This is a genomic window from Burkholderia sp. SIMBA_062 (genome assembly GCF_046534765.1).
GTDB lineage: Bacteria > Pseudomonadota > Gammaproteobacteria > Burkholderiales > Burkholderiaceae > Burkholderia > Burkholderia ambifaria.
On sequence record NZ_JAWRYD010000002.1, the window covers coordinates 57,672 to 115,342 of the forward strand.

The following is a 57,671-nucleotide window of genomic DNA, read 5'->3' on the forward strand; positions in this document are numbered from 1 at the left end:
CGCCGAGGCTCGTTGCGAAACCGTCGATGAGCAAAGGCTCGATGGCGGCTGCGTAACGAATCTCGATTTCGCCGCGCGCGAGTCGCAGGTGCAACTGCAGGTCGTCGTCTTCGCGGCTCGGCGCACGGTGCACGCGGTCGTCCACCAGCGAGACCTTCGTGAGCTGTGCGAGATCCAGGTCCTTTTCGTTGCGCACGAGCGTGTCCAGCGGGAAATGGTGCTCGGCATAGCTGTCTTCCACGATTGCCGCCACGCGCGACAGGTAGTCGTCGATGCGCTCGTCGGGACGCACCTCGACGATCAGCGGAACGGTGGCGGCACGGGCCGACGGATGCTCGGCAAGCCCCGGCGTTCCGAGCACCGTGACCGGTGTCCGGAAGTACTTCCAGAGCAGGAACGCAATGCCCGCGGCCGTGACGGCGAATTCGGCAAGCTCGCCGTCGCCGATGCGCCGCAACAGGTCGAGCGATGCGGGCGTGAGCGGCACCGTGCGGGACAGCAGACGGCCCGGCTGCTGGCTCGGGGCGTGCGGTGCGATCCGGTAGACGCCGGTCACCAGGGAAAGGCTTTCGCGCCAGAAACGCGCGGTTTGCGCATAGCGATGGTCGGTGACCAGTACGTTATTGTCTTGCACACGAAACTCCTTGAGACGTTTTGTTCATCCGAAACAACCCGAGGCGGGCCGCATGGCGCCCGCCGGTCAAACCGCGCCGGGCCCGCATCACGTTTTCTCCTCGAGCGCATCGTCGGCGGAGACTTCGTGCGTGCGCTTCAGGCGCAGGCCGACCCGGACCCTCGGGCTGGCGGCGGGCGCATTGCCGGAGAGCGAAATGCGATCGACCGGCGTGGTCGGATCACGGAGAAAGACGTCGTGGATCTCGAGCAGTCGATCGCGCATCGCGGCGATGGTCGCGGCGCGGAACAGGTGGGTGTTGTAGATGAACTGGATGAGGTGCCTGCCGTCGCTTTCGACGATCTGGAAGGACAGGTCGAACTTGGCCGTGGTGTCCGTCTGCGAGCGGTCCGTGATGCGAAGGCCCGGCTGAGGCGCCGGCATCGAAATGTGGTTCGCCTGAATGTCGAAGATCGGGAAATGGCCCGCCGGGGTGCGGATCCGGAGATCTTCCAGCAGGACATCGAACGGATAGGACGCGTGCTCCAGCGCTTGCGTGGAGGCTTTCGCCACCCCGTCGATCACTTCTGCCACGGTCGCGGATTTCGGCACCGGCACGCGGAGCACGACGGTATTGAGGAACACCCCGATCTGCGCTTCGAGCTGTTCGCTGTCGCGCCCGGCCGACACGCTGCCGATGACGATGTCCTCACGCCCCGTGTAGCGGTGCATCAGCACGCAGAACGATGCCAGGAGCACCGCGTAGAGCGACGTATGGTGAGCGCGGGCCAGCTTCCCGAGCCCTTCCGCCTGCGGGCCGGACAGTTCGACTTCGAGCGTCTGCCCGGCATGACCGGGCCGCTCGGGGCGCGGGTAGTCGGATGCCAGTTGCAGGCGGGGCAGCGGCGGCGCGAGTTGCTCGAGCCAGTACGCGCGATCCGGGGCGGCACGCGTGCCTTCGAGGCTGGCGTTGTGCCACGCGGCGTAGTCGCGGTACTGGATCGAAAGCGGCGGCAGGTCGCGTCCCGCATACAGCGCATGCAGATCGTCGGTCAGCACGCGGATCGACCACGCATCCGATATCACGTGGTGCATGTTCAGCAGCAGCAGGTGTTGCTCCGGCGCGAGCCGGACCAGCTTGACGCGAAAGAGCGGTCCCGTCGCGAGATCGAATGGCTGCTCGCTTTCCGCGCGGATCAGCGCATCGATCGCTTGCGGCCCGGCATCATCCGCGAGATCGATCTGCTCGACGCGGAAACCGGAGGCTTCGCGCGTGAGGATGCGTTGCCGCAGCTCGCCTTCGATCATCGCAAACACGGTGCGCAGGCTCTCGTGGCGATCGACCAGCGTGTCGAACGCACGGACGAGGCGCGCCGTATCGACCGCGCCGTCCAGTTGCAGCGCGCCTGCCATGTTGTACGTGGACGGATCCGCGCCGCGGCTGGCGAGCCAGATCCGCTTCTGGGCGCGAGACACCGCGTAGGACGATTGCGCGGCAAGGGCCGGGATGATCGCATCGCCACCGGCGTCGTCGGCGGGCGTGGAAGCCAGCTTCTGCGCGAGCGCACGCGGCGACGGCGCATGGAAGATATCGGCGATCGCGACGTTCAGTTTCAGTTCGCGCTTGATCCTGCTGACCATCTGGATCGCCTTGAGGCTTTGGCCGCCATGCTCGAAGAAATTGTCGTCGACACCGCCCGGCTGGCGGCCGAGCACCTCCGCGAAGAGGCGCAGCAGCGCCGCCTCGACAGGCGTCCGCGGTTCGACCGGCACGCGGTCGGGCACGGACGCGGCCTCCGGGAGCGGCAGCGCGGCGCGGTTGATCTTGCCGTTCGGCATGACGGGCAGGGCCGGCAGCAGCATCAAAGTGTCGGGGACCATATGCGCGGGCAGTTTGTCGCGCAGTGCATCGCGCAGGCGTTGGGGCGTCCAGCCGGTGCCCGACGCGTAGCCGCACAGGGTCTTTTCCGAGTCCGACGTGTCGCGGACGACCACGACGGCGTTTGAGATGCCGGCGAGACCGGTCAGCGCGGTTTCGATTTCCCCGAGCTCGATGCGATATCCGCGGATCTTGACCTGGAAGTCGCGGCGTCCGAAGAAGTGGAGATTGCCGTCCGGCCCGAAGCAGCCGACATCGCCGGTGCGATACAGGCGCGCGCCCGGTTCCGGACTGAACGGGTCGTCGCGGAACACCGCCCGGGTGCGCGCTTCGTCGAACAGATAGCCGCGCCCGACGCCGGCGCCGCCGATGCAGATCTCGCCCTTGACGCCGACCGGGCAGAGGTTCATGTCGGCATCCACGACGTAGAGGCGCAGGTTCTCGATGGGGCGGCCGATCGGAATCGCCGGCAGCTCCGGCGCGCGCGCCATGCTGTAGTGCGCCACGGAGTCCGACGCTTCGGTCGGCCCATAGGCGTTGATGAGCCGGACACCCGGATTCAGGCGGAACCACGCTTGCGCGGACGCGGGCTGCAGGGTTTCGCCGATGGTCAGCAACGTTTCGAGGTGCGGGAAAGCCGGTGCCGCATGCCTTTCCAGCTCGCCGAGAAAGGTCGCCAGATAGGACGGCACGAATTGCATCGCCGTGATGCGGTCGCGGTGAAGGCTGTCGATCAGGCGCGCGGGCTCGAGAATCACGGCATCGGGGTAGATCACCGTCGTGCCGCCCGACACCAGCGCCGCGAAGCACTGCCAGACCGAAATATCGGAGCAGTGCGAAGCGGTCTGCGCGACCGCGCTCCGCGCGCCGAGCTCGACCCGGCGCGCCATGGCGAGCACGTGATTGAGCATGCCGCGATGCTCGACCATCGCGCCCTTCGGTTGGCCGGTCGAACCCGACGTGAAGATCACGTAGGCCAGGTCCGCGGGCCGGCAACGCGGCGTCACGGCGTCTTGATGGTCGGGCAACCGGGTGGGATCGACCAGCGGGATCGACGCCACGGCCGGCGGCGGCACGCAGTCCGTGGCGACGATGACCGTCGGCCGGGCCAGCGTCAGGATGGTCTCGACCCGCTGGGCCGGATAGGCCGGATCGACCGGAACGTACGCCGCGCCGCACTTCCAGATCGCCAGGATCGTTTCCAGCATCAGCGGCGAGCGCGGCATCCAGACGGCGATCCGGTCGTCCGGCTGGATCGGCGCGGTCCGCAGCAGATGGCCGGCGATCCGGTTGGCGCCTTCGACGAGGTCCCGATAGGTGCGGACCTCCGTGCCGTGGCGGACCGCAATGCGCTCCGGATGAGCGGCGGCCACGGCCTCGATCAGTTCGGGCAGCGTCCGGTCGGACGGAACCGGCGCGGAGCTGTCGTTCCAGCCGAGCAGGATGGCGTCCCGCTCGGCCGCGGTGAGGAGCGCAATGCTGCGGTTCGGGCGATCTTCCGCACCGGCAAGGCCGGCGAGCAGCGTTTCGACATGGCGCAACAGGCGGACGATCGTGTCGCGGTCGAACCGGCCATCGTCGTACAGCACTTGAAGCGACAGGCGCTTGCCCGGCGTCACGACCAGGGTCAGCGGGTAATTGTTCGGATCGGACACCTGGAATTCGCCGATCCGCAAGCCGGGCAGCGCATCGGCCAGCGCTTCCTCGACCGGATAGTTCTGGAAGATGAGCAGGCTCTCGAAGAGCGGCACGCCGGGCGGCAGGCCCGCGAATTTCTGAATGTCGGCGAGCGGATAGTGCGCATACTCCTCCTGCTGCGCGAGATCCATCTGCAACTGGGCGAGCCACGCGGACGTCGGCCGCGTGTCGATGCGGACCCGCACCGGCAGCGTGTTGATGAACAGCCCGACCATTTCGTCCGACGCCGGCAGCGACGCCGGGCGACCGGAAACGATCGTGCCGAACACGACGTCCGCTTCGCCGCTATAGCGGCCCAGCAACTGCGCCCACGCGCCCTGGGCGAGCGTGTTCAGGGTGATGCGGCGGGTTTGCGCGAACGCGACGAGCCGCCGCGTGTCGCTTTCGGAGAGCAGCAACTGTTCTTCCACATAGGCGCCCGGCGCGGCCGTGCCGTCGAGTTCGGGGCGTCCCAGCACGAGCGGCGTCGTGGTCGGGAAGTCCTCCAGCTTCGTCTTCCAGAAGCGTTCCGCCGCGGCGGCGTCCTGGCGCGCCAGCCAGCGCACGTAATCGGCGAAGGCGGGCGGCGCGGCGCGCTGCGGGGCGCCTTCGTCCGCCAGGTCCTGATAGGTGGCGGCCACTTCGCTCAGGAGCCGGGCGGAACTCCACCCGTCGAGCAGGATGTGGTGATGGCTCCAATGGAAACGCCATGCGTGATCTTCCACGCGAAACAGCGCGAGCCGCATCAGCGGCGCCCGGGTAAAGTCGAAGCCGTGTGCGCGGTCTTGCGCCACGTAGGCCGCCCAACGCCGTTCCGCTTCCTCGGGGGACGCCGCGCGCAGATCCTCGTCGTGCCAGGGCAAGTCGATACGGCGATGCACGACCTGCACGGGGCTTTCGATTTCTTCCCAGTGAAACGAGGTTCGCAGGATGTCGTGCCGGTGCGCCACCGTATCCCACGCGCGGCGGAACCGTTCGACGTCGAGCGCCCCGTCGATACGGAAATCGAGGCTGCTGAAATAGGCATCCGATGCCGGTTCGTACAGGCCGTGGAACAGCATGCCTTGTTGGGTCGGCGTCAGCGCGTAGACGTCGACGATCTCGTCCGGTATGACCGAGGCCAGCGCCTGCGGCAGCGCATTCGCCGGCTGGCCCGACGCGGGCGGGGCCGATGCGGACTGCGCTGCATGGTCGGCAACCAGCGATTCGAGCGCCGCGAGGTAGGCTTGCGCAACGCGCCGGATGGTGTCGGCGTCGTGGCAGGCGCGGCTGAATTCCCATGCAACGTGCAGGCGGTTACCGGTCACGTACGCGTTGACGTCGAGCAGGTGCTCGCGCAGCTGGTTCACATTGCGGCCGTCTCCGCTCGGCTCCGCGGCCTGTTTCCAGTCGCGGGCGGCGTTCAGCATCTGGTCGGTCTGACCCAGGTAGTTGAACAGCAGCCGAGGCTGCGGAACCGGGCCGTCGAGCCGGTCCCGCAGCAGACCGTAGGTGATGCCCGCGCTCGGCACGGCGCGCAGTTGCGTCTTGATCGACGCAACCAGGCGAGCCGGGTCGTGCGAGCCGGCATCGACCGTCAGCACGACCGGGAACAGGGACGTGAACCAGCCCACCGTGCGCGAGATGTCGAGATCCGCGATCAGTTCCTCGCGCCCGTGCGCTTCGAGATCCAGCAGCACGTCGGCGCATCCGCTCCAGTCGCTGACGGCACGCGCGAGCGCGGCCAGCAGCACGTCGTTGATCTGCGCGTCGTAGGCGCGGGGCGCTGCGCCCAGCAAGGCCGCGGTCGCGGATTCGCCCAGCTCGACCACGATCGTTTCGGCGGACGACACGGAATTGGCGGCGGCCGTTGCCGCGCGATCGAGCGGCAGGCCGGGCAGGGTGGCACGCGCCAACGCCTGCCAGTGGGCGAGGTCGGCGTCGGCGGCGCCGGAGCCGACCCAATCCGAGATGGCTCGCGTCCATGCGGTCCAAGTCGCGCCGCCGCCCGCGAATTCGGGGGCCTGGCCGTGGCGCAGGCGGGTATAGGCGTCGTACACGGTTTCGAGCAGCGCGCCCCATGACACGCCGTCGATGACCAGATGATGGGCGACCAGCAGCAAGCGCAGCGATCGTCCTTCGTCGACGCGGAGCAGGTCCGCGCGCACGACGGGGCCGTCCGCCAGATTCAGGCTCGCATGTGCGTGCGCGACGTGCTGCGCGAGCTGGTCGCGTCCGATCTCGACTACGCCGACGGGAATCTCCGGATCGTCGACGACTTCCTGGATCCAGCCGGACTCGCCCGCACGAAAGCGCAGTCGCAGCGCGTCATGCCATTTGACCGCGTGCCGCAGCGCCTGGCGCAGCACGACCGGATCGAAATCCGCCGGCACGTCGAGCAGGACCGCCTGGTTGTACTGGTCCTGGTCGTCCTTGCGCTGCGCGAAGAAGTCCTTCTGGATGGGCGTCAGCGGCAACGGGCCGGACGACGCGACGAACTCCGCCGCGCCGAGCGTGCCGCGGGTGGCCACGGCGGCGAGTTCGGCCACCGTCGGATGCTGGAAGATAAGCCGGGTGGTGAGCTTCAGCCCTGCCTTGGCGGCCAGCGACACGATGCGCATGCTGAGAATCGAATCGCCGCCCAGCGCGAAGAAATTGTCGTGGATGCCCGGCGCCGGGATGCCCAGCGCTTCGCCCCAGAGGCGGCACAGCAGCGTCTCGGTGGGCGTGCGGGGCAAGGTCGGCGCCTGTCGCGCGGCGGACAGCCGCGCGCGGTCCAGCGGGGGCAGCGCGTTGCGGTCGATCTTGCCGTTGCCGCTCAAGGGCAGCGCGTCGAGCACCACGTAGATGCCGGGCACCATGTAGTCCGGCAGCGTGGCGGACAACGCGGCGGCAATCTCCGCGTCGCTCAGCGACGCGCCGGCGCGGAACGCGACATACGCGCACAGCGCGGCGCGGCCGACGTCGTCGCGATAATCGAGCGCGGCCGCCTGGCGGATTTCCGGAATGGCGGCCAGCGCGTTGTCGATCTCCCCGAGTTCGATGCGGTAGCCGCGGATCTTCAGCTGATGGTCCTTGCGGCCGTGGAGCACGATCGAACCGTCGGGGAGATAGCAGCCGATGTCGCGGGTGCGGTACATGCGCACACCGCGGTCCGCGCGGAACGGATCGTCGAGGAACGCTTCCCGCGTGCCGGCTTCGTTGTTCAGATAGCCGCGGCCGACGGCGACGCCGGATACGCACAGTTCGCCGGGCACCCCGATCGGGCACAGGTTCATCTGCGGGTCGACGACATAGATGCGCACGTTGCGGACCGGCTTGCCGACCGGTACGTAAGGCGTGGTCGGCGCGCACGTCATGCGGTGCTGCGCGACGTCGTCGGACGCTTCGGCCGGGCCGTACGCGTTCACCACCGCGATGTCCGGGAACACGTCGAACCACCGTTTCACCAGCGCCGGGCTGACCATCTCGCCGGTGACGAGGAGGTGCCGCAGGTGCCGCATCAGCGCGGGCCGTTCCGACGCGTGGTCGAGCACGGCGGACAGGTAGGACGGCACCAGTTCGAGGATGCTGATCCGCGCGGCTTCCAGGGTCGCGACGAACGACGCCGGGTCGCGGATGCACGCGTCGTCGACGATCACGGTCTTGCCGCCGACGAGCGGCGCCGTGAAAAATTGCCAGACCGAAATATCGAAGCAATGCGGCGCGGTTTGCGCGATCACCGACGACGCCGAGATCGACAACTCGTCGATTTCGGCGAGCATGTGATTCAGCATGCCGGCGTGCTCGACCATCGCCCCTTTGGGCTTGCCGGTCGAACCGGAGGTGTAGATCACGTAGGCGAGGCTGTCGGGCGACACGGGGCGGCCGGGATTGGCGTCGTCGCCGCCCTCGGTGGCGGCGTCGAGCGACACGACCGGCGCGAGCGCGGCCAGCTCGGGAGGCAGGAGGCCGTCGCAGGTAACGACGAGCGCGGCGCCGGAATCCTCGAGAATCGTGCGGATGCGGGCCGCCGGATAGTCGGGGTCGATCGGAATATAGGCGGCGCCGCACTTCCAGACCGCGAGGATCGCCTCCATCAGGCGCTCCGACCGGTGCATGCAGATCGCGATCAGCGCGTCCGGCCGCAGCTCGACGGCGGCCAGCAGGCGGTGCGCCAAGCGGTTGGCGCGGGCGTTCAGCTCGCCCGCGCTCAGGACGATATCCCGGTACTCGACCGCCGGCCGCTCGGGGTGGTCCGCCGCGGCCTGTTCCAGGCGATGCACCACGGTACGCGCGGCGTCGAACGGCACGTCGGTATCGTTGAAGGTGTCCAGCACCTGCCGGCGTTCGGCGTCGGGCAGCATCGGCACGCGCCCGAGCAGCCGGTTCGGATCGGCCGCGAACGCGTCGAGCGTCGCGGCCACGTGGCCGAGCATCCGCTGCATGGTGTCTTCATCGAAGCGCCGCGGATCGAACGACAGCTCCATCTTCCAGTCGTCGCGCGCCGTCACGACGAATTCGAGCGGGATGTCGGCGCGGTTGTAAAGCTGCACCTCGTCGACCACCAGGCCATGCGCGCCATGCGTCAGCGACGCATCGAGCGGGTAATTCATGAACGTGATGTTGCTCTCGAACAGCGGCGTCGTCAGCGGCACTTCGCTGCAGCGCTGGATATCGGGAAGCGGGGTGTGCTCGAACTGCGCACGGGCGGCCACGCGCGCCTGGATCATCTTCAGCCAGGCCGCGAGCGGCTGCCGCGGGTCGACCCGCACCCGCACCGGCACCGTATTGATGAACAGGCCGAGCATGGTTTCGATCCCCGGCAGGTTGGCGCCGCGTCCGGACACGACGGCGCCGAACACCACGTCGGTTTCCCCGCTGTAACGCGACAGCACGAGCGCCCAGGCCGCTTGCGCGAGGGTGTTGAGGGTCACGTGATGCCGGGCCGCGAATTGCCGCAGGCGCGCGCTCAGGTCGGCCGATAGGTCGGCCTGGACTTGCGCGAGGCCCTGGCCGAAGCGCTCGCCCGCTGCCGCGCGCGCCGCCGTGGGCAGCGGGGTCGGCGAGCGGAACCCTTCGAGATAGCGCGTCCAGTATTGCTGCGCGGCTTGCGGTTCGCGCTGCTGCAGCCACTGGATATAGTCGCGATAGGGGCGCACCGCGGGGAGCGCCGGCGGCACGCCGCGCGTGAGCGCGCCATAGACGTCGAAGATTTCCTCGATGACGAGCGACAGGCACCAGCCGTCGGCCAGGATGTGATGGTGGCTCCAGCTGAACAGGTACGCGTCGTCAGCGACGCGCGCGAGGCGGCAGCGCACCAGCGGCGCGCGATCGAGCGCGAAGCCCTCGGCCAGATCGTTGTCGAGATGCGCGCGCCAGCGCGTGCGCTGTTCGTCTTCCGGCAGGTCGCGCCAGTCGTCCTGCACCCACGGCAGCGCGGCGTGCGCATGCACGACCTGCATCGGCTTGTCGAATTCCTCCCAATGGAACGACGTGCGCATCACCGGATGCCGATCGACGAGCTGCTGCCATGCGGCATGAAACAGCGCGGGGTCGAGGCTGCCGGTGATCCGGCAGCCGAGCTGGTTGAAGCTGCTTCTCGTGCCGGGCGAGTGCACGGCATGAAAGAGCATCGCCTCCTGCATCGGGGAGAGCTCGTAGATATCGGCAATGGTGGGGGATGTCACGATTTGATCCTTGAAACAAGCGCATCCAACGCTTCCTGGCTGATGCGCGCGGCCGGAAAGTCCGTCGGGCTCAGCCCGCGCGGGTCGCCGCCGCTGGCCGCGACGATCGACAGCAGACGGCTGCGGTAGCACTGCGTCAACTGCTCGATGACGTCCGGCGCGCAGGCTTCCCGGTTGTAGTGCCAGGTCAGGCGCAAACGCCCGTCGAACACCATCCCGTCGATCTCGAAAAGATGGCCGCGCCGCGCGCGCGGACTGTGCTCGGGGCTCTGGAAGTCGAGCACCGGCTTCCAGCCCGTGTCGTCGGTCAGCACGCGATCGATCTGGCCGAGATAGTTGAAGCGCACCGGCGCCGGCGGCTGCCGTTCCAGTGCCGCCGCGATGCCGGCGTCCTTGCCGAGGTAGCGCGCGATGCCGTAGCCGAGCCCGCGCATCGGCACCGCGCGCAACTGTTCCTTGACGTTGCGCAACGCCTCGGCCGCCACGGTGGCGTCGCCGGCATTCAGGAACACCGGATAGTGCGCGGTGAACCAGCCGATGGTGCGCGACGTATCGACACCGTCGAAGAGGTCCTCGCGGCCGTGGGCTTCGAGATCGACGACCAGCGAAGCGTTGCCGGTCCAGTCGCCGAACGCGAGCAGCAGGGCCGTCAGCAGGACTTCGTTGATCTGGGTGTTGAACGCGCGCGGCACGTCCTGCAACAGCGCGAGCGTCTGCTGCGCGTCGAACTCGATGACCGCCGTGCCGGCTTCGGCGACGGTGCCGACCGGCAGGTCGTCGAAGCAGGCCTGTTCATCGGCGTTTGCCTGGAGCCAATAGTCCAGTCCGTCGAGCGCGGTCGCGCCGAGTTCGGACAGACGCGTCGACCAGTCGCGCCAGGCCGTCGTCCTGGCCGGGAGCTGCACCGCTTCGCCCGCCTCGAGCTGGCGGCACGCCGTGTACAGGTCTTCGAACAGGATGCGCCACGAGACGCCGTCGATCACGAGGTGATGCGCGACCACGAGCAGGCGCTGCGGCTCGCCGGGACCGAACTGGAACAGGTGGGCGCGCAGCAGCGGCGGCGCGGACAACGTGAAGCTTTCCTGCATGCGGGTGGCGGTCGCGAGCATCTCGGCCTGCCGCACGGCGGGCGCCGCGCCGGCCAGCGACGTGACGCCGAGCGGGATCGCCAGCGGCGGCACCGCATGCGATTGCTGCCACGCGCCGGCGACGCGCTCGAAACTGAGCCGCAGCGCGTCGTGATGCGTCGCGACGGCCGCGAGCGCGTGCTCGATCACGTCCGGCCGCAGCGACGCGGGCACCTCGATCATGGTCGACTGGTTGTAGTGGTGCGGATCCGCCACGTCTTGCGCGAAGAACCAATGCTGGATCGGCGTCAGCGGGGCGGGACCGACCACCGGCTCTTGAGGAATCCGGATGGGCGGCGCATCGACGACAACGCGGGCGAGGTCGGCGATGGTCGGATGGGCGAAAAACTGATCGGCGGTGAATCGCAGGCCGACTTGCTGGGCCAGCGACATCACCTGAATGAGCAGGATCGAGTCGCCGCCCAGTTCAAAGAAATTGTCGTGCACGCCGATCGGCTCGCGGCCCAGCACCTCGGCCCAGATCCTGCCCAGGCGCGCCTCGACGTCATTGGTCGGCGCGGCATACTCGGTTTCGCTCGCCACGGGCGCCAGTTCCAGCGCGGCGAGCGCCTTGCGGTCGGGCTTGCCGTTCGGCGTCAGCGGCAGCCGTTCGAGCGTCACGATCGACGCCGGCACCATGAACTCGGGCAGGCGTTCCTTCAGGTATTCCCGCAGGCCGGCGACGCTGGCCGTCGCCGTCTCGACACAGGCCACCAGCTGCCTGTGCTGCGGCGTGTCCTCGCGCACGAACACGATCGCGTCCGCGACGTCCGCGTGCTGCCTGAGCGCCGCTTCGATTTCCCCCATTTCGATGCGATAGCCGCGAATCTTCACTTGCATGTCGCGGCGCCCGGTGACTTCCAGGTTGCCGTCAGGCAGCCAGACGCCGAGGTCGCCGGTGCGATAGAGGCGCTCGCCCGGCTCGAACGGGTGGTCGACGAAAGCGGCGGCAGTCAGGTCGTCCCGGCCGACGTAGCCGCGCGCCAGCGCGATGCCGGACACGCAGATCTCCCCCGTGCAGCCCTCGGGAGCCAGTGCCCCGTGCTCGTCGAGCAGGTACAGGTGCGTATTGTGGATCGGCCGGCCGACCGGCAGACGGGCGCCGTAGGCGGTGGCCGGATCGACCACGTAGTCCGCGATGCAGACGGTGGCCTCGGTCGGGCCGTACGAGTTGTGGCACGTGCGGGTGCGGGCCAGCTCGCGCAGATCCGCCACGCGGGCGTTGTCGCCCGCGCTGATCACCCGTTTCACGGCGCCGAGCGCGTTCCAGTCGAGCGCGGCGAGATAGGCAGGCGTCGCGTTGACGGTGGTGACGCCCTGCTGCGCGATATATTCCACGAAACGCGGCACGTCCCGGATCACGGCAGGCTTCGCCAGCACCAGGCGCGCGCCCGCGAGCAGCGTGACGAAAATCTCCATGATCGAGCCGTCGAAGCCCGGGGAGTAGAACTGGACGAACCGGTCGGCGGCGTCGAAACCGAAGGCGTCCACATGGTATTGCGCCATGTTCAGGAGCCCTGCGTGTTCGAGCACGACGCCCTTGGGCACGCCCGTGGAGCCGGACGTGTAGATGATGTACGCGGCGTCGTCCGGCCGGACCTCGGCCTGCGCCGATGCCGCTGCGGGTGCCAGCGTGTCGAGCTGAAAGTCGAGGGCGAACATCGGAATCGCCCAGAAATCGGCGAGCAGCGGCAGGTGTTCCGACTGCGTCAGCAGCGCCTTGACCTTCGCGTCCTCGATCATGAAGCGCAGGCGCTCCTGCGGAAACTCCGGGTCGAGCGGCAGATACACCGCGCCCGCCTTGAGGGCGCCGAGCAGGCCGACGATCCAGCGCTCGGAACGGTCGGCCACCACGCCCACCACGTCGCCGCGTTCGATCGCGTATTCCGTGAGCAGGAAGCTCGCCAGCCGCGACGCCTGATCGTCGAGTTCGGCATAGGTCAGCGATGCGTCGGCGGTCGCCACGGCGATGCTGTCCGGCGCGGCCGCGACCCGTTGCGCGAACTGCGCGAGGAAGGTGCCCTGCACCGCGACGGGCGCCGCATGCGAACGAAGTCGCGCACGTTCGTCGTCGTCGAGCAGCGACACGGTGTCGAGCGGAGCATCCAGCGTGCCGAAGCCGGCCAGCACGTTGCGCAGGTGTCGCGCGACATGCTGGAGATAATGCAGCGTGAACGCCGTCGGCCGGCCCGTCAGCACGATCTCGTAGCGCTCGCGATGCCGGATCTCGATCGACAGGTCGTGGTCCGCCGCCGCCCAGTCTTCGTGAAGACCGTCGAAGCGCACGCCTACGTTGGTCGTGCGGCGTTCGCCATGCAGCTTGTGCGCAAGGGCGGCGATCGGAAAGTCCTGATACGAATAGCTACGCTGCACCCTGTCGCGAACCTGGTTCAGATACGCGCGTACCGTGGGGCCGGGCTCGATGGCGTCGAACAGCGGGACGGGGTCGGCGGAACCGCTCGCGGGTTCGACGATCAGGTGCGGCGACTCCACGAACAGGCCGGCCGTGCCGTCGTAGCGCGCGAGGACACGGAACAGGGCCGCCAGCAGCACGACGAAGGCGCCCAGCGCCTGGCCGGAAGCGAGCTTCTCCAGCACCTGCGACGCGTCGTCGTCGAGCTCGAACGTCAGTTCCGGTGCTGGGCCGAGCGGTAGCGCATACGCTTGCCACGCCTGCTGAAGCCGGAAGTCTTCGTCGATGCGATCGAGCGCGTCGCGCCAGAACGCCACGTGTTCCTGGTATTGCCCGCTGGTCGAGAGCGTGTTGAGATTCAGTTCTGACAAAGCACGATCTCCCTCTTCGCGTACAGGATTTCCGAAGCGATGCCCTTGGCCTTGCAGTGCGCGACGAACTGGGTGGACTGGATATGGCTGGGCGAGTTTTCGTCGAAGGTGTTGTCGAGGAGGTAATTCAGCCACGGCTCCTGACCCATCGCGTACACATATGCCGCGTTGAACGCGAAGTCGTCCACCAGCGCGGCGGCCTCGTCGAACTTGCAGCCCCGCGCACGGCGCGACTGATCGATGTCGCGCGGCAGCGCCTTGGGAAACAGCGGGCCACAGACCCACGACGGCGGCGCGCCCTCGGTTTCCATCCCGACGAATAGCGTGTCCGGCTTGCCGGTGAGGCGGAACACATGCTCGTAAAGGGTGGGGTCCAGGTTGCACGAATCGGCGATGCACAGCACCGAGCGCGTGCCGAAGCGGATCATGTAGCTCTGCTTGCTCTGGATCGCCAGGTCGTTGTGTTCGCCCAGGAACGGAAGGGCGGTGATGGCGCCGTTGGTCACCTTGATTTCCTGAGCATCCCGAACTTCCAGCACGTCGTCGAAGCCGAGCTTGCGCAACGCCAGTTGCAGTGACGGATCTTGCGGAAAACCGTCCAGGTTCCTGCCGACCACCACGGTCTTGACCTTGTGGCGAAGCTGCAGCAGCGTGTCCAACACAATGTGATCGTGATGGCTGTGCGTGATCAGCACGTAGTCGATCTGGTCCGGCAGGTCGGCGAAGGTGTAGCGCGGCAGCGCGGTGTCGTAGCCGTAGCTGATCACCGGATCGATCAGGATGCTCACGCCGCGGCTCTGAATCAGCAGGCACGCGTGTCCGTAGTAACGGATGCGGATGTCGTCGCCATCGAACGAACGATCCGGTTTCGGTGCCGGCGCCTCCTCGACGAAGAACGAGCGGAACAGCGGCTCGTCCTTCTCCTCCACGCGCATCAGATCGACGATTTTCGCGTAGCTGCCGGGCGTGTCGCGCATGCGGAACAGCGTGTCGAGCGCGCGATCGTCGAAGGCCGTGTTGCTGAACACGGTGCGCGCGTCGCTGAGCCGGGGCGTGCTGAGAATGAATGGCCGGGGCGTGTGCTCGTCGATCGCCGACAGGGCGATGCTCTGCGCGTCGCGCACATACAGCGGGCTCGCGTACAGCAAGCTCTCGTAGACCCGAAAGGACGGGTTGTGATTCAGGTCGTAGTAGATCTCGACATAGCCTTTCAACACCTCGGGAATCTGCGGGTAGAGCGGGTCCGAAGCCATCCCCTTGGCCTGTTCCAGCAGCAGCGTGGAGAATGCCTTGTAGGCCTTCGCCAGTTCCAGTTGCCGGGTCGCGCGCCGGGTGGTCTGCTCGATCAGCGCACGGATTTCGTCGACGCGCTTGCCGTCCAGGTCGAGGAACGGGCCGCCGCGCATCGCCGGATCCTTGCACGCCGCCGCATGCATCATCGGCGATGCGACATAGGACTTCATCAGCGGCAGGAACCGCTCGGCCACGTTGAGGGCGGCGGTCAACGGCGGAAGCGTGTGAAACCACGCGTACCAGCCGTTGATCAGCGGTTCGAACTGGATGTTTGGCCGCAGGTAGACCTGCGTGTTGGACGAAATGGTCAACGAAGGCTCCTTAGAATGCACTGAGTTCGACGGTGGGCTGGCGGGCTTCGGCCTGCAGCACGTGTTGTCCCAAGGTCAGGTTCCGGATGCGTACGCCCGGATCGGCCAGCACTTCGCCGATGACGGACGTCAGCTCGTTGGCGAGGCCTTGCACCAGCGCCTCGCTGAACCGCCCGGCGTGGTAGACGACGCTGATCGCGAGGCCCTCGGCGTGCGGCTCGGCCAGGAACCAGAAGTCCGTCGCGGCTTCCGTGTCCGCGCGCTGCGGGTCGTGCTGATCGTGATCCGGCAACTCCGCGATGCGCACTTGTCCCGCGTAGCGATCGACGGCGCCTTGTCGCTGGTTCTGCAGCGTCAGGCCGATGTCGAAGAGCGGATTGCGTCCCGCGACGCGTTTGATGCGCAGTTCGTCGAGCAAGCGATCCAGCGGATACAGCGGGTGCGAGAACGCTTCGAGGGTGGTGTCCCGCACGCGGGTCAGCAGCGTATCGAAACGATCGTCGCCGGCGACGCGATCGCGCAGCGCCAGCACGTTCAGATAGGGGCCGACCTGCGACTCGAGTTCGGGAAGCTCACGGCCCGCGACCGGCGTGCCGACGACGATGTCCTCCTGGCCGGAGCGGCGGTAGAACAGCGCCTTGATCGCGGACAGCAGCGCGATGAACAAGGTCGCGCCGTGGCGTTTGCCGAGCGATTCCAGCGCCGTCGTCTCGGCGGCGGGCAGCGCGAACCGCCAGGTTTTCCAGCTCGGCGCGGCCGGCTGCTCGACGTCGCCCGGCAGTTCCAGCGCGCGCAGGCCGCCGCCCAGTTTGGTCAGCCAGTATTCCTTCATCCGTTCGCCGTCCGGCCCGGCGAGCAGGCGGTTCAGCCAGGCGGCGTAATCCTTGTACTGGATCGAAAGCGCGGGCAACGGATTGTCGCGACGCTGGACCAACGCGTCATAGATCTTCGACAGGTCGTCGAGCAGCACCTCCGTCGACCAGCCGTCGGTCACGATGTGATGCATCGTGCAGATGCAGACGTGGCGAACTTCCGAGAGCCTGAGCAGCTTGACGCGGAACAGCGGGCCGGTGCCGAGATCCATCGGCGCGAGCCGTTCGCGCTCGGTGATCGACATGACCTGCGCATCCCGGTCCTCGGCTTCCTGCAAATCGATGACCTCGACCGGGAACGCGGCTTCGCCCGGCGGCAGCACTTGCTGGACCGGCTGATTGCCGGACAGCACGAAACGCGTGCGCAAGATCTCATGACGTACGCTCAATGCATGGAACGCCCGCACGAGCGCGTCCACGTCCAGCACCCCTTCGAACAGCAGGGACGTGGGCAGCGGCCCGCCGGCTTGCGCCGCATTCAGGCGATCCTGGACCCACAGCCGCGTCTGGGCGGGCGAGAGTGCGTAATGCGCGTGCGCCGGCAGCGGCGTCACCGGCGCGTAATCGATCGGCTGCGTATCGGCGATGCGTTTCGCGAGGCTCGAAATGGTGGGGTGCGAGAACAGGCTGCGGATTTCCAGCTTCACCTGCAGATCGCGGCGGATGCGCGCGATGACCTTCGTCGCGGAAAGCGAATTGCCGCCCAGCTCGAAGAAATTGGCGGTCGTGCTGATCCGGGCCTGACCGAGCACTTCCTGCCAGATCGCCGTCAACTGCGCTTCGAGCGCGTTGGCGGGCGCAACGTGGTCCAGGCCGTCGCCGGGTTCGGGCAGTCTGGCGCGATCGAGCTTGCCGTTGGGCAGTTGCGCGAACGCGGGCACGACGACGAATGCGGACGGCACCATGTAATCCGGCAGCCGTTGCCGCAGGTGCGCGCGCACCGCTGCGATCAGTTCGGCTTCGGGGTGCGACGAGAGCAGCCATGCGACGAGCCGCGCGCCATCGTCCGCCCCGCGCAGCGCCACGACCGCGGCCTCGACCAGCGGGTGCGATGCCAGCGCCGCCTCGATTTCACCGGGTTCGATGCGCAGGCCGCGCAGCTTGATCTGATGGTCGATGCGACCGAGAAACTCGATGTTGCCGTCGGGCCGGTAGCGCGCGAGATCGCCGGTGCGGTAGAGGCGCGCATGCGGGTCAGCGGAGAACGGATCGGCGATGAACTTCCCGGCGCTCAGTTCGGGTTCGCCATGGTAGCCGCGCCCGACCGGCGTGCCGCCGATCAGCAGCTCGCCGGCCACGCCGATCGGCACCGGCTGCAGCTGGGCGTCCACGATATAGACGCGCGTATTGGCGATGGGCCGGCCGATCGGCACGATGCGGTGCGGGTCGTCGCGCCGGCATTCCCATGCGGTCACGTCGACGGCAGCCTCGGTGGGGCCGTAGAGGTTGAACAGCCTGACGTCCAGGCGCGCGAGGCAACGCTGCTGCAGGTCGTATGGCAGGGCTTCGCCGCTGCACACGACGCGGCGCAGCGACGTGCAATGCGCGTCGAGGTCCGGATGATCGAGAAAGGCGCGCAGCATCGAGGGCACGAAATGGATCGTGGTGATCCGTTCGCGTTCGATGAGTTCGACCAGGTAGTCGGTCTCGCGCTGGCCGCCGGGCCGGGCGAACACGAGGCGCGCGCCGGTGATGAGCGGCCAGAAGAATTCCCACACCGACACGTCGAAGCTGAACGGGGTTTTTTGCAGCACGGCGTCGTCGGCGCCGAGCGTGTACGCGTGTTGCATCCACAGGATGCGATTGGTGATGGCGCGATGGGTGTTGAGCGCGCCCTTGGGCCTGCCGGTCGAACCGGAGGTGTAGATCATGTAGGCGAGGTTCTCGCCGCTCAGCGCGGGCGCGGGGTTGGACGCGGGCGCGGCATCGAGGTCGAGCGTGTCGCGATCGACGACGATCACGCGGGCGTCGGTGTCGGGCAGCGCGTCAAGCAGATGCTGTTGGGTGAGGAGCCAGCGCAACTGCGCGTTGTCGATCATGAAGCGCACGCGCTCGGCGGGGTATTCGGGGTCGACGGGGACGTAAGCGCCGCCGGCCTTGAGGATCGCGAGCAGCGCGACGATCATGTCGAGCGAGCGCTCCATCGCGACGCCGACGAGGGCATCGGGGGCGACGCCGAGCTCGATGAGGCGATGGGCGACGCGATTGGCGCGCAGGTTGAGCTCGGCGTAAGTGAGCGCGACGTCGTCGTAGACGGCGGCGACGGCATCGGGCGTGCGCTCGACCTGTTGCTCGAACAGCCGGTGCAGCGGTTGCGTGGCGGCGTCGCCGAAATCCGTGTCGGTCCGGTTCCATTCGACGGTCAGCAGGTTCCGCTCCGCATCGCTCGTCAGCGGCAGCCGTGCAACGGCGGCCGACGCATCGTCCGCGAGACGCGTCAGCAAGGTCCGGTAGATCCCGAGGAAACGTTGCACCGTGCTCTCGTCGAACAGATCGCTGTTGTAGTCGCAGTCGATCAGGAGTGCCTCCCCCGCGTCGAGGACGTTGACGTTCAGATCGAACGCGGTATAGCGGATCAGCGGCGTGACCAGGCCGACCGTCAGGCCGGGCAGTTCGGGCAGCGCCGACACGGGTTCCAGATTGAAGACGACCGACACCAGCGGGGCGGCGTTGAGATCGCGCTGCGCGCCGATTTCGCGGACCAGTTCGGCGAACGGGAAATCCTGGTGCTCGAGCGCGTCGAGCAGGTTCTGGCGGGTGCCCGCCAGGAAGCCGGCCACGGTGGCCTGCTCCGGCAGCGTGGAGCGCAACGGCAGCAGATGCGTGCAGTAGCCGGCGAGGCGATCGCTGCCGGCCACGGAGCGCCCGGTCACCGGGATGCCGGTGACGATCTCCTGCTGGCCGGCGATGCGGTGCAGGAACAGATTGAAGCCCGCGAGCAGCATCATGTAGAGCGTGCAGCCGTTCTGACGGGCGGCGGTGCGCAGCGACGCGGCCTCCGCCGCGTCCAGATGCAGGGACGCGCGCGCGCCGTGAAACGTCTTCACCGCGGGCCGCTGGTAATCCAGCGGCAGATTCAGCGGTTCGGCCTGGCGCGCGCATTGCGCCAGCCAGTACGCGCGATTCGCCTTCGTTTCCGGGCTGTGGCGCTGGCCGTCGAGCTGCTTCAGGTACTCGCGGAACTGCAGCGGCGCCGCGGGCGGCGCAATACCGGCATAAGCGCGGGCCAGATCCTCGAGCAGGATGCCGAACGTCGAGCCGTCGCAGATGATGTGATGGGCCGTCATCACCAGCAGGTGACGCGTGCTGTCCAGGCGCACGAGTGCGGCGCGAAAGAGCGGACCGTTCACGAGGTCGAACGGCTGGCGGCTTTCGTGGTCCCGCCACGCGTCCTGGTTCGTGTCGATCAGCGGAATCTCGAGCTTCAGCGACGTATGCACGATCTGGCCCGACCCGTCCGGCGTCAGCGTGGTGCGCAGCGCTTCGTGCCGGTCGACGAGACCCTGCACGGCCGCGCGCATGGCGGCCTCGTCGAGCCGGCCGTTCAGCTCGAGGGTGGTGTTGACGTTGTAGGCCAGCGATCCTTCGGGATCGACTTCCGACAGGATCCACAGCTGGCGTTGCGCTTCGCTGAGCGCAGCCACCGTGCCGTGCTTCGAGTGAGGCCGGATGAAACCGCCCCGGCGCAGGTCGGCGACGCTGTCCTTCACCGCACGGATGAACCGGTCGATGTCGGCTTCCGTATGCGCGGTGGAGAGGAAGCAGGTGCGCCACTCCCAGATGTAGATGCCCTTTTCGAGCATGTGATAGAAGAACAGGTCGAGGTTCTCGGTGAATTCGAAGCGGAACATCGAGCCGAACCACGTCACCTTGATCGGCGCCTCGGCCTCCGCGAAAAAGGCATTCAACGTTTCGGCGATTTGCGCGGTCCGTTCGTTGAGCGCGGCCTGCAGCGCCGGCCCCTCCTGTTCGATCTTCTCCAGCACGGCCAGCGCGGCCGCCATCGCGAGCGGATACTGGCAGAAGGTGCCGCCGAACGCGGTGCGGTCGGCCGCGGGGAACGAGTGGTCGCCGTAGGTCCACATGCCGCCGTCGATGGCGTCCATGAAGCGGCTGGAACCGGCGATGACGCCCAGCGGCAGGCCGCCGCCGATGATCTTGCCGTAGGTCGCGAGATCGGCCCGGACCCCGAACATGGCCTGCGAGCCGCCCGGATGGACGCGAAAGCCGGTGATCATTTCGTCGAAGATCAGCGCGATGCCGGCCTCCTCGGTGATGCGGCGCAGTTCCTTGAGGAACGCGACGGGCTGCAGGGACGGGTTGCGGCTCTGCACCGGCTCCACCATCACGGCGGCGAGGGTCGACGTCATCCCGCGAATGGCCTCGAGCGCGGCGTCGCTGCCGTAGTCGAGCAGGACCATGTTCTCGACCGAACCGAACGGCACACCGGGGGCGATGGTTTCCGTCACGCCTTCCGCGTTCGCCGCGGCGAGCGTGCCGTCGGCATGGCCGTGATACGAATGCGTGAACATCACGATCTTGTCGCGCCCGGTCACGGCGCGCGCGAGCCGCATGGCGGTCATGACCGCCTCGGTGCCCGTGTTCGAGAAAGCCACGCGATCGAGACCGGTGACGCGCGCAAAGCGCGCGGCCACTTCGCCGACGAGGCTCGAGCGCGCGCCCAGTTCGAGCGGACGTTGCCACTCGCGGGTGACCTGGTGCTGGATGAAGTCCGGCGTGTGGCCGAACAGATGCACGCCGAAGCCCATCGTGAAATCGATGTACTCGTTGCCGTCGATATCCCACAGCCGCGAACCGGCCGCGCGATCGCCGACGATCGGATACAGCATCTCCTTGGTCGAAAACCGGAAGCCGACCGTGGCACGGCTGTCGGCCAGCACCGGGCGGGACGCCTGCACCGATTCCTTCGATTTCCGGGTGCGCGTCGTGTAACGCACGATCAGCGCTTCGAGATGCTCCTGCTGCACGGCGGACAAGCCGCGCGCCCGCTGTTCGACCGGGCTGCCCCACGGCATCATCGGCTTGGACGGGCGATTGTCCGCCGCGGCCGCGGTTGCGGTCGCAGCGGCGGGCTTCGTGGCGGGCACGGCGGCCGGGGCCTTTGGCGTGACGCTGGCGACGTTGGCGACACTCGCAGCGCTCGGGACGGCTTGCGCGGCGATCGTCGTCGGCCGGCCGCCGGCCTGGCCGGTCAGCGACGTGCGCAGCAAGTCCATCTGCTGGCCCATGACGCGGGACAGCAACTGATTCTGCTCCCGCAATACCCGCTCGACCGTGGAGCCGCCTTCGGCCGCCACCCATTCCGCCGGAGCGGCGGCGAGCGGCGCGAGCGCCTCCTCGGACGGCGCGACGGCCACCGCCACCGCGGACACCCCGGCTTCGGCCGTGGCCTCGTGCTCGGGTTCGGCCAGGGCGGCAGCCGCCGGCAGATTCTCGGCGACGTACTCGGCGAGCGCCTGCACCGTCGCCAGATCTTCGAAGAAGCGGCGCATGGCCAGCTTCACGCCGTACTGTTTCTCGATGTGCCGGATGGCCTCGATCAGCACGATCGAGTCGGCGCCCATCTCCAGGAACGGCAGGTCGATGTTGATGGTGGCGGGATCGGCCTGGATCAATTCGCCGATCTTGCCGCGAAGCCATTCGAGAACCTCGCCGCTACGGTTGAGCGTCGGCGTTGCAGCGATGGGTGATGCGCTTGTCTGAGTCATGGACATGTCCGCTTTCTGGAACCAGGTACGGCTGCGTTGGAAGGGATAGGACGGCAATGCGACGCGCGTGGGCGCGGGTGTTTCGGTGGCGGCCCAGTCGACATCGACGCCGCGCGCATAAAGGCTCGACAGCGTTTCGATCAGCGCTTGCTGCTCGACTTGCGGCCTCTGCAGGGCAAGGAACTGGATCCCGGCGTCCGGCGCGCAGCACGCGCGGGCCAGGTTGACGAGCACGGGCTTGGGGCCGATTTCGACCAGCAGGTTGAACCCGGCTTCGGCGAGGCGCTCGACGCTGTTCGCGAACTGCACCGGCTCCCGGCAGTGACGGCGCCAGTACGCGTCGGTGGGCGCCTCATCCATCACGGCGCCCGTGAGATTGGAATAGAACGGGATCGCCGGGCGCGTGGCGCGTACTGCTTTTGCCGCGGCCTGGAAGCTGTCCAGCATCGGCTCGACCAGCGGCGAGTGGAACGCGTGCGAGGTATTGAGCGGCACGGACCGGATGTCCAGCACCGCGAACGCGTCGACCAGCGTCGCGATGCGCTCGCGCTTGCCGGAGATCACGATGCTGGCCGGACCGTTGACGGCCGCCACCGCGACTTCGTCCAGCCAGGGTTCGATGGCACGCTCGACCGTGGCGAGGTCGGTGAAGATGGCCGCCATCTCGCCGTCGCGGGGCAACGCCTGCATCAGCCGGCCGCGTTCGGCGATCAGCCGCAGGCCGTCTTCCGGCGAGAAGATGCCGGCCGCGCAAGCCGCTGCGTACTCGCCGACGCTGTGTCCCATCACGGCGTCGGGCACCACGCCGAACGACGCCAGCAACGTGGTGAGCGCGAACTGCAGCGAGAACAGGGCCGGCTGGCTGTAGCCGGTCTGGTGGATATCGTCGTTCGGGGCCGACAGCACCTCGAGCAACGGTTTGTCGAGCAGCGGATCGGCCACCGCACGGCAGCGGTCGATGGCGTCGCGGAAAGCCGGATAGGCGTCGTACAGACGGCGGCCCATGCCGGCGTATTGCGAGCCCTGACCGGTGAACAGGAACGCGATCTTCACCCGCGGAGGCTGCGTCGCGTCGGCCGCATCCTTCGCCTGGAACGCGCGCAGCTTTTCGATGGCGTCCTCGAGCGACGTCACCGGCAGCGCCAGCCGATGCGCGAAATGCGAGCGGCCGGTCGATGCCGAAAAGGCCACGGCCGCGATATCGAGACCGGGTTCGGCTTCGAGCCGCCGCTGATAGCGCCCGGCCAATTCGCGCAACGCCGCCGGCGTCTTGGCCGACAGGACCAGCGGATGCACCTTGTGTTTCGACGGCGTTGCCTGCCGCGCCGGCGCGGGCGCTTCTTCCAGCACCAGGTGCGCATTGGTGCCGCTCGCGCCGAACGCGCTGACGCCGGCGCGCCGCGGCCGCTCGCCGCGCGGCCACGCGCTCGCCTCGGCGCAGACCTCGATCGGCAGCGCGTCCCACCGCACCAGCGGGCTCGGCTGGCGGAAATGCAGGTGGGCGGGAATGCGATCGTGGTTCAGCGACAGCACGACCTTGATGACCCCCGCGATGCCGGCGGCGGATTCCGTGTGGCCGATGTTGGTTTTCACCGAGCCGATGCGCAGCCGCCGTCCGTCGCCGCGGTCGGCGCCGAACACCGTCGCCAGCGCCTGCACCTCGACGGGGTCTCCCAGCGGGGTGCCGGTGCCGTGCGCTTCCACGTAATCGATGGAGGCGGCGGGCAGCCCGCCCAGCGCCTGGCGAATGACGGCTTCCTGCGCGCGCCCGTTCGGCGCGGTAAAGCCGCTCGACGCACCGTCGTGGTTGACGGCCGAACCGCGGAGCACGGCCAGCACGCGGTCGCCCGCGGCGAGCGCATCGGACAGGCGCTTGAGTACCAGCGCGCCGCAGCCTTCGCTGCGCACGAAGCCGTCCGCCGCCGCGTCGAAGGTCTTGCAGCGGCCGTCCGGCGCCAGCGCCCGCGTGCGCGAGACGGCGATGGAGTTGTCCGGCGACAGGATCAGGTTGACGCCGCCCGCGATCGCGAGATCGCACTCGCCGCTGCGCAGATTCTGGCTGGCGGTATGGATCGCGGTGAGCGACGACGAGCACGCGGTGTCGATCGCCATGCTCGGCCCCTGCACACCGAGCCCGTAGGAGATGCGGCCGGCCGCCGTGTTGAGCGGATTGCCGGTGAAGAAATAGCCGTCGATGCCGCGGCCGCCGCCGTTGCGAAGCTGCAGATTCGCGTAATCGTTGGTGGTGATGCCGACGAAGACGCCGGTCCGGCTGCCCTTGAGACTGTCGACCGGAATGCCGGCGTGCTCCAGCGCTTCGTGACTGACTTCGAGCAACAGGCGCTGCTGCGGGTCCATCGCGGCCGCTTCGCGCGGCGTGATCCGGAAAAATGCCGGATCGAACTGATCGACGTCTTCGAGAAAACCGCCGAATCGGGAATACATTCGGCCCGGCGTTTCCGGATCGGGATCGTAGTACGCGTCGACATCCCAGCGCTCGCGCGGCACTTCGGAAATCGCATCCACGCCGTCGTTCAGCAGCCGCCAGTAGGCGTCGAGATCGTGCGCGGCGCCCGGAAACCGGCAGCTCATGCCGACGATCGCGATCGGTTCCGGCGTGCCGGCCTCGCGCGACGCAACGGCTGGCGCGGCCGGCCGCGACGGCTCGGCCTGCGTCGGCGCCGCGCTCGCGTCCGGCGCCGTGGGGGACGACTGCTCCGCCAGGAAATCCGCGAGGGCATTGACCGTCGGATGATCGAACAACAGCGCGACCGACAACGGGATGCCAAGCACTGTCTCGAGCTGCGTGCGCACATCCAGCGCCATCAGCGAATCCATGCCCATCTCGAAGAAGCCGAGGTCGCGGTCCAGCGTCGCCGCGCCGAAGCCGAGCACCTGGGCGACCGCGCGATCGATGCTGTCCGCCAGCAGGCGCTTTCGCTCGCGGGGCGATGCGTCGCTCAACGCCGGCATCGCCAGCGCGCCTGACGGGGCGCCGGCCACCCGCACGCGATCGAGGAACGGCTTGGGTCCGCGCGCCTCGTAGGAGCCCTGGAACAGCGCGAGGTCGATATCGACGACCGCGATCTGCGGCACGGCGGGGAGACGATCCAGCACGTCGAGCGCGCGATCCGCCGCCAGCGAGCGGATCCCGACACGCCGCAGCAGCGCTTCCGCCTCGGGGAACGTCATGCCGCCTTGCGCCCACGGCCCCCAGTTCACGCTCAGGGCCGGCAGGCCCAGGCCGCGGCGATGATGCGCGAGCGCGTCGAGGAACCGGTTCGCGGCACTGTAGTGCGCCTGGTCGCGCGAACCCCACGCGGACGCGATCGACGAAAACAGGATGAAGAAATCGAGCGGGAACGATTCGCTGTGCTGATGAAGCAGCCAGGCGCCCGCGACCTTCGGTTGCAGGACAGCGTCCAGTTCCTCGCGCTCGACCTGCAGCAGCGGCTTGTAGCCGACGATGCCGGCCGCGTGCACGATGCCCCGCAGCGGCACGCCGTCGCGCCGGAGCGCGGCGAAGAACTCGGCGACCGCCACCGGGTCGGCGATATCGAGGCGCTCGCAACGCACGGATAGGTTGCGCTCGCGCAGCTCGGCGATCGCCTGCCGGCTCTCGTCGCTCCGGGCCCCTTGTCGGCCGACGAGGATCAGCGTGCGTGCGCCGCGTGCCGCCAGCCACCGGGCGGTGTGCAGCCCGAGCGCGCCGAACCCGCCGGTGATCAGATAGGCCGCTTCCGGGTCGACCCGCAGCGCGGCCGTTTCGGCTGGCGCGAGCGGGCTCAGGCGCGCGACATGGCGCACGTCGTGCCGCAACGCCACCAGCTCTTCACGGCTTTCGCCGAGGATTTCCCGAAGCAGCGCCTGCGTCTCGTCCTCCGGCGCGGCCGGATCGAGATCGATCGCGGTGCCGAACCATTCCGGATGCTCGATCATCGCCCCGCGCGCCAGGCCCGACAACGCAGCCTGTGCAAGCCCCGATACGCGGGGCGATTCGCCGGCTTCCACCGCGTCGCGCGTGACCACCCAGATCCTGGGTCGGGTCGAAGGCGCCCAATCGCGCTCGCTGCCGACCAACGCGTGCACGAGATGCAGCAGGGCGGTAGCCATGCGCGACGCGCCGACGGCTTCGTCCAGCGCCCATAGAAACACGATGCGCTGGCCCGGGGCGGCGGTCTCGTTCAGCAAGCGGACGAAATGCTCCGGCCGCTCTGGCGCGACTTGCCAGCCCGCTTGCGCGCCGCCGCCATAGTCGGGGCCGGGGCGCACCAGCGAGCAGGATGCGCCGCGCGCGCGCAGCAGGTCGGCGAACCGCGCGCCGACACCGGTTTCGTCCGCGAAAATCAGCCACGGGGACGCGTCGGCGGCGAACTTGGCTTCCGGCAACGCGGCTTGCGGTTCCCATGCGACGTGATAGAGCGGTTGGGCGGTCGGGGCAGCGGTTCCGGCGGGCGCGAACGCAGTCTGAAGCAGGTCCGGAAACGCGTTCAGCACGTCCTCGGCGTACTTGCCCGACGTCTTGAGGTGCCGCAACGCTTGCTCGATGCTGCCGGCATCCATGCCGACGATGGGCGACGGCGTTTTCTCCAGGCCGAAGCGCTGCCGCTCGAACGGGTAGTTCGGCAGGGTCGTGGCGGGCTGGGCCGGCACCGGGAACAATGCGTTCCAGTCGAACTGCGCGCCCTGCACATACAGCGCCGCGAGTGCGCGCTCCAGTGCGTCGCCAGCGCATGGCGGCGGCAGCCAGCCGTCGGCAAGCCCCTCCGGCGCGGGCGGCGCTTCGGCCTGCGCGTTGGCCCGCGCTTGGGCCTGATTCGACAACTCGGCCAGCTGCAACCAGTACTGCGGATGCGTGACCTCGTCGGTCACCTCGGCGCCGAGACAGCCGGAAATCAGGCGGACCGAGGGCCGTGCGAGGGGCAGGTCCTGAAGCGCGACGCGCAACGCGTCGGAATCCGACCGGGCTGCCACGAGGCGCAGCGCGTCGGCAACGCTCATGACCCCCGCCACGCAGGCCGCGACATGTTCTCCGACGCCGTGGCCCGACACGACGGACGGTCGGATGCCCCATGCCTTCCACAGTTCCGCCCACGCGAACTGGATCGCGAAGCGGCCCTCATCGGTGTCGAGTGCCGCCAGCGGCACCGAGCAACGCGCGAAGGCGTCGCGGAAAAGCGGTTCGGACGTGTGGAGTTCGCGTGCGACGCCGGTGTCCGGCGCACCGAACATGAAGCCGATGCGCAACGCCTTGCCCGTGCGTGCCGATGCCGCCGACGGTTCTCTCACACCCGATACATAGGCCGCGCGAAACGGATAATGGGTCCGCCCGATGGCGGCGGCCCGGCAGATGGCGGCCAGTTCCCGCGGCGTCGCCCCGGCGATCGCGCGCTCGTAGCGTTGTGCGAGCGCCGCGAGCGCCGCTTCGGAGCGGGCCGACAGCAGCAGCAGCGCGCGCTGCGCGGCGTGGGCCGGCGCGGCGGGCGGTTCCTCGACGATCGCGTGGGCATTGGTGCCGCTGAATCCGAACGCGCTCACCCCGGCGATTCGCCTGCGTTCCCCGCGCCGCCACGCGACCGGGTCGGCCGCCACGCGAATGGGGATGTCCTGCCACGGCGTATGCGGATTGGGCTGCGTGAAATGCAGATGCGCCGGGATCCTGTCGTGCTCGAACGACAGCAGCACCTTGATCAGGCCGGCGATGCCGGAGGCCGACTCCAGATGCCCGATATTGGTCTTGACCGAACCGATCACGAGCGGCTCGGCCGCGTCGCGCCCGGGGCCGTACACGCCGGCCAGCGCCTCGACCTCGATCGGGTCGCCGAGGGACGTCCCCGTGCCGTGAGCCTCGACATAGGAGATGTCGCCGGGCACGAGGCCGGCCTGACTCAGTGCGCGACGGATCACCCGTTCCTGCGAATCGCGGCTCGGAACAGTCAGCCCGCCGCCCGCACCGCCCTGATCGACCGCGGTGCCACGCACGATACCGAGCACGCGGTCGCCGTCGGCGAGCGCGTCGGAGAGGCGCTTGAGCACCACCATGCCGCAACCTTCGCCGCGCACATAGCCGTCTGCCGCCGCGTCGAAGGTCTTGCACCGGCCGTCCGGCGACAGCATGCGCGCTTGCGAGAAACTGACCATCACCTCGGGCGAGAGCATCAGGTTGACGCCGCCCGCAAGCGCCATGTTGCTTTCGCGCGAGCGCAGGCTTTCGCAGGCCAGGTGCAGACAGACCAGCGACGACGAGCACGCGGTATCGATCGCCATGCTCGGGCCGGTGAGGCCCAGCACGAACGACAAGCGGCCCGCGGCCATGTTCAGCGCGCTGCCCGTGCCGGCGTAGCTGCTCGACGGCGTCGCCGCATTGGACACCTGGATCGCATGGTCGAAGCAGGTAATGCCCACATACACGCCCGTGGCGGACTGCCTGAAGCGTTCGGGCGGGAGATGGGCGTTTTCGAGCGCTTCCCAGGCCACTTCGAGCAGGAGCCGTTGCTGCGGGTCGAGGTAAGTGGCTTCGCGCGGCGCGATCCCGAAGAACGCCGCGTCGAATTCATCCACGCGTTCGAGAAACGCGCCGTGGCGGGTCGCCATCTTGCCGGGCGTGGACGGATCGGGGTCGTAATAGCGATCGATGTCCCAGCGTTCACCCGGCACTTCGGCGACGGCATCGCGCGCGTGATCGAGCAATTGCCAGAACGCGGACGGCGTATCGCTGCCGCCGGGGAAGCGGCAAGCCATGCCGATGACGGCGATCGGCTCGTTGCGGTCCGAACGCAGTGCCGCGATCTCCGCGCGCCGCAGGCGCAGTTCGTCGAGTGCGGCTTTCAGTGCATGCGTGGCCTTGGCGTTCATTGGGCGCCGATCTCCTGGGCGATCAGTTCGGAAAGGTCGTCCTCGTCGAGGTCGTCGGATGCTTCATCGACGACCGGCGCGGGGAGCGACGGCGACAGTTCGTTGAGCACGTACTGGGCGAGCGTTTGCAGGTTCGGATAGGAAAAGAACAGCGTCGCGCGAAACGGCCGTCCGAACACCTTGTTGAGGCGGTCGGTCAGTTCGAGCGCGACCAGCGAATCCAGGCCGAGATCGAGCAGCGACTGCTCGGGCGCAATGGCGTCGGGGCCGGAGAGCCGCAGCGTCTCGGCCAGCAGTTTCGCGAGCGTGTCGGTGATGAGCTCGACCCGCTCGCGCGGCGCGCACGCATGCAGTTGGCGCAGCAATGCCGTCTCTTGCTGCGCAGACTGCGCGGCCGGTTGCGCCAGCTCGGAAAACAGCGCCGACCCGGCGGCCGGCGCGTCGACCCGGAACAGGGTCGGCCAGTCGATCCGGGCCACGCCGGACTGGGCGACGCCGGACGCCATCAGCCGTTCCAGTGCCGCGATCGCCAGTTCGGGCGACAGCGTGCCGACCCCCAGCGCGGCCAGCTGTTCGTGCGCGCGCCGTCCATAGTCGGTGGCGGCGTGGCCGATTTCCGCCCACGGCCCCCAATTCACGCTGAGCGCCGGTTTGCCCTGCACGCGCCGATGCTGCGCGAGGGCGTCGAGGAAGCTGTTCGCCGCCGCGTAGTTGCCCTGGCCCGGCATGGTGATCAGCGCGGCCATCGACGAGAACAGCACGAAATGATCGAGCGGCAAGTCGGCCGTCAGCTCGTGCAGATACCACGCGCCATCGGCCTTGCCGCTTCCCGCGCGATGGAAGGAATCGTCGTCCTGGCGCGTGAGCAGCGCATCGTCCAGCGCGCCGGCGAGGTGAAAGACCCCCTTGAGCGGCGGCATCGAATGCGCGATTTCATCGAGCGCTTGCGCGACGTCCTCGCGACGCGACAGGTCGGCGCGAATGAACCGCGCGTCGAGCGTGCGCAGGATGTTCTCGGCCGCGGGGGAGGGCGCGCCGCGCCCGAGCAGCACGATCTTGCCGGCGCCGTTGGCGGCAAGCCAGGACGCGAGCCGCAGGCCCAGCCCGCCGAGCCCGCCTGTTACCAGATAGGTCGCGTCATGCTGGAACCTGATCGGACGGTGGCTGACGAATTCGCGATTGTCGCGGGCGATACGCGCGACGTAGCGCTGGCCGCTGCGAAACGCGATCATGTCTTCACGGCCGCCGGCCTGTACCGCCTGCACGATGTGCGCCGCCGACGGCTGCGCGGGATCGAGATCGATGAGCCCGCCCCACAGCGCCGCATGCTCCACGGCGATCGCGCGGCCCAATCCCCATAGGGGAGCCTGCGCGACGGCGGTCGATTCGCCGTCCAGCACGTTCATCGCGCCCGACGTCACCAGCCACAGACGCGCCTGCCGGGCCGCCGGTGCGCGTGACGCAAGCGCCCTGACCAGTTGCAGCACGCTCGCGCTGGCGCGCCGTCTCGCCGCGATGTCGGCCGGCGCGAGATCGAGACTCCACAGGTGAACGATGCCCTTCAGCGGCCGGTCGAGCGCGGGCAGCTCCGGCGTCGCGTCGGCGAAGCGCAGCGTGCACGTATCGCCCGCGCTTGCCAGCAGGTCGGCCAGTTGCGCGCCGACGCCGCCACGGTCCGCGAGAATCAGCCACTCGCCCTGCGCCGAAGCGCCGGTTGCCGCGTCGACGCTCGACGGTCTCCACACGCGCTGATAGAGCAGCGCGGACAAATCGTGCCGCTCGACGGCCGGCCCGGAATGCACATGCTGCAAGCGCAGCGCATCGATCTCGATCAGCAGCCGCCCGGCGAGGTCATGGACGCGGATATCGCCCTCCAGCGCACCTTGCCCGATCGGCTTGCGCAGCGTGGCGTGACTCCATGCATCCGTTGACGACGGCGGCTGATGAACCCGTACCGCACCGATCGAACTGGGCAGGTACAGGTCGCCCGCCTCCAGCGCGTCCGGATCGATCGCGGCGGCGAGCACACGGCTGCACGCGTCGAGAAAGGCGGGGTGCACCTGGTATTGCGACGATGCCAGCGCGTCGGCCGGCACGCTGATTTTCCCCAGCGCCTCGCCGGCCGTGCGCCAGATCTGCTGGATCGCGTCGAACACGCCGTCGATCTGCACGCCGTGCTGCCGGACTTCGCCATTGAAGTCCGCGCCTGAAGTCGTTTCGATGCAGCGGGCCTGCACCGCGGCGGCATCGAATCGCGTCGGCGCGGCGGATTGCCTCGGGGCGCACAGCTCCCGCAGCCGACGCAACTGCGGAAGATTGCCGAGGATCAGCTCGACCGGCGGACCGAAATCGAGCAGGCAGGCCACTTCATCCACGCCGATCGACTCGAGATCGCGCACCAGTTCGACGCAGGTTTCCGGCGTGCCGATGAGGCCGCGCGATTGCGCGAAGCGTTCGTAGAGAAACTCGACGAACTCGTCCAGTTCGCGCGCACCCATCGCGCGCACGTCCACCGACTGGCCGCGGCTTTGCGCCAGCCCGTTCAACAGCCCGATATTGCTGCGGATGTAGTTGCAGAACGGCGCACGCGCCTGCTCGCGCACCCGCGCCGCATCGTCGCCGACGAACGTGTGCAGCATCACGGACACCGTGCCGGCCGCCGGATCGAAGCCATGCGTTGCGCGCGCCGCGCGGTAGAGGGCGATCTTCTGCGCGAGCTGGTCCCGATCCTGGTCGAGCACGTGGGTCAGCAGGTTGGCGCCGACTTCACCGGCGCGCACGAAGGTCTGCGGATTGCTCGCGGCCGTCACCCAGACGGGCAGCTCCGGCTGCACCGGCGTCGGATAGATGCGCAGCTGCACCGGCTTGCCGACGCCGTTGCGCGCATCCACCGACCCGCCGCGCCACAGATGCTGGACGGCGCGCATCGTGGTCAGCATTTCATCCTGCCGGGTCGCATATTTGTCCGGCGCGAACACGAAGTCGTCAGGATTCCATCCGGACGCGAACGACACGCCCACGCGGCCGTTCGACAGGTTGTCCACCATAGACCACTCTTCCGCGATCCGGATCGGGTTGTGCAGCGCCGCGACCACGCTGCCGGCGACCAGCTGCACGCGCTGGGTGGCAGCGGCGAGCGCGGCGTGCAGGACAGCGGGATTCGGGTACAGCGAGCCGAATTCGGTGAAATGGCGCTCCGGCACCCAGACGCTGGAAAACCCGTTCGAATCGGCGAAACGGGCGCTTTCCATCACGAGCTGGTACTTGTTGCCGGACAACGCCTCTTCACTGCTGGCGAAGAACATCAGGCCGAATTTCATGCTTGGCTCCGATCCGATTCGTGAATTTCGGCACTCGCGCACATCTGCCATGACGCGGCGGCGCTGGTGTCGTCGATCCTGTGATAGACGGCAAACGAAAACGGTCCCCAGGACCGGCGGCTCAGCACGGTCTGCACGGTGCGCGATGCATGCGGATGCAGCGGCAACGGCGCATGCAGTGCGAGATCCTGCAACGTGGTATGACCGGCGGCGCCGATTTCCGAAGTCGCCGCCAGCGCCATTTCCACATAGGCGGAATAGGGCAGCACGGGCGATCCCTTGACGCGATGACCGCTGAGAAAGGTGGTGGCCGGCGCGTCGAGACGCGACTGCCAGATCCACGTAGCCGGCGCATGCGCGTGCTGCTCCATCAGACGCCCGAGCAACGGATGCCGGGGCGCACGTGGACTGATCCAGAAGGCGCGACGCTCGAACGGGTAGGTCGGCAGCGCGAGCCGGCGGCGCGGGGCGTCCTGCTCCACGGCATCCCAGTCGACGGACGCGCCGCGTACGTAGAGCTCGGCGAGCGTGCGCAGGATCGTGTCCCACGCGGCCGTGTGCGCGCCGATTTCGATCACGATGGCGTGGCTTCCCGCCGCCGCGCCATCCCGCGCCTGCGGCACGTCCGCAAACGCGGCCGCGGCGCGATGCCCGTCGCCCGTGCTGCCGACGGCGCCCGGCGTGATGCCGAAGGACATCCACAGTTGTGCGAGCGCGCGCTGGAATGCCGTGAACCCGGCTTCGGCGGAGCCGAGCCCGGCCGCCTCGGACACTTCCGATTGCCGCTGCATCAGCGCGCCGAAAGCGGGGCTGGCCGAACGCAATTGCCGCACCGCTGCGTCGCTGCCGCCGTCGTCGGCGCAAAAGTGGAACGTCACCGCAGGCGGCGTGTCGGCGGGCTCGCCGGCCGAAACGTCGTCCAGTTGCGAACGCAACGTATCGAGACTCGCTGCGACGATGGCCGCCCGCCGCGTGAAGTGGGTGCGCCCGGTATTTGCCGTGAACGCGACATCCCGCACACGGATCTCGGGATGGGCGTCGAGATACGCCGCATAGGACCCCGCCAGTGCTTGCAACGCTTCGGGCGTGCGCGCGGAGAGCGTCACGACGCGCGCCGCGGGCGCCGCCGGGTCGGCTTCGATCTCGCCGGGCCGTGGCGCTTCGGACAGGATCAGGTGCGCGTTGGTGCCGCCGAAGCCGAACGAACTCACGCCGGCCATGCGCGGCCCGTGTTCCGAATGCCAGGGCGTGACCTGCTGCGGAATACGGAAGGGCGTGCCGTCGAGTGCGATTTCAGGATTGATCGACCGGAAATGGAGGTTCGGCGGAATGGCGCGATGGTGTAGCGCAAGGGCGGTCTTGATCAGGCTGGCGATGCCCGCCGCCGATTCCAGATGGCCGATGTTGGTCTTGACCGAACCGATCCAGCAGGGGCCGTCCGGCCCACGGGATTCGCTCAGGACGGCCGCCAGCGAGTTCAACTCGATCGGGTCTCCGAGCGGCGTTCCCGTACCGTGCGCTTCGACGAAGCCGATGTCCTGCGCGCGTACGCCGGCATCGTGCAGCGCACCGCGAATCACGGCCTGCTGGGCCGGGCCGTTCGGCGCGGTCATGCCATTGCTGCGTCCATCCTGGTTCACCGCCGAGCCGCGGATCACGGCGAACACGGTGTCGCCGTTCTCGAGCGCATCGTCCAGACGCTTGAGCAGCACCATGCCCACACCTTCGCCGCGCACATAGCCGTTGGCTGCCGCATCGAACGCCTTGCACCGGCCATCCGGCGAAAGCATGCCTGCTTGCGTGAAGGAGTCGCTCAATTGCGGTGCCAGAATCAGGTTGACCCCGCCGGCCAGCGCCGCATCGGCCTCGCCGCGCTGCAGCGCGCGGCACGCGTGGTGAACCGCGACGAGCGAGGACGAACACGCGGTATCGACCGCCCAGCTCGGGCCGCGCAAATCGAGCGTGTAGGAAATGCGGTTGGCGGCGACGCTGAGCGCATTGCCGGTCGCGACATAAGGGCCGACATCCGCGACTTCTTCCTGCGCCAGACGGATGTAGTCCGAATTGCTGATGCCCACGATGACCGCGGTGCGTCCGCCGGCGAGGCGCCGCGGCGCGATCCCCGCATGCTCGAGCGTCTCCCACGCCACCTCGAGAAGCAGGCGCTGTTGCGGATCCATCGCTTCGGCTTCGCGGGCGCTGATGCCGAAGAACGCCGCATCGAACCGATCGACCTGGTCCAGCAGCCCGGTGGGCGGAAGGTCGCCGGCACGCTTCTTCGACGCGCCGACCGCGTCCCGGCCCTCCAGCAGAAGCTGCCAGAATGCGTCGGGATGATCGGCGCCGGGGAAACGGCATCCCATGCCGACGATCGCGATATCGGCGCGTGCTTCGGCGTAACGGGGCGCGTGGTCCGGCACGGCATTCCCGATACCGCTCAAATGGCGCGCCAGCAGCGAAATACTCGGAAAATCGTAGACGACGGTAGGCGAGACCGGCAGCCCGAGCCAGTCCTGCAACTCGCCCGACAGCATGATGGCGTCCTTCGAATCGAGCCCGTAGATGCTGAACGGCGCGTCGGGGTCGATCTTGCCGGAATCGATTCCCGACAGACGCGAGACACGCTCGACGCACCATTGCACCAGCGCTTGCGTGTCGCGTACCGCGGCCGGGGAGGGTGCGTACTCCGCGGAGTACGAACGCCGCCACTCGCCCGCGATCGCGAGCCCTTGTTCATCGAGGAATGCTTGCCTGATTCGGCTGCGCTGGATTTTTCCGCTGGACGTGCGCAGGATCGTGGCGGGCTTCAACAGGATCGCCGCATACAGATCGACGTCATGCTCTTCGGCGAGCTTGCGCCGGATCTCCGCGGCGAGGGCTTGCGCGTCCAGCGTGTTGAGCGCTTCCCGGCGCACTTCACAGGCGATAACGACCCGCTCCACGTCATCGACGTTGATCGAGAAAGCCGCCGACGCGTTGGGCGCCAGCGCGGGGTGGCTTCCCTCGGCGGATTGCTCGAGATCCTGCGGATAGTGATTGCGCCCGGCAACGATGATGAGGTCTTTGAGACGGCCGGTGACGAAGAGGTTCTCGCCATCGACGAAGCCGAGATCGCCCGTGCGCAGGTAATGCGCATCATCGCCATCCAGCTTCGCGCGAAAGGTGTGCTCCGTTTCCTCGACGCGGTTCCAGTAGCCGACGCCGACGCTCGGGCCCGTCAACCAGATTTCGCCGATCCGCTCGGGCGGGCAGCGCTCACCGGTATCCGGATTCACGATCTGCAGGCGGTGCTCCGCCCAGGCCCGGCCGCATGAGACCAGCGCGTGGCGCTTGCCGCGGTCGCTTCTCGTCGCCACGCCTTGTGCCAGGCCGTCGGCGTCGTAGTCCGCCACGAGCGGCAGCGAGCGTGCCGGCTGACCGGAGATGAACAAGGTCGCCTCGGCCATGCCGTACACCGGGCGCATGGTGTGCGCGTGGAAGCCACATGCGGCGAAGGCGCGCGAAAAACGTGCGACCGACTCCGCGCGCACCGGTTCCGCGCCGTTGAATGCAACGCGCCAACTGCTCAGATCCAGTTGCGCGCGGGCTTCATCGGATATCTTGCGCGCGCACAGGTCGTACGCGAAATCCGGCGCGGCGCAATGCGTGCCGCGATACTTCGTGATTGCCTGCAGCCAGCGGATCGGTTTCTGCACGAATGCCGCGGGCGCCATCAGCACCGCCAGCACACCGAGATAGATCGGCAGCAGCACCTTCCCGAAGAAACCCATGTCGTGAAACACCGGGAGCCAACTGACGAACACCGTCGACGCATCGGCGTCGCTCGCCTCGGCGATCACCGCCATATTGCTCAGGATGTTCGCATGGCTGATCATCACGCCTTTTGGCGTACCGGTGGAGCCTGACGTGTATTGCAGAAGCGCCAGCGTCTGCGGCGTGATGTCCGGTGCGCGCCATTGTTCGGCCGGTGCGTCGAAGCCTTGGTCGGTCGCCAGAATCGTCAGTTCCAGCGTGTCGGAATAGCCGTCCGCGCGATGCACCATGCCGTCGAGCGTGGCTGCGTCGGTCAGCGCGACGACCGGCCGGGCGTCGGCGACGATGGCCTTCAGACGATCGGCGGGACGATGCCTGCGTGGAGGATACGCCGGCACGCCGATCAGGCCGGCGTACAGGCATCCCACCCATGCGCAGATGAATTCAAGGCCGGGCGGATAGACCAGCAGCACGCGATCGCCCGGTTGCGCGATGCCCTGCAGCCTGGCGGCGATGCCGCGAGCCCGTTTGTCCAGGTCGCCGAACGTGAGTCGAGCCAGCTCCGATTCGCCGTTCTCGAGAAAAATGAATGCTGTCTTCTCCGGTTCGACCTCGCCGCGAAATATGAAAATTTCTGTAACAGTCCTGAATTTTGTATCGGGAAGCATACTCGACCTTCGTTGTCTGCTGAACGTTGAATTCCTCAGGACCAGTTGCGGCGATCCCGCCAAGCTTGCTTCTTGAATTGGATGGCATTGAAATTAGAGCACCGCTCTAACCCGACGTCTGCCCCGTAATCCATGGACACGGCGTTTCGCGCACTTCATCAATATGGGTTTTTATTAATTGGCGCGCTCGGCCCTGCTGACGACCGGCCATTCATTCGATGTCGGGGGAGTACGGGTCCAGCAGAGACACGACGACCTTGCGCTCGCCTTCGAACGGATTGCGGCCGTGCGCGAAGCGCATGTTGTCGACCAGCAGGACGTCGCCGCGTTGCCATGGAAACGCGATCGCGCATTCGCGGAACGCGTTGCGGATCTGCTCGATGTCGGCGAGATCGAGCGGACTGCCGTCGCCATGGCACGCATTGCGCGGAAGTCGGTCATTGCCGAACAGGCTGACGATCGAACTGGCGAGCGCTGCTTCCAGGTTCGAGATATGGAACAGATGCGCCTGATTGAAGAACACCCTGTCGCGGGTGACCGGATGGTAAGCGACGCCCTGATTGATCTGTACGGTGCGTAACGTGTCGTCGTCGAGCCATTCGAGCTCGATGTCGTTGTCTGCGCAGAAGGCCGCAACCTGGCTGCGGTCGCCGGTCTGAAAGACGGTTTCCCACGGAATGTCGACATGCCGCCGGTAGTGCCTGACGTAGCGGACCTGTTTCGCCTCGAAGCGCTCCATGATGCGCGGTCCAATCCTGCGGCTCACCTCGCGCATGTCGGCAATGGGCGTTTCGCCGCCGGTCGTGGCTGGCGTCAGGCAACAGAATGCCACTCGCAGCGGCCAGCTTCGTTGATACGCGTTTTCGCAATGAAGGGCGATTGTCTCGCTCGGCGGATACTCGGTTGCGGTGAAGATGCCATTGCCGATCGAGGTGCGCGGAGTGGACCGATAGACGTAGTCGGACTTGTGGACCGAAATCGCGTTGGCAAACGCTTCGAAGCCGCTCACGGATGAAACGTCGAAGCCACGAAACAGCAGCGCACCATGTTCCAGCAGCCGGGATTCGAGTTCCACCCGGTTGTCGCTCACCGCCAGCACGAGATCGTGTCCGTTCGCGCGTGCGTTCGACTCGGGCTCCAGCAGCCACGGAGAGCTCCCCTCGGCAAGCAGCTTGCGTTCCGTCATGCCCAGCATCGTCAATAGTCCTTTTCTGAACGTGGATCGCGGCGAAACCCGAACCGGTCGGCCTGCATGGTCGCGCCGCGCCGCGCTGCGGCTAGGCGCGGCAGGCCGTTTCCACGGCATGCTCGAAGCGATTGAGAATGTCGTGGATATCCGCTTCCGAAACGATCAGCGGCGGCAGGAACCTGAGCACCGCGCCGTTGCGGCCGCCGGTTTCGATCACGAGGCCGTTTCGCAGGCAGTTCAGCTTGATGGCTTTTGCCCGTGCCGCATCGGTCGGGCCGGTTCGGCCATTCGTGCCGGGTATGACGACTTCGGCGCCGATCATCAGGCCGCGGCCGCGTATCTGGCCCAGACAGGGGAAGCGTTCGGCCAACCGTTCGAGGCCGGCAACCAGCAGTTTGCCGACTCTGTCCGCGTGCGCCGACAGACCGTCCCGTTCGACGATGTGCATGGTCGACAAGCCGGCCACCATCGCAATCTGGTTGCCTCTGAAGGTGCCGGCGTGCGCGCCGGGCGGCCAGGTGTCCAGGCGCTCGTCATAGACCACCACCGATAACGGATAGCCGCCGCCGAATGCCTTCGACAACACCAGTACGTCCGGCCGGATGCCGGAATGTTCGATGGCGAACAGCGCGCCGGTTCGACCGAGCCCGGTCTGCACTTCGTCGACGATCAACGGGATTTCATGCCGCAGCGTCAGCTCCCGCAATTCGATCAACCAGGCGTCGGAAGCGGGGATGCAGCCGCCTTCGCCTTGCACGACTTCGACAATGATTGCCGCCGGTTTGGTTATCCCGCTCTCGGGGTCGGACAGGACGGTCCGAATATAGTTGATGCTGAGTTCATCGGTCGCCGAGCCGTCGGTGCCGAACGGGCAGCGAAACGCATAGGGATACGGCAGGAAATGAACGTCGCGTCCGTTGCCGCCGGCCGATTTGGGCGTGAGATTTCCCGATACGGCGAGTGCGCCGGCCGTCATGCCGTGGTAGGCGCCGTGGAACGCCATGATCGTCGAGCGGCCCGTATAGTGCTTCGTCAGCTTGACAGCCGCTTCGACGCCATCCGCGCCGCTGGGACTGCAAAACTGGATCTTGCCGGTTTCGGCGATCTTCCTCGGCAGGAGCGAGAAAAGCTTCTCGACGAACGCGTGCTTTGCCGGCGTTGCCAGGTCGAGTGCCTGTTGCATTTGATCGGACGACAGAAACCGCGTGACGGCTTCATTGACTTCCGGGTGATTATGTCCGAGCGCGAGCGTCCCTGCGTTTGACAGACAGTCGATGTATTCCTGCCCGTCGGAGTCGCGTACGCGTATGCCTTTGGCATGGGTAAACAGCCGTGGGAACGATGTCGCGTAGGTTCGCGCGTTCGATTCGACATGCTTCAGATACTCGAGTTTTTCCATGCGCGGAGATCCGGCTTGCAGGCGGATTGATGGACACTGGCGCAAGAGAATCGCTTCATCCTGGCCAATGGCGTAACGGTACGGCGTGATTGGAGCATGTCCCCCATCTCGCGTCTGTCACGTAAAAATGGGACACAGGCAATGCAACGTCACTACGTCATGCCATCGCCTGCCGATCATCGACGCGTGGTTCTTGGACGCGGCGTCAAGCCGGCACGGTCGAGCGGAAATAGTCGATGGTCCGCCGCAGCCCGGCTTCGAGCCCGACCGTCGGCGCCCAGTCGAGGTGGGCGCGTGCGAGGCCGATATCGGGGCAACGTTGTGTCGGATCGTCCTTCGGCAGCGGACGGAATACGAGCCGCGACGTCGAGCCGGTCAGGCGCAAAATGATCTGCGCGAGTTCGCTGATCGCGATCTCGTGCGGATTGCCGAGATTGATCGGGCCGGTGAGGTCCGCGGGCGACGCCATCATCCGGATCAAACCGTCGACCATATCGTCGACATAGCAGAACGCCCGGGTCTGGTTGCCGTCGCCATACAGCGTGATGTCCTCGCCGCGCAGCGCCTGCACGATGAAGTTGGACACCACGCGGCCGTCATTGGGATGCATGCGCGGCCCGTACGTGTTGAAGATGCGTACCACCTTGATTCGCACGTTTTGCTGGCGGTGATAGTCGAAGAACAGCGTCTCCGCGCAACGTTTTCCTTCGTCGTAGCACGCGCGCGGCCCGAGCGGATTGACGTTGCCCCGGTAACTCTCCGGTTGCGGATGCACATCGGGGTCGCCGTACACTTCGCTCGTCGACGTTTGCAGCACGCGTGCATGCGTGCGCTTGGCGAGCCCCAGCATGTTGATCGCGCCCATCACACTGGTCTTGGTGGTCTGCACGGGATCGAATTGATAGTGGATCGGCGAAGCCGGACAGGCGAGGTTGTAGATCTCGTCCACCTCCACGTACAACGGAAAGGTCACGTCGTGGCGCAGCGCCTCGAAGCGCGGGTTGCCGAGCAATGCGGCCACGTTCTGCTTCGTGCCGGTGAAATAGTTGTCGACGCACAATACGTCGTGACCGAGTTCGACCAGACGCTCGCAAAGATGCGAACCGAGGAAACCCGCGCCACCGGTTACGAGGATTCGTTTTCGATTACGTTGCACAATTGCACTCCAGGTATCGTGCGCAAGGAAGCGACGCGCGGCCTCCACGCCTGCTTGACCGGCCCGCGGCGCCGGCATGGAAGCCGACAAGGCGCGAGCCTCTTCATTCGACGATCACGGCACCGGCCGGCACGCCGATCGCGAGGATCGGCCCGTCATGCTTGCAGTGCGCTCCACGCAACGTGTTCCGTGCGCCGCAGGCGCGCCGCGATGATGCCGGCCATCGTCCGCATTTCGCTTCTCATGAAGAAATGATCGCCTTCGATGACGTGAAAATCGAAGTGCCCGGTCGTTTCGGTGCCCCAGCCTGCAACGGCATCGACGGGCGCGTGTTCATCCGCCCGGCCCGCGAACGCGGTGATGTCCACCGCGAGCCTGCGCCCGGGCACCGGCCGGTAGTTTTCGATCAGCGTGAAATCCGCACGCAGCGCCGGCATCAGCAGCGCCATCAGTTCGCTGTTGTCCAGCACCGGCTTCGGTGTGCCGCCCATCTCGTGCAGTGCATCGACGAAGGCGCGGTCGTCCAGCGCGTGCATGGGTCGAATCGGTCGCTCCCTGCCCGGTGCGGCGCGCCCGCTCACGAACAGATGCCGCAGATTCGGTTGCGCGCGGGCGGGAAGCCGCAGCGCCAGTTCGACGGCAATAGCCGCGCCCATGCTGTGTCCGAGCAGTGCGAACGGACGATCGAAGCAGTTGTCCAAGTCGCACAGCAACGCGTCGATCAGCGTCGACATGTGTCGTGCGGCAGGCTCGGACAGGCGGCTGCCCCGGCCTGCAAGCTCATGACGGCACACGTCGATGCCGGGCAGCAACGCTTGCAGCGCACGGTAAACGGCGGCCGAGCCGCCCGCATAGGGAAAGCAGATCAGGCGCATGCGAGCGGGGATTCGAGCGGCTCGCTTGCTAGCGGCGCACGGGACATCGCGCTGCGGGAATTCACGTGTTCGGCGTTTTTCACCATTCAAGTTCCAGTCATTGTTGCCCTGGCGATGCGTCGGCAATCTTCACGTGGAGAAACGGGCGCGACAGCCAGGCGCGCCGCGGTTCACGCTCCGATGGCCGGTTCGTCAACGCTGCAAGGGCGGTGCGTCGAGCACGCCGGAAGTCATGGACGCATCGATTTGCGTCATGAACATTCACGTTGCGCGCCGCTCGGACCGGAATACGCCCGATCCGGTCTGGCATGAGTTAAACATGAGGCCGCGTGAATGTATGTCGTAGGAAAAGGGGACGCGCGTAGTCGAGAATGTCTGCCCGTGATGTCATACGCAAATCACATGCTCGGCTGGACGATCCATCCGTATCACCAAGGGCGTGTTCACGCCCTAGGCTTGCTTGCCAGTTCAATCATTGGAATGGTCGCCTCCCGCTACAACGACCGTTCCAGCGCCTCGCCCCCGCGGGACGGGGGCGAGGCGGCGCACCGCGTGACGCGTCGAATGCGTCATTCGTGCGTCGAGCGCGTCGGAGAAGGCAGCGGCGCGAAGTCCTGATGCAGGCTCGCCACCGCGGCCGCGGCGATTGCCGGATCCGGATCTTGCCGGGCCGTCTCGAAATCGCGCGCGGGCCCGACGGTCATCGAAGCCACGGCGTTGATCGCCGAACCGGCCGCGGTGACCGCGGCGTCGCGATACTCTCCGCGCTGAAAATGCTCGACCGCGTCTTTGCCGAACGACTTGCTTTCGTTCATGTGCGCGCCCGTATGTGTCTGCGTGCCTTGCGAGATGCCGTCGAGATTGCCCACCACGCTCTTGTGCGAGCCTTCCGTGATGCCGAGCTCGCCGTGCTGCAGCACCGAGCTGACGCCATACACGGCCGCCGAATAGTACGTCGCGCCCGGTTTCTCCATATGGCTGGCCGCATGGTTCGTTACGTCGTTGCGGCGTGTATGCGGGGTCGACAGATTGTTCAGTCCGCTCAGCGTCGCGCCGCCCGTCGGTCGATCGCTCGAACGCCGGGTCGACTGCGAATCGTCGCTTGACGAAGTGGTGGTGGTGTGATTGTCGAGAGGCGCGGTGTTGCCGCCGGTGACTTTTGTCATGGTCGGTACCTTGGATCAAGAGGAGGAAAGTGCGTCGGGCGCCGTGACGCTCGACGGCGAAATCGACGGGCCGCTCCGCCGTTGGAACCGCATGACGGTAACTGCCGATCGATGGAGGAATGATGCGCGTCGCAGCGCGCGTGATGGCCGGATACGCGAAGCGAGCGGCGCGAAAGCGAAACGTCGAGTGCGTGGATCGGAATCCGGTGGGCGCGGGTCGATCGCGTCGCGCGGCGCGCGCTTCTTTCACGACGTCGACGCATCCTTCGCATGAACGCCCGCATGAATGCCCGCGTGGAGCCGCCCCGAACGTGCGCTGTCTCGATGGCGCTCGCCGTGCGAACGCAGTTGCCCCGCCTATCGGCCGGCCAGTGCCTTCACCTGCTGCGCGAGCCCCGCCAGCGAAATCTGCCCGCGCATCTCGCTCACGAAACTCCCCGCCAGTACCGCGACGATCAGCACCGCGATCGCGCCCTTGAGCGGCTGGCTGACCGTCATCAGATCGAGCTTCTGCGCCGAGCGCGCGACGAACGCGAGGCCCAGGTCCACGAGCAGCAGCATCGCCATCATCGGTGTCGCGATCCGCGCGACCATGTTCATCAGCATGTCGAGCCGCGCCTGCGCGAACATTTCGAGCAGTGGCGCGGGAACCGGGTTGAATGACCCGAGCGGCCACCACGCATACGATTCGTACAGCGCGCCGAGCAGGAACGTCATGCCGCCCAGCATCCAGAACGACGCGATCGTCAGTTGCCCGAGCAGCGTCGCCATCAGCGACGTCTGCGTGCCCGAGCTCGGATTCTGCATCTGCACGTTGTTGAAGCCGGCGACATCGTCGACGTAGGTGCCGATCGCCTCGGCGGCCCAGAACACGGTGGACGCCGCGATGCCGAGCACGAGCCCGATCACGGCTTCCTTCGCGCAAGCGATCATGAGGAATGCGCCGCGGAGCTGCGGGATCAGCGCCTGCTGTCCACATGCGACGAACAGGCACCAGATCGCGGCCGCGCCGCTGCGCAGCGGGCCTTTCAGCACGTTGTCGGCGGTCGCGGGCAGGATCGTCATGATCACGAGAAGCCGCTCGCTCGACAGCGCGAGCAGCACGATGAAGCCGATGAATTCGTCGCCCAGGTGCTGCAGCGGAAAGATGTCGTAGGTCGTCATGCGCATGTCCATGGCACGTTCCCGCGAGGTCGAGAATGCATTCGCGGGGCCGGCCGTCATTGGCGGGAACAGGATTCAGGTCGAGGCCCGCACGGCCGCGAGCCGGCGTGCGAGCACGCCTTCCTCGATCTCCTCGTCCTGTACGTCTTCGGCGGCTGCCTCGGCCGCGCACGCGAGCCGCCGGATCCGCTCGCGCACGACGTCGATCTGCGCGTCGTTGCGCGCGATCCGGCGTGCGGTCGCGGCCAGCTGCTCGATCCTGGCCTGCAGCGCCGCATGCAGGCGAGCGCACTGCGCGCTCGCGAGCGTGTGTTCGTCGAGCAGCACGTCGCGATAGCGGCGACACGCCGCGTAATCGCCGATCGCAAACGCCGCATGGCCGGCCGCCATCGCGTCGACGCGCGCCGCATAGCGATTCGCCGCATCGAGCTTCGCGTGCGCGTGCGCTTCGGCCTGCGCGAACTCGGCCGCCGCCGCGTCGCGTTCGGCGCGCTGCGCGGCCTGCTCGGTACGCAGCTTCGCGCCGCGCTGTTCGCGCCGCGCAAGCAGCGTCTCGAAGGCGCGCTGTTTCGGGTTCCTCATTGGACGAGCGCGTGCAGCGCGGCGAGTGTCGCGTCGGGCGGCGCGTACTCGTCGGTGCGCTGGTTGAGGAACGTGCGGATCCGGTCGATCTTCGCGACCGCTTCGTCGGCTGCCGCGTCGCTGCCCGCCTGGTATTCGCCGAGCTGAAGCAGCGTTTCGATCTCGCGGTGCTTCGCGAGCAACTGGCGCAGCCGGCCGGCCGCGCCGACGTGCTCGCGTGTCGCGATCTGCGGCATGATCCGCGACAGGCTGCCGAGCACGTCGATCGCCGGATACTGGTTGCGCGCGGCGATCTCGCGCGACAGGATGATGTGGCCATCGAGAATCCCGCGCACTTCCTCGGCAATCGGGTCGCTGCCGGAATCGTCTTCGGCGAGCACCGTGTAGAGCGCGGTGATCGAGCCTTGCTCGCCCATCCCGGTGCGCTCGAGCAGGCGCGGCAGCTCGGCGAACACGGAAGGCGGGAAGCCGCGCCGCGCGGGCGGCTCGCCGGCCGCGAGGCCGATCTCGCGCCCGGCGCGCGCGAAGCGCGTCAGCGAATCCATCATCAGCAGCACGCGCTTGCCCTGGTCGCGGAAATACTCGGCGATCGCGGTCGCCGCGTACGCGGCCTTCGCGCGCTCGATCGACGAGCGGTCGGACGTCGCGCACACGACCACCGAGCGCGCCATGCCGTCCTCGCCCATGATCAGCTCGACGAACTCGCGCACTTCGCGGCCGCGCTCGCCGATCAGCGCGATCACGTTGATGTCGCACGACGCGCCGCGCGCGAACATCCCGAGCAGCGTGCTCTTGCCGACGCCGGCCGGCGCGAAGATCCCCATCCGCTGGCCTTCGCCGAGCGTGATCAGGCCGTCGACGATCCGCACGCCGGTTGCGAGCGACGCGTCCACCATCCGCCGCGACATCGGGTTCGGCGGCGGCGCGAGCACGGGGCGCAGCGCGTCGTAGTCGAGCGGGCCGCGCCCGTCGATCGGCTCGCCGAAGCTGTCGATCACGCGGCCGAGGATGCCGTTGCCGACCTTCACCGACAGCGGCCGCCGCAAGCCGATCACGCGCGTGCCGCGATTGATCTCGCCGAGCGTGCCGAACGGCGACAGCAGCGCGACGTTGCGCGTGAAGCCGACGACTTCCGCATGCTGGAGCAGCGCGCCCGACGCGCTGCGCAGCTCGCACAGCTCGCCGAGCGTCGCTTCGAGGCCGACGACGCGCACGAGCGTGCCGATCACCTCGAGCACCTTGCCCGTCATGCCGACGGCAGGCTCGATCGCAAGCCGCGCGGCCATCGCGTCGGCGACGCGGGACAAATCGGTCAGTGCGTTCATGGGCGGCTCGCGTCGTCGAGTGCGCGGCCGAGCGCCGCGCGGATCGCGTTCAGTTGCGTGTCGAGGCTCGCGTCGACGGTGCCGAAGTCGGATTCGCACACGCAGGTGCCGCGCGCGACCCGCGGCTCGACGACGACCTCGACCGGCACGTTGCGTCCTTGCCGGCGCCACGCGTCGGCGAGCAGCCCGAACTCCTCGCGCGCGGCGTCGTAATCGGCGTCGCACACGCGCACCGTCAGATAGCTTGCGCCGGCGACCACGCGCTCGACCGTTTCCGCCGCGCGCGCGAACAGACCGCGCGCGTCCTCCGCGCGCACCATCTGCTGGACGGCCGCGGCGACGAGCTCCGCGAGCCGTTCGCGCATTTTGTCGCGCACGTGCCGCTCCTGCTCGAACGAGTCGGCGGCCTGCGCGTGCCAGTCGGCGATCGCCTGCGCGCGGCCCGCGTCGTAGCCGCGCGCATAGGCGCCGTCGTGCTCGCGCCGCGCGGCTTCGACGAGCGCGCCGGCCTGCGCGCGCGCGTCGGCGACGATCCGTTCGGCTTCGTCGCGGGCCGCGCGCAGCACCGCGTCGCGTTCGGCCGCGAGCGCGTCGAGCGCGGCGTCGAGCGCCTGAACCGTCTCGAACGCGTCGCGCCGCAGCACGCCGTGCGGCGCGTCGAAGCAGAGATCGTCGGTGAGCGGAACCCGCCGGTTTTTCAGCCAAAAAGCCATGACCACTCCGGAAACAGCGATGGCAGGCGCGCGAGCAGCGTCGCGCCGTCCGCGTCCGCCGCCGCGCGTTCGATCCACGGCGGGCGCGCGGTGTCGCGCGGCAACGCGTGGCGCACGATGCGCATCGGCCCCGCCGGCGCCCAGGCCCGTTCGCGTTCGAACAGGCACCAGCCTTCCCACGCGATGTCGTCGCCGGACAGTTGCGCGAGCGGCGTGACCGGCTCGCGGCGATCGAGATCGCGCGCGCGCGGCGCGTCGGGCAACGCCGCGAGCGCGTTGCAGCCGTCGGCGCCGACCCAGCCGGCGAGCCGCTCGCGGCTCGCACGGTCGATCCAGTGGCGCAGCTCGGTGCGCCGGCACAGCAGCGCACGCACGCGCAGCAGCCGCAGCGTGTCGGCGACCGGCAGCGCGGCGAGCCGGTCAGCACGCGCATCGAAACCGTCGAGCGACGGCGACGTCGCCCCGAGCGTGCGCAACAGCAGCAGCGAACACGCGGCGCGCAGCGCGGGCGCATGCGCGCGCGTCGTCGCGACGAGCGGCGCGAGCGCGCCATGCCAGCTCGCGTGAACCCAGTCGGCCGCGCGTCGCGCGTTCGCGTCGTAGCCGGCGAGCCACGCGGCCCGCGCCGCGACGCTCGCGATCGGCGCACCGCCGCTCATCGCGCACCGGCCTGTTGGGGCGCGGCCGCGGCCTGCGCGTCGTTGCCGCCGCGCAGCCGCGCGGCCAGCCCGCCCGCGCCCGCGCCGCCGTGCTTGCGCGCGCGCCACCACAGCACACCGCCCGCGGCCGCGAACACGACGCACGCGAGGAGGGCGATCAGCAGGCCGACGAGCGTCGCGCCGCCGGACTTCCGCGCGCTCGGCTGCGCGGCCGACACGAGATCGACCGGATCGGCGGCGACCGACGTGACGCTCACTTCGTCGTACGTCAGCCCTTCGACGCTATGGACGACGAGGTTCTTGATCTGCGGCGTCAGCGTCGCGAGATTCGCGTTCGGCCGGTACTTGATGAACACCGACGCCGACGACGGCTTCGCGACCTGTGCGAGCGGATCGTTGTTCGGCAGCACGATGTGCACGCGCGCGACGACGACCCCGTCGATTTTCGACAGCGTGTCCGACAGCTCCTGCGACACGCCGTAGATGAACCGCACGCGCTCCTCGGTCGGCGTCGACACGAGGCCGTCCTTCTTGAACAGCGCGCCGAGATCGTCGTAGCGCGTCGCGGGCAGCCCGCGCGCGCGCAGCACTTCCATCGCCTTGACGATCTGCTTGTCGTCGACGGCGAGCGTCCACGTCTTGCCGCCGTCGGGCGTCTTCTTCTGCGCGTCGACACCGTTCTGCAGCAGCGCGGCCATCATCTCGTTGCAGTCGCGCTCGGCGAGGCTGCCGTACAGCTCCTGCTGGCACCCGGCGACGAGCGCCGCGCACGCGAGCAGCGCGGCAAGCCGGGCCGCGCGGCGGCGGCCGCCGGCGGCGATCGGGGAAGGGAGTCGTTCCATGGTCACTGGTTCTTCATCAGGGAGCCGATCGCGTCCTTCGTCGACGTGACGACGCCCATCTTTGCCTGCAGGTCGATCTGCATCGCGGTCGCCTCGGCCGACGCCTGGATCGACGCCGCGAACATCTGGTTCATCGACAGTTCGTCCGCGTGCTGGCTCAGGTAGGCGGAGTTGTCGAGCACCTGCCTGATCGCGGCGTCCGACGTCTCGACGAGCTTCGACACGGCGCTTGCTTCGCGCGAATGCGCGACGGGCGGCGTCGGCGTCGCATTCGACATCAGCGCCTGGAAACGGCTGGCGACGTCGGCCGGGACGTCGGGCAACGGCGTGGCGCTCGCGCCGGCTGGCGTCGCTGTGTCGGAGAACGCGACGTCGAGCGCGCGGGTCAGGTCGACCGGGGAAAGCGGGGCATTCATGCGGGCCTCCTCGTCAAAGACGCAGATATTGCTGATGCGCGAACGTGGCCTGCGCATCGAAGCCGCCCGCCGGGTTCGCGGGCGGCGCATCGGGCGCATCGGGCGTGTCGCCGTTTGCCGCCGCGGCCGATTCGGGAAGCGCCCAGACACCCGTGCGGTCCGCGTGTTCCTTCGCGAGCATCACGTCGTGCTGCCGCTCGAGCGCGCGCACGAGCGCGACCGCCTGCGCGGGGCTGCCGGCCGCGAGCACCTCGTCCGCGGCGATCCGCCATTCCGGATCGCGCTTCAGTTGCAGCGCGAACGCGAGCAGCGCCTTGCCGTAGATCGTGTTCGTCGTGCCGTTCGCGATCTCCGCGAACACGCGCACCGCGTCGTCGAAGTTGCCGAGCGCGACGTGCAGCATGCCGTCGAACATGTCGGCGGCGGGCAGTTGCGGCGCGAGCACGCGCAGCGCGTCGATCAGCAGGCCGATGTCGTAGGGGTCGGCGGCCGGGCCGTCGAGCGCGCCGCCGAGCGCGAGGCTCGCGGCGTCGATCAGTTCGTTCAGCGCCGCTTGGCTGCATCGCAGATAGGTCGGCCGGGATTCGTCCATGGTGTGCGCTCCGTGTCGCCGCGCGAGCGGCGCATGTCGTTGAGGAAAGGGCGTATGGAGCGCAAGGTAGCAGCGCGCCGCGCCTGCCCGGCTGCCGATGCGAAGTGCGCGCGCGCGACGCGAAGCGCCGCACGCGCTTCGCGCCGGACGGCGCCGCTTCGGGTCGGTGCGCGCGGCCGCCGCCGCGTGCCGCTAACGTACGCGCCATGTCCGACTCTCGACAGGAACGGCGGCGATGGCCGAAGAGAAAACCGAAGAACCCTCCGAACGGAAGCTGAAGAAGGTCCGCGAGAAGGGCCAGGTCGCAAAGAGCAAGGACGTCGCGGACGCGGTGACGCTGGCCGCCGCGATCGGCGTGCTGACGGCGGGTGAATCGATGCTCACCGGCGGCCTGTCGCGCACGATCCGCACCGCGCTCGATTTCGTGAATGGCGAACGCACGCCGCAGGCGACGCTGTCCGCGCTGCACGACCTGGCCGCGAGCGCCGCGCTGACGATGCTGCCGTTCGTCGCCGCCGCGATCGTCGCGGGCATCGTGTCGCAGGCGCCGCAGGCGGGTTTCATGATCACGCTCGAGCCCGTGATGCCGAAGTTCGACGCGATCAATCCGATGGCGGGCATCAAGAAGATCTTCTCGATGAAGTCGCTGCTCGAGCTCGTGAAGATGATCGTCAAGGCGGTCGTGCTCGCGTGCGTGATCTGGAAGATGATGATGTCGCTGTTTCCGCTGGTCGTCGCGAGCGTGTACGAGGCGACGCCGCAGTTGTCGCGCGTGCTGTGGACCGTGCTGATGAAGCTGCTCGGCGTCGTCGCGCTCGTCGTCACGGTGTTCGCGGCGGCCGACTACAAGATCGCGCGCGTGATGTTCATGCGCGACAACCGGATGACGAAGGAAGAGGCGAAGCGCGAGAACAAGGAGAGCGAAGGCGATCCGCACACGAAGGGCGAGCGCCGCCGGCTCGCGCGCGAGATCGCGACGAGCGCGCCGGCGCGGCAGAAGGTCGGCCAGGCGAACGTGCTCGTCGTCAACCCGACGCATTACGCGGTCGCGATCCGCTATGCGCCCGACGAGCATCCGCTGCCGCGGGTGATCGAGAAAGCCGTCGACGACGGCGCGCTCGCGCTGCGCCGCCACGCGCACGCGCTCGGCGTGCCGATCGTCGGCAATCCGCCCGTCGCGCGCGCACTGTACCGCGTCGAGCGCGACGCGGCGATTCCCGAAGAACTGTTTGAAACGGTGGCCGCGATCCTGCGCTGGGTCGAGTCGGTCGCGGGCGCGCGCACCGACGCCGCCGTTCCCTCCGAGAGGTCGTCATGACGCTGAAAACCCTCAAACTCCCCGCCGGCGGCGAGGTCGGCATCACGGTGCTGGTCGTCGCGATCGTCTCGCTGATGATCCTGCCGCTGCCGCCCGAGGTGATCGACGTGCTGCTCGGCATCAACATCGCGATCAGCGTCACGCTGCTGATGGTGACGATGTACGTCGGCAGCATCGTGTCGCTGTCGGTATTTCCGTCGGTGCTGCTGTTCACGACGCTGTACCGGCTGTCGCTGAACATCGCGTCGACGAAGTCGATCCTGCTGCACGCGAACGCGGGCGACATCATCGAGAGCTTCGGCGAGCTCGTCGTCGGCGGCAACCTCGTCGTCGGCCTCGTCGTGTTCCTGATCATCACGACCGTGCAGTTCATCGTGATCGCGAAGGGCTCGGAGCGCGTTGCCGAAGTCGGCGCGCGCTTCACGCTCGACGCGATGCCCGGCAAGCAGATGAGCATCGACGCGGACCTGCGCGCGAACATCCTGACGCCCGACGAGGCGCGCCGCAAGCGCGCGACGCTCGCGAAGGAGAGCCAGCTGCACGGCGGGATGGACGGGGCGATGAAGTTCGTCAAGGGCGACGCGATCGCGGGGCTCATCATCACGCTTGTCAACATCGTCGCGGGCATCGCGATCGGCGTGATGTATCACGGGATGACGGCCGGCGAAGCGGCGAACCGCTTCTCGATCCTGTCGGTCGGCGACGCGATGGTGTCGCAGATTCCGTCGCTGCTGATCTCGGTCGCGGCCGGCGTGATGATCACGCGCGTCGCGGACGATCACGACGAAGGCGAAGGCACGTCGCTCGGCTCCGAGATCGCGAAGCAGCTCGGCGGCAGCTATCGCGCGCTGTACTTCGCGGCGGTGCTGCTGATCGGCTTCGCGGCGGTGCCGGGCTTCCCGGCGGCGCTGTTCGTGCTGCTGTCGGCGATTCTCGCGTTTTCCGGCTACCGGCTGCAAAAGGGCGCGCGCCGCACGACCGCGCGCGGCGAGCCGGTGATCGCGCTGCAGCGCGCGGGCGCGAAAAGCGGCACGCCGTCGATCCTGCCGCGCGCGCCGCTCTTCACGTGCGCGATCGGCGTGCGGGTGTCGCCGGATCTCGTCGCGCGGCTCGCGCCCGCCGCGCTCGATCGCGCGTTCGACGAGGAGCGCGCGAAGCTGCAGGAAGAGCAGGGGCTGCCGTTTCCGGGCATCACGCTGTGGACGAGCGACGCGCTGCCCGAAGCGACGTGCGAGATCCTGATGCGCGACGTACCGCAGACGCGGCTCGAATTGCCGGCCGACCAGGCGATGCTGCCCGACGCGGCGTCGGACCCGGCGCTCGCCGGCCGCTGCACGAAGCGCGGCCCGGCGGGCGGGCTCGCCGAGAGCTACTGGATCGACGACAAGGCGGTGCCGGCCGGCGCGCGCGCGTGGCGTGCCGAGCAGGTGATCGCGCACGAGACGATCGCGCTGCTGCGACGCAACGCGCATCTGTTCCTCGGCATCCAGGAAACCCAATGGATACTCGACCAGCTCGGAACCGACTATCCGGGGCTCGTCGCCGAAGTGCAGAAGGCGCTGCCGACGCAGCGGATCGCCGACGTGCTGCGTCGCCTGCTCGAAGAGCACATCCCGATCCGCAACGCGCGCGACATCATGGAGAGCCTCGTCGCGTGGGGGCCGAAGGAGAAGGACATGCTGATGCTCGCCGAATACGTGCGCGGCGACCTGTCGCGCTATCTCGCGTATCGCGCCGCGCGCGGCGCGCGGCAACTGCCGGCCGTGCTGCTTGATCTGCCGGTCGAGCAGCATATCCGGCAATCGATCAAGCAGACACCCGCGGGCAACTTCCTCGCGCTGCCGCCCGAGCAGGTCCGCTATCTCGTCGACAGCGTCGCGTCGTTCGTCGGCGAGACGCCGCGCGACGACGTCGCGCTCGTCACGTCGATGGACGTGCGCCGCTACACGCGACGGATGATCGAGGCGCGGCTCGGCTGGCTGCCCGTCTACTCGTATCAGGAGCTCGGCGACCAGGTCGAATTGAAGCCGGTTGGCCGCGTGACGATGCCGGCGGCGGCCCACGCATGAGCGCCGCCGATCTGAGGCCCGTGCGAATCATCGCGGGCGAGCCTGCCGCCGGGCCGGACGGCGTGTGCGTGTCGCGCACGGCGCGGCGCGGCTTCGACTATGCGCAACTGATGCGGCGCTCGCGCGTCGCGCCGGCCGGCGAGCGCGCCGCGGCCGACGACGCGCGGCGACACGACGCGCCGATGCCCTGGCACGACGGCGCGATGCCGTCGTTCGAACGCGATCCGGCCGCGCTGCCGGACGCGGCCGGGCGCGAAGCGATGGCGCGCGCGTGCGCGGGCTCCGATGCGTTCGTCAATCAGGTGTTCGCGCAGCGCGAGCGGATGGTGCGCGTCGCCGAGGCGCTCGTGGCCGAGATCGAGGCGCTGTGCGGCGACGACGCGTCGGGCCACTGGGAGATCAGCCTGCCGCTCGACGCCGCGCTGCTGCCGGACACGGTGCTGCACGTCGTTCTTTCGCGTTTCGACTTGCGGCTTCGGTTCGAGACGCAGGACGCGGCGACGCGGCACTTACTCTGCACGCATGGCGCAACGCTGCACGCGCGACTCGACACGCTGCTTGCCCATCGCGGCGCGGCGCGCACGATCGAGATCGACGTCGACTGAGCGCCCGTACACCCGAACCCGACCGACCGCGACGATGGAACCCGAGACAATCGAACTGGAACTCGCCGCCGCCGCGCCGCGCGGCATCGACGCCGCGCTGCCGCTGCGCGCGTGCAACGCGTTCGACGCGGCGCTCGCTCGCATCGTCGCCGATGCGCGGTTCGCCGCGTGGCTCGCGCGCTTCCCGGCGTTGTCCGGCTGGCGCGCGGCGCCGGGCGAGCGGCCGCGTTTCGAGCGCCCCGGCGTGCTCGACCTGCGACTGAACGGCGCGAGCGCGCGCGTCGCGATCGACCTCGCGGCGTTTCCGGCGCTCGACGTCGTCGCCGCGCCGACGCCCGACGCGCCCGGCGACGCGAGCGTGTCGTTGCGCACGGCGCTCGCGGCGACGCTGCTGGCGCCGCTCGTCGCCGCGTTCGCGGCGGCGGGGCTCGACGACGTGACAATCGGCGGGCTGCGCGCCGTGCATCCGGCGGCGCTCGACGCGACGCGCTGCGTGCTGTCGTTCGCGCTCGACGGCGCGCCGATGCGCTGCGCGCTGCTCGACGCTCAGACGCCATGGCTCGACGCGCTCGCGGCCCGGCTGCGACGCGAGCGGACGGGCGATACGGCGAGCCTCATCGCATGCATTCGCCTGCCCGGCCGCGTGCGGCTCGGCTCGCGCGCGCTGCCGCTGTCGGTGCTGCGCAGCCTGCGGCCGGGCGACGTGCTGCTGGATATGGCGCCGGCCGCGCTCGGCGCCGCGCGGGCGGGCCCGCTGCACGCGTGGTGGGGCGCGCGTCGCGCGACGCAATGGCATGCAACCGTTCTGATCGAGGGAACCACGATGACGATGACCGAAACACCCGACACCGCCGACGATCTCGACGAGCCGATCGTCGCGGGCGACCTGCCGGCCGCCGCGCCGGACGACGACGCGCCGCTCGCGACGCCCGAGCCGGCCGCGCTCGGCGACGTCGACCTGCCCGTACACGTCGAGATCGACACGCTGTCGCTGTCGATCGCCGAGCTGGCCGCGCTGCGGCCGGGCTACGTGCTCGAGCTGCCGCTCGCCGCGCGCGACGTGCCGGTGCGGCTCGTCGCATACGGCCAGGCGATCGGCGGCGGCAGGCTCGTCGCGGTGGGCGCGCATCTCGGCGTGCGGATCGACCGGATGGCGGGCGACGATGGTTCAGTTTAACGACATCACCGGCCTGCTGATCGCCGTGCTCGTGATGAGCATGGTGCCGTTCATCGCGATGGTCGTTACGTCGTACGCGAAGATCGTCGTCGTGCTCGGCCTGCTGCGCAACGCGCTCGGCGTGCAGCAGGTGCCGCCGAACATGGTGCTGAACGGCATCGCGATCCTCGTGTCGCTGTACATCATGGCGCCGATCGGTTTCGCCGCGCAGCAGCAGCTACAGGGGGAGACGCTGTCGCCGCAGCCGACGCAGGCGATGCTGCAGGCGTTCGGCGCGGCGAAGGAGCCGTTCCGCCAGTTCCTCGCCGCGCACTCGCGCGAGCGCGAGAAGCGCTTCTTCCTGCGCTCCGCGTCGGTGATCTGGCCGAAGGCCGCGGCCGCGCAACTGCGCGAGGACGACCTGATCGTGCTCGCGCCCGCGTTCACGCTCGCGCAGATGACCGACGCATTCCGCATCGGCTTCATCCTCTACATCGCGTTCATCATCGTCGATCTCGTGATCGCGAACGTGCTGATGTCGATGGGGATGAACCAGGTGCAGCCGACCAACGTCGCGATCCCGTTCAAGCTGATGCTGTTCGTCGTGATGGACGGCTGGTCGACGCTCGTGCACGGCCTCGTGCTGACCTATTCGTGATGTCTCGATTCCGATTTCAATCCCGATTCCGAGGAGGCTTGTCCGATGGAAATCGATGACCTGATCCGGCTCACCTCGCAAGGCATGATGCTGTGTCTTTACATCTCGCTGCCCGTCGTGCTCGTCGCGGCCGCATCCGGGCTCGCGATCTCGTTCCTGCAGGCGATCACGTCGCTGCAGGAGCAGAGCATCTCGTACGGCGTGAAACTGGTTGCGGTGACGGTGACCGTCGCGATCGCCGGGCCGTGGGCGGCCGCCGAGATCCTGCATTTCGCGCAGCAGTTGCTGTCGGCGGCGGTGCCGTCATGAGCCGCATCACGCGCGCGATCGCGCAGACCATCCACACGGCGAAGCCCGATCCGCGACGACGCCGGCCGGTGCGCGCGCGCACCGCGACGACCTACGGCAAATACGGCACGCGCTTCACGTATTCGAACGGCACTCAGGCGGCCGCGCTCGCCGCGCGCAACCAGATGCTCGCGAAGCTAAAGCCGCGTCCGAAGGCGGGCGCCGCGGGATCGCGGCGGCGCCGGCGCGCCGACAGCCAGGGCGAAGCGTCCGATGCGGGAGAGGAATCGACGGTGCCGCACGCGCACGTCGCGCCGCACGACGAGCACGACCGGCATTCGGGCGGGGAGGGCGGCGGCCGGGAGCAGCGCGAACAGGACGAACGCGACGGCGATTCGGCGAACGTCGCCGCGCTGCCGCGCGTGCGCGCGTCGCGCGCGCGTCCGGCGCCCGTGCCCGCGCAGCGCGCACTGCGCGACGTCGCGCATGCGCTCGCGGACCCGATGGAGCGCGAGCATGCGTTGCGGCATCTGTGGGCCGACATACTGCTCCAGCTCGGCCGGCGCGTCGATACCGATCCCGGCGCGCGCATCACGGCCGCGCTGCTGAATCACAACGCGGACCTGCTCGCCGCCCGCTTGCGCACCGGGCCGTGGACGCCGATCGGCTGGAGCGGCGTGAAGCAGTTGCTGCTCGACGCGATGCGAAGCGCGGGCGGTGCGCCGCGCGACGCGTCGGCCGCGCGTAGCGAGCGTGCGAGCACGCATTATTTTCTGCTGCCGCTCATCGTGTTCAACGCGGAGCGTCCGTCGACGAACGCGCAGCTCGCACGCGCGTATGCAAGCGTCGAGACGTTGCACCAGGGCGTGTTGGCCGCTCGGCGAGCATGAACGTCGCGGTGCACGCGACGCTTCGCAAATGCGGCGGCGAATTCGCGCGACGGACGAACACCGATGCCGCGTCGAACTATTCTGGCTGCATGGACGAACGATGCGGCGCGATCGAACGGATGCACCGATCGCGACCGCTTCGATCGACGCAAATGAAACACACGACGCACGGATAAGGAGCAACCGATGAAGCTGCTGCGGATCCTGACCGGCCTGCATGCCGGTGCGGAAATCGCGCTCGAAGCCGGCGAGCACCGGATCGGCGCGGGCGACGACGCGGAGATTCGCATCACCGACTGGCGCGACGGCGATCTGCTGCTGTCGATCGATGCGCAGGGCGCAACCCGTGCACGACGTGCGGCGCCCGTGCCGGCCGAGGCGGCCGCCGATGCGTTCGACGCGGATGGTTCGCCGCTCCTGATGCTCGACTTCGTGCCGGTGCCGTTCGGCGAGACCGCGCTGTGCGTCGGGCCCGCGAATGGCGAGTGGCCGAGCGATCTCGAGCTGCTCGCCACCTTGTGGGCGCCGCCGCCTGGCGCCGATGCGGCGCGGCGGGGCGCGCAACGCAAGCTCGCCGCGTGCGCGGCGGCAGGCGGCGCGCTGGTCGCCGGCCTGCTTGCGATGGGGGCGATGCTGGCGAGCGCCCATCCGGGCGTGCCGCCCCCGGTCGAGCGTGCCGACGCGCTCGCTGCGCGCATCGGCGTAGAACTGCGGCGCGCGGGCTATGCGGAGCTGCACACGGCGCCGCGCGGCGCGATGGTCGCGGTCACCGGGATGGTCGCGACGTCGGCCGACGACCTCGCCGCGCGCAAGCTGCTGGACCGGCTCGCCGCGCACCGCGTCGAGCGCCAGTACGACGTTGCGCAGGACGATGCGCAGAGCATCGGCGAATCGCTCGGCGTGTCGGGGGCGACGGTCGCGTATGCGGGGCAGGGGCGCTTTCGGGTGTCGGGCGTCGTGCAGGACATCGCGCGGCTACGCGCGGCGATCGAGCGCGTGCGCGCCGACGTCGGGCCGAACGTGCGCGCGATCGACGTCGATGCACGCCAGTCCGGCGACGCACCGGTGCCCGTCGCGTACTCGGGGATGCTCGAGATCGGCGACGTGCGCTACATCGAGACGCCGGACGGCGTGAAGCACGTGTTTGCGGGCGCGTCGGCGGACGGCGCGCCGGACCTCAACTGACGGGAGAAACGGCATGTACGAAGCATTGGAACGGGCAGCGGATGAATGCGGACCGCTCGAGCAGGCGCTCGGGGCGCCTGACGCGGCGGTACGGATCGGCGTGCTCCGCGAGGCGCTCGGCGAGACGGCCGAGCGGGTGAGCGCGGCCACCGCGCGGGCGGCGAGCGACTACGACCGCGACGCGATGCAGAAGGTCTATCGCGGCTTGCTGGCGGCGCAGCGGATTGTCGCGACGTTGCACGAGGCGAACGCGACGGCCGCATAGCGGCCATGGTTTCGCCGCGCAGCGTGCGGCGGCGGACGGAGCGGCGCGAGCCGTTCCCGACGATGCCGCACGCCGCGCGGCAAAAAAGCGGCGGGCCGCGACATGAAGCGGCGGCGCCGGAACTTTGTCAACGCGTGATCGAATCACGCACATTCTGGAGAGTAATCATGTCGGCATTGGTTGGTGGTGCACTGGGCGAAATGACGAAGGACACGATGGAAGGCATCGCGTTTTCGAAGGCGGCAACGAAACTGCAGCAGATGCAGGAGATGACGAAGGCGGAGAACGACGTGAAGAAGCAGGCCACGAAGATGGTCAGCGACGCGTCGAAGCCGGCGCAGTAAGCCGGCTGCCATTCGGCATTGTGTTGGGCGGCCGGCGCGCGAGCGCCGGCTGTATTTTTTGGGGACGCCGGATACCGGGGTGAAACCGTCATGAGTTGGGAACGTTATGCACAGGTCGTCGCGGAGGTCTGCGCGGTCGTCGGCTTGCCGGACGTCGATTACGTGCTCGAGACGCGCACGATCGACGTCGAGGGCTTCGACGTGCGCATCGATTACTTCGACGAGGATCCGGAGTCGATGTACGTGAATTTCCATTACGGCATCGTCAGCGCGGGCCGCACGCTCG

31 protein-coding genes and 1 pseudogene (2 of these 32 cut by a window edge) are annotated in these 57,671 nt (G+C 68.3%); 12 read left to right on the forward strand and 20 right to left on the reverse strand.

All coding sequences use genetic code 11. The annotated features are described in order from the left end of the window. The 12 genes from SB786_RS02115 to SB786_RS02170 form a co-directional block, all read right to left on the reverse strand. Positions 1 to 634 carry the start of an amino acid adenylation domain-containing protein gene (locus tag SB786_RS02115; RefSeq protein WP_410725962.1) on the reverse strand. It extends 8,894 nt beyond the left edge of the window, so only the first 634 of its 9,528 coding nucleotides appear in the window; the start codon lies at positions 632 to 634; the stop codon falls past the left edge of the window. 87 nt (positions 635 to 721) lie between these two features. Continuing rightward, positions 722 to 9,817, reverse strand: coding sequence for an amino acid adenylation domain-containing protein (locus SB786_RS02120; RefSeq protein WP_410725963.1), 9,096 nt, complete (start codon positions 9,815 to 9,817; stop codon positions 722 to 724). Then, positions 9,814 to 13,728 carry an amino acid adenylation domain-containing protein gene (locus SB786_RS02125; RefSeq protein WP_410725964.1) on the reverse strand — a complete coding sequence of 1,305 codons (3,915 nt, stop codon included), beginning with the start codon at positions 13,726 to 13,728 and terminating at the stop codon, positions 9,814 to 9,816. Before SB786_RS02125 ends, SB786_RS02120 begins: the two co-directional genes overlap by 4 nt. Next, on the reverse strand, positions 13,716 to 15,332 hold the full coding sequence (locus tag SB786_RS02130) for an MBL fold metallo-hydrolase (RefSeq protein ID WP_410725965.1): 1,617 nt from the start codon (positions 15,330 to 15,332) through the stop codon (positions 13,716 to 13,718). Before SB786_RS02130 ends, SB786_RS02125 begins: the two co-directional genes overlap by 13 nt. A 10-nt stretch (positions 15,333 to 15,342) precedes the next feature. Then, complete coding sequence (locus SB786_RS02135) at positions 15,343 to 28,788, reverse strand: amino acid adenylation domain-containing protein (RefSeq protein WP_410725966.1); 13,446 nt, start codon at positions 28,786 to 28,788, stop codon at positions 15,343 to 15,345. Next, on the reverse strand, positions 28,785 to 32,108 hold the full coding sequence (locus SB786_RS02140) for a type I polyketide synthase (RefSeq protein WP_410725967.1): 3,324 nt from the start codon (positions 32,106 to 32,108) through the stop codon (positions 28,785 to 28,787). The genes SB786_RS02135 and SB786_RS02140 overlap by 4 nt, the downstream gene beginning before the upstream one ends. Beyond that, entirely contained in the window at positions 32,105 to 36,529 is a 4,425-nt protein-coding gene (locus SB786_RS02145) for a beta-ketoacyl synthase N-terminal-like domain-containing protein (RefSeq protein WP_410725968.1), read from the reverse strand. The genes SB786_RS02140 and SB786_RS02145 overlap by 4 nt, the downstream gene beginning before the upstream one ends. 211 nt (positions 36,530 to 36,740) lie before the next feature. Continuing rightward, positions 36,741 to 37,724, reverse strand: coding sequence for a TauD/TfdA family dioxygenase (locus SB786_RS02150; RefSeq protein WP_410725969.1), 984 nt, complete (start codon positions 37,722 to 37,724; stop codon positions 36,741 to 36,743). 82 nt (positions 37,725 to 37,806) lie between these two features. Then, complete coding sequence (locus SB786_RS02155; RefSeq protein ID WP_410725970.1) at positions 37,807 to 39,117, reverse strand: diaminobutyrate--2-oxoglutarate transaminase family protein; 1,311 nt, start codon at positions 39,115 to 39,117, stop codon at positions 37,807 to 37,809. Positions 39,118 to 39,322: 205 nt separating this feature from the next. Beyond that, positions 39,323 to 40,273: a UDP-glucuronic acid decarboxylase family protein gene (locus tag SB786_RS02160; protein ID WP_410725971.1), complete on the reverse strand. Its 951-nt coding sequence runs from the start codon at positions 40,271 to 40,273 to the stop codon at positions 39,323 to 39,325. Positions 40,274 to 40,428: 155 nt separating this feature from the next. After that, complete coding sequence (locus SB786_RS02165; protein WP_410725972.1) at positions 40,429 to 41,274, reverse strand: thioesterase II family protein; 846 nt, start codon at positions 41,272 to 41,274, stop codon at positions 40,429 to 40,431. Positions 41,275 to 41,717: 443 nt separating this feature from the next. Further along, positions 41,718 to 42,314 carry a hypothetical protein gene (locus SB786_RS02170; RefSeq protein ID WP_410725973.1) on the reverse strand — a complete coding sequence of 199 codons (597 nt, stop codon included), beginning with the start codon at positions 42,312 to 42,314 and terminating at the stop codon, positions 41,718 to 41,720. On the opposite strand from SB786_RS02170, the gene SB786_RS02175 reads away from it, so the two are divergent. Continuing rightward, positions 42,301 to 42,588, forward strand: a complete 288-nt coding sequence (locus SB786_RS02175) for a hypothetical protein (RefSeq protein ID WP_410725974.1) — start codon at positions 42,301 to 42,303, stop codon at positions 42,586 to 42,588. The genes SB786_RS02170 and SB786_RS02175 overlap by 14 nt on opposite strands. Before the next feature lie 92 nt (positions 42,589 to 42,680). On the opposite strand, the pseudogene sctT reads toward SB786_RS02175, so the two are convergent. The 8 genes and pseudogenes from sctT to SB786_RS02215 all read right to left on the reverse strand — a co-directional run. Next, positions 42,681 to 43,478, reverse strand: a pseudogene (gene sctT / locus SB786_RS02180) (type III secretion system export apparatus subunit SctT); the annotation flags it as partial. Positions 43,479 to 43,553: 75 nt separating this feature from the next. Next, the gene (locus tag SB786_RS02185; protein ID WP_410725975.1) at positions 43,554 to 44,060 is read right to left on the reverse strand and encodes a type III secretion protein HrpB7; all 507 of its coding nucleotides are present in this window, start codon (positions 44,058 to 44,060) and stop codon (positions 43,554 to 43,556) included. Then, positions 44,057 to 45,385 carry a type III secretion system ATPase SctN gene (gene sctN, locus SB786_RS02190; RefSeq protein WP_006761515.1) on the reverse strand — a complete coding sequence of 443 codons (1,329 nt, stop codon included), beginning with the start codon at positions 45,383 to 45,385 and terminating at the stop codon, positions 44,057 to 44,059. The genes SB786_RS02185 and sctN overlap by 4 nt, the downstream gene beginning before the upstream one ends. Next, positions 45,382 to 46,098 (reverse strand): type III secretion system stator protein SctL, encoded by a 717-nt coding sequence (sctL, locus tag SB786_RS02195; RefSeq protein WP_410725976.1) that lies wholly within the window; start codon positions 46,096 to 46,098, stop codon positions 45,382 to 45,384. Before sctL ends, sctN begins: the two co-directional genes overlap by 4 nt. After that, positions 46,083 to 46,757, reverse strand: coding sequence for a type III secretion protein HrpB4 (locus SB786_RS02200; RefSeq protein WP_410725977.1), 675 nt, complete (start codon positions 46,755 to 46,757; stop codon positions 46,083 to 46,085). Before SB786_RS02200 ends, sctL begins: the two co-directional genes overlap by 16 nt. Beyond that, positions 46,754 to 47,599 (reverse strand): type III secretion system inner membrane ring lipoprotein SctJ, encoded by an 846-nt coding sequence (gene sctJ / locus SB786_RS02205; protein WP_410725978.1) that lies wholly within the window; start codon positions 47,597 to 47,599, stop codon positions 46,754 to 46,756. Before sctJ ends, SB786_RS02200 begins: the two co-directional genes overlap by 4 nt. A gap of 2 nt (positions 47,600 to 47,601) precedes the next feature. Beyond that, positions 47,602 to 48,015, reverse strand: coding sequence for a type III secretion protein HrpB2 (locus tag SB786_RS02210; RefSeq protein WP_410725979.1), 414 nt, complete (start codon positions 48,013 to 48,015; stop codon positions 47,602 to 47,604). 13 nt (positions 48,016 to 48,028) lie between these two features. After that, a complete protein-coding gene (locus SB786_RS02215; RefSeq protein WP_410725980.1) occupies positions 48,029 to 48,607 on the reverse strand; it encodes an HrpB1 family type III secretion system apparatus protein in 579 nt (192 codons plus the stop codon). A 235-nt stretch (positions 48,608 to 48,842) separates the two neighbouring features. Between SB786_RS02215 and sctU the strand changes: the two genes are divergently transcribed. From sctU to SB786_RS02270, 11 genes are all read left to right on the forward strand, one after another. Beyond that, a complete protein-coding gene (sctU, locus tag SB786_RS02220; protein WP_410725981.1) occupies positions 48,843 to 49,925 on the forward strand; it encodes a type III secretion system export apparatus subunit SctU in 1,083 nt (360 codons plus the stop codon). Continuing rightward, complete coding sequence (gene sctV, locus SB786_RS02225; RefSeq protein WP_410725982.1) at positions 49,922 to 51,994, forward strand: type III secretion system export apparatus subunit SctV; 2,073 nt, start codon at positions 49,922 to 49,924, stop codon at positions 51,992 to 51,994. Before sctU ends, sctV begins: the two co-directional genes overlap by 4 nt. Next, entirely contained in the window at positions 51,991 to 52,599 is a 609-nt protein-coding gene (gene sctP / locus SB786_RS02230) for a type III secretion system protein SctP (protein ID WP_410725983.1), read from the forward strand. The genes sctV and sctP overlap by 4 nt, the downstream gene beginning before the upstream one ends. Positions 52,600 to 52,633: 34 nt before the next feature. Beyond that, a complete protein-coding gene (gene sctQ / locus SB786_RS02235) occupies positions 52,634 to 53,776 on the forward strand; it encodes a type III secretion system cytoplasmic ring protein SctQ (protein ID WP_410725984.1) in 1,143 nt (380 codons plus the stop codon). After that, complete coding sequence (gene sctR, locus SB786_RS02240) at positions 53,763 to 54,413, forward strand: type III secretion system export apparatus subunit SctR (protein WP_410725985.1); 651 nt, start codon at positions 53,763 to 53,765, stop codon at positions 54,411 to 54,413. Before sctQ ends, sctR begins: the two co-directional genes overlap by 14 nt. Positions 54,414 to 54,458: 45 nt before the next feature. Next, positions 54,459 to 54,722, forward strand: coding sequence for a type III secretion system export apparatus subunit SctS (gene sctS, locus SB786_RS02245; RefSeq protein WP_038743708.1), 264 nt, complete (start codon positions 54,459 to 54,461; stop codon positions 54,720 to 54,722). After that, a complete protein-coding gene (locus SB786_RS02250) occupies positions 54,719 to 55,591 on the forward strand; it encodes a type III secretion system protein (protein ID WP_410725986.1) in 873 nt (290 codons plus the stop codon). Before sctS ends, SB786_RS02250 begins: the two co-directional genes overlap by 4 nt. A 186-nt stretch (positions 55,592 to 55,777) precedes the next feature. Then, positions 55,778 to 56,776, forward strand: a complete 999-nt coding sequence (gene hrpD5, locus SB786_RS02255; RefSeq protein ID WP_410725987.1) for an HrpD5 family protein — start codon at positions 55,778 to 55,780, stop codon at positions 56,774 to 56,776. 13 nt (positions 56,777 to 56,789) lie between these two features. After that, positions 56,790 to 57,041 (forward strand): hypothetical protein, encoded by a 252-nt coding sequence (locus tag SB786_RS02260; protein WP_006762821.1) that lies wholly within the window; start codon positions 56,790 to 56,792, stop codon positions 57,039 to 57,041. 167 nt (positions 57,042 to 57,208) lie between these two features. Then, positions 57,209 to 57,385 carry a hypothetical protein gene (locus SB786_RS02265; RefSeq protein ID WP_010089258.1) on the forward strand — a complete coding sequence of 59 codons (177 nt, stop codon included), beginning with the start codon at positions 57,209 to 57,211 and terminating at the stop codon, positions 57,383 to 57,385. A gap of 90 nt (positions 57,386 to 57,475) precedes the next feature. After that, positions 57,476 to 57,671, forward strand: the start of a protein-coding gene (locus SB786_RS02270; protein ID WP_410725988.1) for a CesT family type III secretion system chaperone. Its footprint extends 260 nt past the window's final position; 196 of the gene's 456 nt are visible here — the first part of the coding sequence; the start codon lies at positions 57,476 to 57,478; its stop codon lies beyond the right edge, outside the window.

Excerpts from the sequence above, each read along its gene's own strand:
- sctV (WP_410725982.1), top strand. The coding sequence starts at position 49,922 with ATGACGCTGAAAACCCTCAAACTCCCCGCCGGCGGCGAGGTCGGCATC.
- sctS (WP_038743708.1), top strand. The coding sequence starts at position 54,459 with ATGGAAATCGATGACCTGATCCGGCTCACCTCGCAAGGCATGATGCTG.
- SB786_RS02200 (WP_410725977.1), bottom strand. The coding sequence starts at position 46,757 with ATGAGCGGCGGTGCGCCGATCGCGAGCGTCGCGGCGCGGGCCGCGTGG.
- SB786_RS02155 (WP_410725970.1), bottom strand. The coding sequence starts at position 39,117 with ATGGAAAAACTCGAGTATCTGAAGCATGTCGAATCGAACGCGCGAACC.
- SB786_RS02185 (WP_410725975.1), bottom strand. The coding sequence starts at position 44,060 with ATGAGGAACCCGAAACAGCGCGCCTTCGAGACGCTGCTTGCGCGGCGC.
- SB786_RS02215 (WP_410725980.1), bottom strand. The coding sequence starts at position 48,607 with ATGGACGAATCCCGGCCGACCTATCTGCGATGCAGCCAAGCGGCGCTG.
- sctU (WP_410725981.1), top strand. The coding sequence starts at position 48,843 with ATGGCCGAAGAGAAAACCGAAGAACCCTCCGAACGGAAGCTGAAGAAG.
- SB786_RS02265 (WP_010089258.1), top strand. The coding sequence starts at position 57,209 with ATGTCGGCATTGGTTGGTGGTGCACTGGGCGAAATGACGAAGGACACG.
- sctQ (WP_410725984.1), top strand. The coding sequence starts at position 52,634 with ATGGAACCCGAGACAATCGAACTGGAACTCGCCGCCGCCGCGCCGCGC.
- SB786_RS02250 (WP_410725986.1), top strand. The coding sequence starts at position 54,719 with ATGAGCCGCATCACGCGCGCGATCGCGCAGACCATCCACACGGCGAAG.
- SB786_RS02145 (WP_410725968.1), bottom strand. The coding sequence starts at position 36,529 with ATGCTTCCCGATACAAAATTCAGGACTGTTACAGAAATTTTCATATTT.
- sctP (WP_410725983.1), top strand. The coding sequence starts at position 51,991 with ATGAGCGCCGCCGATCTGAGGCCCGTGCGAATCATCGCGGGCGAGCCT.
- sctN (WP_006761515.1), bottom strand. The coding sequence starts at position 45,385 with ATGAACGCACTGACCGATTTGTCCCGCGTCGCCGACGCGATGGCCGCG.
- hrpD5 (WP_410725987.1), top strand. The coding sequence starts at position 55,778 with ATGAAGCTGCTGCGGATCCTGACCGGCCTGCATGCCGGTGCGGAAATC.
- SB786_RS02140 (WP_410725967.1), bottom strand. The coding sequence starts at position 32,108 with ATGAAATTCGGCCTGATGTTCTTCGCCAGCAGTGAAGAGGCGTTGTCC.
- SB786_RS02170 (WP_410725973.1), bottom strand. The coding sequence starts at position 42,314 with ATGACAAAAGTCACCGGCGGCAACACCGCGCCTCTCGACAATCACACC.
- sctL (WP_410725976.1), bottom strand. The coding sequence starts at position 46,098 with ATGGCTTTTTGGCTGAAAAACCGGCGGGTTCCGCTCACCGACGATCTC.
- sctR (WP_410725985.1), top strand. The coding sequence starts at position 53,763 with ATGGTTCAGTTTAACGACATCACCGGCCTGCTGATCGCCGTGCTCGTG.
- SB786_RS02150 (WP_410725969.1), bottom strand. The coding sequence starts at position 37,724 with ATGCTGGGCATGACGGAACGCAAGCTGCTTGCCGAGGGGAGCTCTCCG.
- SB786_RS02260 (WP_006762821.1), top strand. The coding sequence starts at position 56,790 with ATGTACGAAGCATTGGAACGGGCAGCGGATGAATGCGGACCGCTCGAG.
- SB786_RS02210 (WP_410725979.1), bottom strand. The coding sequence starts at position 48,015 with ATGAATGCCCCGCTTTCCCCGGTCGACCTGACCCGCGCGCTCGACGTC.
- sctJ (WP_410725978.1), bottom strand. The coding sequence starts at position 47,599 with ATGGAACGACTCCCTTCCCCGATCGCCGCCGGCGGCCGCCGCCGCGCG.
- SB786_RS02135 (WP_410725966.1), bottom strand. The coding sequence starts at position 28,788 with ATGAACGCCAAGGCCACGCATGCACTGAAAGCCGCACTCGACGAACTG.